The organism is Mesorhizobium ciceri biovar biserrulae (assembly GCF_001618845.1).
Lineage (GTDB): Bacteria > Pseudomonadota > Alphaproteobacteria > Rhizobiales > Rhizobiaceae > Mesorhizobium > Mesorhizobium ciceri.
Genome location: NZ_CP015064.1, coordinates 2,446,686 through 2,504,356 on the forward strand (window position 1 = coordinate 2,446,686; position 57,671 = coordinate 2,504,356).

The 57,671-nt window shown below is 61.0% G+C and carries 53 protein-coding genes (2 of these 53 cut by a window edge); 26 read left to right on the top strand and 27 right to left on the bottom strand.

Annotated features, from left to right (window positions below):
* The 7 genes from A4R29_RS11120 to A4R29_RS11150 form a co-directional block, all read left to right on the top strand.
* A protein-coding gene (locus A4R29_RS11120) for an ATP-binding protein (RefSeq protein ID WP_063171915.1) crosses the window boundary here: on the top strand, positions 1-2,437 show its 3' portion. It extends 617 nt beyond the left edge of the window; 2,437 of the gene's 3,054 nt are visible here — the last part of the coding sequence; its start codon lies beyond the left edge, outside the window; the stop codon is at positions 2,435-2,437.
* Positions 2,437-2,916 (top strand): DUF7680 family protein, encoded by a 480-nt coding sequence (locus A4R29_RS11125; protein ID WP_063171916.1) that lies wholly within the window; start codon positions 2,437-2,439, stop codon positions 2,914-2,916. The genes A4R29_RS11120 and A4R29_RS11125 overlap by 1 nt, the downstream gene beginning before the upstream one ends.
* Before the next feature lie 13 nt (positions 2,917-2,929).
* Entirely contained in the window at positions 2,930-5,857 is a 2,928-nt protein-coding gene (locus A4R29_RS11130; RefSeq protein ID WP_063171917.1) for a DUF1156 domain-containing protein, read from the top strand.
* A complete protein-coding gene (locus A4R29_RS11135) occupies positions 5,854-9,018 on the top strand; it encodes a helicase-related protein (protein ID WP_063171918.1) in 3,165 nt (1,054 codons plus the stop codon). Before A4R29_RS11130 ends, A4R29_RS11135 begins: the two co-directional genes overlap by 4 nt.
* Positions 9,019-9,060: 42 nt before the next feature.
* The gene (locus A4R29_RS11140) at positions 9,061-10,458 is read left to right on the top strand and encodes an FRG domain-containing protein (protein WP_063173647.1); all 1,398 of its coding nucleotides are present in this window, start codon (positions 9,061-9,063) and stop codon (positions 10,456-10,458) included.
* Positions 10,455-11,456, top strand: a complete 1,002-nt coding sequence (locus A4R29_RS11145) for an HNH endonuclease (protein WP_145923754.1) — start codon at positions 10,455-10,457, stop codon at positions 11,454-11,456. Before A4R29_RS11140 ends, A4R29_RS11145 begins: the two co-directional genes overlap by 4 nt.
* 237 nt (positions 11,457-11,693) lie before the next feature.
* Complete coding sequence (locus tag A4R29_RS11150; RefSeq protein ID WP_161491076.1) at positions 11,694-12,389, top strand: HNH endonuclease signature motif containing protein; 696 nt, start codon at positions 11,694-11,696, stop codon at positions 12,387-12,389.
* Between the two features lie 185 nt (positions 12,390-12,574).
* On the opposite strand, the gene A4R29_RS11155 is transcribed toward A4R29_RS11150, so the two are convergent.
* The 9 genes from A4R29_RS11155 to A4R29_RS11200 form a co-directional block, all read right to left on the bottom strand.
* A complete protein-coding gene (locus A4R29_RS11155; protein WP_063171921.1) occupies positions 12,575-13,801 on the bottom strand; it encodes a hypothetical protein in 1,227 nt (408 codons plus the stop codon).
* Between the two features lie 2,052 nt (positions 13,802-15,853).
* Entirely contained in the window at positions 15,854-16,375 is a 522-nt protein-coding gene (locus tag A4R29_RS11165) for a hypothetical protein (protein WP_063171923.1), read from the bottom strand.
* Positions 16,372-16,749 carry a hypothetical protein gene (locus A4R29_RS11170; protein ID WP_145923755.1) on the bottom strand — a complete coding sequence of 126 codons (378 nt, stop codon included), beginning with the start codon at positions 16,747-16,749 and terminating at the stop codon, positions 16,372-16,374. Before A4R29_RS11170 ends, A4R29_RS11165 begins: the two co-directional genes overlap by 4 nt.
* A 1-nt stretch (position 16,750) precedes the next feature.
* Positions 16,751-17,317, bottom strand: a complete 567-nt coding sequence (locus tag A4R29_RS35030; RefSeq protein WP_244506990.1) for a hypothetical protein — start codon at positions 17,315-17,317, stop codon at positions 16,751-16,753.
* Between the two features lie 39 nt (positions 17,318-17,356).
* Entirely contained in the window at positions 17,357-17,917 is a 561-nt protein-coding gene (locus A4R29_RS11180) for a hypothetical protein (protein WP_063171926.1), read from the bottom strand.
* Between the two features lie 42 nt (positions 17,918-17,959).
* The gene (locus tag A4R29_RS11185) at positions 17,960-18,172 is read right to left on the bottom strand and encodes a hypothetical protein (RefSeq protein WP_063171927.1); all 213 of its coding nucleotides are present in this window, start codon (positions 18,170-18,172) and stop codon (positions 17,960-17,962) included.
* Positions 18,173-18,471: 299 nt separating this feature from the next.
* Entirely contained in the window at positions 18,472-18,711 is a 240-nt protein-coding gene (locus tag A4R29_RS11190) for a hypothetical protein (RefSeq protein WP_063171928.1), read from the bottom strand.
* A 119-nt stretch (positions 18,712-18,830) separates the two neighbouring features.
* Positions 18,831-19,505: a TIGR02391 family protein gene (locus tag A4R29_RS11195; RefSeq protein ID WP_161491077.1), complete on the bottom strand. Its 675-nt coding sequence runs from the start codon at positions 19,503-19,505 to the stop codon at positions 18,831-18,833.
* Between the two features lie 154 nt (positions 19,506-19,659).
* Entirely contained in the window at positions 19,660-20,115 is a 456-nt protein-coding gene (locus A4R29_RS11200) for a Ros/MucR family transcriptional regulator (protein ID WP_063171930.1), read from the bottom strand.
* A gap of 302 nt (positions 20,116-20,417) precedes the next feature.
* Here A4R29_RS11200 and A4R29_RS33015 point away from each other — a divergent pair, with 302 nt between their 5' ends.
* Entirely contained in the window at positions 20,418-20,720 is a 303-nt protein-coding gene (locus tag A4R29_RS33015; protein ID WP_082827376.1) for a helix-turn-helix domain-containing protein, read from the top strand.
* On the top strand, positions 20,603-21,715 hold the full coding sequence (locus A4R29_RS11205) for a tyrosine-type recombinase/integrase (RefSeq protein ID WP_063171931.1): 1,113 nt from the start codon (positions 20,603-20,605) through the stop codon (positions 21,713-21,715). Before A4R29_RS33015 ends, A4R29_RS11205 begins: the two co-directional genes overlap by 118 nt.
* A 105-nt stretch (positions 21,716-21,820) precedes the next feature.
* Here the strand turns inward: A4R29_RS11205 and A4R29_RS11210 are convergent, their stop codons facing one another.
* The 4 genes from A4R29_RS11210 to A4R29_RS11225 form a co-directional block, all read right to left on the bottom strand.
* Positions 21,821-23,089 (bottom strand): O-antigen ligase family protein, encoded by a 1,269-nt coding sequence (locus tag A4R29_RS11210; RefSeq protein WP_063171932.1) that lies wholly within the window; start codon positions 23,087-23,089, stop codon positions 21,821-21,823.
* Positions 23,086-24,621, bottom strand: coding sequence for an undecaprenyl-phosphate glucose phosphotransferase (locus tag A4R29_RS11215; RefSeq protein WP_013532222.1), 1,536 nt, complete (start codon positions 24,619-24,621; stop codon positions 23,086-23,088). Before A4R29_RS11215 ends, A4R29_RS11210 begins: the two co-directional genes overlap by 4 nt.
* A 94-nt stretch (positions 24,622-24,715) precedes the next feature.
* Positions 24,716-25,846: a glycosyltransferase family 4 protein gene (locus tag A4R29_RS11220; protein WP_013532221.1), complete on the bottom strand. Its 1,131-nt coding sequence runs from the start codon at positions 25,844-25,846 to the stop codon at positions 24,716-24,718.
* A gap of 10 nt (positions 25,847-25,856) precedes the next feature.
* Positions 25,857-26,420, bottom strand: coding sequence for a polysaccharide biosynthesis/export family protein (locus A4R29_RS11225; protein ID WP_013532220.1), 564 nt, complete (start codon positions 26,418-26,420; stop codon positions 25,857-25,859).
* 260 nt (positions 26,421-26,680) lie between these two features.
* Here A4R29_RS11225 and A4R29_RS11230 point away from each other — a divergent pair, with 260 nt between their 5' ends.
* Positions 26,681-28,951 carry a GumC family protein gene (locus A4R29_RS11230; RefSeq protein ID WP_063171933.1) on the top strand — a complete coding sequence of 757 codons (2,271 nt, stop codon included), beginning with the start codon at positions 26,681-26,683 and terminating at the stop codon, positions 28,949-28,951.
* 46 nt (positions 28,952-28,997) lie between these two features.
* Here the strand turns inward: A4R29_RS11230 and A4R29_RS11235 are convergent, their stop codons facing one another.
* Positions 28,998-29,834, bottom strand: a complete 837-nt coding sequence (locus A4R29_RS11235) for a GNAT family N-acetyltransferase (RefSeq protein ID WP_063171934.1) — start codon at positions 29,832-29,834, stop codon at positions 28,998-29,000.
* A 4-nt stretch (positions 29,835-29,838) separates the two neighbouring features.
* The gene (locus A4R29_RS11240) at positions 29,839-31,059 is read right to left on the bottom strand and encodes a GNAT family N-acetyltransferase (RefSeq protein WP_063171935.1); all 1,221 of its coding nucleotides are present in this window, start codon (positions 31,057-31,059) and stop codon (positions 29,839-29,841) included.
* Between the two features lie 91 nt (positions 31,060-31,150).
* Here A4R29_RS11240 and A4R29_RS11245 point away from each other — a divergent pair, with 91 nt between their 5' ends.
* On the top strand, positions 31,151-32,209 hold the full coding sequence (locus A4R29_RS11245) for a polysaccharide deacetylase family protein (RefSeq protein ID WP_024504667.1): 1,059 nt from the start codon (positions 31,151-31,153) through the stop codon (positions 32,207-32,209).
* A 15-nt stretch (positions 32,210-32,224) separates the two neighbouring features.
* Here the strand turns inward: A4R29_RS11245 and A4R29_RS11250 are convergent, their stop codons facing one another.
* Positions 32,225-32,440, bottom strand: coding sequence for a DUF2842 domain-containing protein (locus A4R29_RS11250; RefSeq protein WP_013532215.1), 216 nt, complete (start codon positions 32,438-32,440; stop codon positions 32,225-32,227).
* Between the two features lie 199 nt (positions 32,441-32,639).
* Here A4R29_RS11250 and A4R29_RS11255 point away from each other — a divergent pair, with 199 nt between their 5' ends.
* The gene (locus A4R29_RS11255; protein ID WP_082827558.1) at positions 32,640-33,731 is read left to right on the top strand and encodes a COX15/CtaA family protein; all 1,092 of its coding nucleotides are present in this window, start codon (positions 32,640-32,642) and stop codon (positions 33,729-33,731) included.
* 25 nt (positions 33,732-33,756) lie between these two features.
* Here the strand turns inward: A4R29_RS11255 and A4R29_RS11260 are convergent, their stop codons facing one another.
* The 3 genes from A4R29_RS11260 to speB are packed head-to-tail and all read right to left on the bottom strand — an operon-like array spanning position 33,757 to position 36,560.
* A complete protein-coding gene (locus A4R29_RS11260; protein WP_201787934.1) occupies positions 33,757-34,599 on the bottom strand; it encodes an aminoglycoside phosphotransferase family protein in 843 nt (280 codons plus the stop codon).
* Positions 34,596-35,522 carry an N-acetyl-gamma-glutamyl-phosphate reductase gene (gene argC, locus A4R29_RS11265; protein WP_063171938.1) on the bottom strand — a complete coding sequence of 309 codons (927 nt, stop codon included), beginning with the start codon at positions 35,520-35,522 and terminating at the stop codon, positions 34,596-34,598. The genes A4R29_RS11260 and argC overlap by 4 nt, the downstream gene beginning before the upstream one ends.
* Before the next feature lie 30 nt (positions 35,523-35,552).
* On the bottom strand, positions 35,553-36,560 hold the full coding sequence (speB, locus tag A4R29_RS11270; RefSeq protein WP_063171939.1) for an agmatinase: 1,008 nt from the start codon (positions 36,558-36,560) through the stop codon (positions 35,553-35,555).
* 123 nt (positions 36,561-36,683) lie between these two features.
* Here speB and A4R29_RS11275 point away from each other — a divergent pair, with 123 nt between their 5' ends.
* Complete coding sequence (locus A4R29_RS11275) at positions 36,684-37,892, top strand: acyltransferase family protein (RefSeq protein ID WP_024504663.1); 1,209 nt, start codon at positions 36,684-36,686, stop codon at positions 37,890-37,892.
* Between the two features lie 96 nt (positions 37,893-37,988).
* Complete coding sequence (locus tag A4R29_RS11280) at positions 37,989-39,047, top strand: glycerophosphodiester phosphodiesterase family protein (RefSeq protein ID WP_063171940.1); 1,059 nt, start codon at positions 37,989-37,991, stop codon at positions 39,045-39,047.
* A 51-nt stretch (positions 39,048-39,098) separates the two neighbouring features.
* Here A4R29_RS11280 and A4R29_RS11285 read toward each other — a convergent pair whose 3' ends face one another.
* Entirely contained in the window at positions 39,099-39,986 is an 888-nt protein-coding gene (locus A4R29_RS11285) for an aldo/keto reductase family oxidoreductase (RefSeq protein ID WP_063171941.1), read from the bottom strand.
* Positions 39,987-40,077: 91 nt separating this feature from the next.
* Here A4R29_RS11285 and A4R29_RS11290 point away from each other — a divergent pair, with 91 nt between their 5' ends.
* The gene (locus A4R29_RS11290; RefSeq protein ID WP_013532207.1) at positions 40,078-40,977 is read left to right on the top strand and encodes a LysR family transcriptional regulator; all 900 of its coding nucleotides are present in this window, start codon (positions 40,078-40,080) and stop codon (positions 40,975-40,977) included.
* Between the two features lie 192 nt (positions 40,978-41,169).
* Here A4R29_RS11290 and rpsI read toward each other — a convergent pair whose 3' ends face one another.
* The 3 genes from rpsI to A4R29_RS11305 all read right to left on the bottom strand — a co-directional run bounded on the left by rpsI (position 41,170) and on the right by A4R29_RS11305 (position 42,798).
* On the bottom strand, positions 41,170-41,652 hold the full coding sequence (gene rpsI, locus A4R29_RS11295; protein WP_013532206.1) for a 30S ribosomal protein S9: 483 nt from the start codon (positions 41,650-41,652) through the stop codon (positions 41,170-41,172).
* A gap of 1 nt (position 41,653) precedes the next feature.
* Positions 41,654-42,118, bottom strand: a complete 465-nt coding sequence (gene rplM, locus A4R29_RS11300; RefSeq protein ID WP_013532205.1) for a 50S ribosomal protein L13 — start codon at positions 42,116-42,118, stop codon at positions 41,654-41,656.
* Between the two features lie 215 nt (positions 42,119-42,333).
* On the bottom strand, positions 42,334-42,798 hold the full coding sequence (locus tag A4R29_RS11305; protein ID WP_027162402.1) for a PaaI family thioesterase: 465 nt from the start codon (positions 42,796-42,798) through the stop codon (positions 42,334-42,336).
* 154 nt (positions 42,799-42,952) lie between these two features.
* Here A4R29_RS11305 and A4R29_RS11310 point away from each other — a divergent pair, with 154 nt between their 5' ends.
* The 7 genes from A4R29_RS11310 (at position 42,953) to A4R29_RS11340 (ending at position 48,122) form a co-directional block, all read left to right on the top strand.
* Positions 42,953-43,774 (top strand): enoyl-CoA hydratase, encoded by an 822-nt coding sequence (locus A4R29_RS11310; RefSeq protein ID WP_063171942.1) that lies wholly within the window; start codon positions 42,953-42,955, stop codon positions 43,772-43,774.
* Between the two features lie 10 nt (positions 43,775-43,784).
* The gene (locus A4R29_RS11315) at positions 43,785-44,207 is read left to right on the top strand and encodes a VOC family protein (protein WP_027162400.1); all 423 of its coding nucleotides are present in this window, start codon (positions 43,785-43,787) and stop codon (positions 44,205-44,207) included.
* Complete coding sequence (locus tag A4R29_RS11320) at positions 44,207-44,989, top strand: AAA family ATPase (protein ID WP_063167785.1); 783 nt, start codon at positions 44,207-44,209, stop codon at positions 44,987-44,989. The genes A4R29_RS11315 and A4R29_RS11320 overlap by 1 nt, the downstream gene beginning before the upstream one ends.
* Positions 44,986-45,750, top strand: a complete 765-nt coding sequence (locus A4R29_RS11325; protein WP_063171943.1) for a GNAT family N-acetyltransferase — start codon at positions 44,986-44,988, stop codon at positions 45,748-45,750. Before A4R29_RS11320 ends, A4R29_RS11325 begins: the two co-directional genes overlap by 4 nt.
* Positions 45,737-46,258, top strand: coding sequence for a CoA-binding protein (locus tag A4R29_RS11330; protein ID WP_024504599.1), 522 nt, complete (start codon positions 45,737-45,739; stop codon positions 46,256-46,258). The genes A4R29_RS11325 and A4R29_RS11330 overlap by 14 nt, the downstream gene beginning before the upstream one ends.
* Positions 46,259-46,484: 226 nt before the next feature.
* The gene (locus A4R29_RS11335; RefSeq protein WP_024504598.1) at positions 46,485-47,765 is read left to right on the top strand and encodes an O-acetylhomoserine aminocarboxypropyltransferase; all 1,281 of its coding nucleotides are present in this window, start codon (positions 46,485-46,487) and stop codon (positions 47,763-47,765) included.
* A 6-nt stretch (positions 47,766-47,771) separates the two neighbouring features.
* Positions 47,772-48,122 carry a cupin domain-containing protein gene (locus A4R29_RS11340; RefSeq protein ID WP_063167787.1) on the top strand — a complete coding sequence of 117 codons (351 nt, stop codon included), beginning with the start codon at positions 47,772-47,774 and terminating at the stop codon, positions 48,120-48,122.
* A 54-nt stretch (positions 48,123-48,176) separates the two neighbouring features.
* Here the strand turns inward: A4R29_RS11340 and A4R29_RS11345 are convergent, their stop codons facing one another.
* On the bottom strand, positions 48,177-49,061 hold the full coding sequence (locus tag A4R29_RS11345; RefSeq protein WP_063173648.1) for an AraC family transcriptional regulator: 885 nt from the start codon (positions 49,059-49,061) through the stop codon (positions 48,177-48,179).
* A 277-nt stretch (positions 49,062-49,338) separates the two neighbouring features.
* Complete coding sequence (locus tag A4R29_RS11350) at positions 49,339-50,589, bottom strand: cytochrome P450 (RefSeq protein ID WP_063173649.1); 1,251 nt, start codon at positions 50,587-50,589, stop codon at positions 49,339-49,341.
* A gap of 103 nt (positions 50,590-50,692) precedes the next feature.
* On the opposite strand from A4R29_RS11350, the gene A4R29_RS11355 reads away from it, so the two are divergent.
* On the top strand, positions 50,693-51,796 hold the full coding sequence (locus A4R29_RS11355; protein WP_063171944.1) for an NAD(P)/FAD-dependent oxidoreductase: 1,104 nt from the start codon (positions 50,693-50,695) through the stop codon (positions 51,794-51,796).
* Positions 51,797-51,821: 25 nt separating this feature from the next.
* Here the strand turns inward: A4R29_RS11355 and A4R29_RS11360 are convergent, their stop codons facing one another.
* Positions 51,822-53,201: a pyridoxal phosphate-dependent decarboxylase family protein gene (locus tag A4R29_RS11360; protein ID WP_063171945.1), complete on the bottom strand. Its 1,380-nt coding sequence runs from the start codon at positions 53,199-53,201 to the stop codon at positions 51,822-51,824.
* Positions 53,202-53,250: 49 nt separating this feature from the next.
* Positions 53,251-53,841 carry a hypothetical protein gene (locus A4R29_RS11365; RefSeq protein WP_063171946.1) on the bottom strand — a complete coding sequence of 197 codons (591 nt, stop codon included), beginning with the start codon at positions 53,839-53,841 and terminating at the stop codon, positions 53,251-53,253.
* 338 nt (positions 53,842-54,179) lie between these two features.
* On the opposite strand from A4R29_RS11365, the gene clpP reads away from it, so the two are divergent.
* The 3 genes from clpP to lon form a co-directional block, all read left to right on the top strand.
* On the top strand, positions 54,180-54,809 hold the full coding sequence (gene clpP, locus A4R29_RS11370) for an ATP-dependent Clp endopeptidase proteolytic subunit ClpP (RefSeq protein WP_013532191.1): 630 nt from the start codon (positions 54,180-54,182) through the stop codon (positions 54,807-54,809).
* 297 nt (positions 54,810-55,106) lie between these two features.
* Positions 55,107-56,381, top strand: a complete 1,275-nt coding sequence (gene clpX / locus A4R29_RS11375) for an ATP-dependent Clp protease ATP-binding subunit ClpX (protein WP_013532190.1) — start codon at positions 55,107-55,109, stop codon at positions 56,379-56,381.
* Between the two features lie 306 nt (positions 56,382-56,687).
* A protein-coding gene (gene lon / locus A4R29_RS11380; protein ID WP_013532189.1) for an endopeptidase La crosses the window boundary here: on the top strand, positions 56,688-57,671 show its 5' portion. 1,428 nt of this gene lie beyond the right edge of the window; only the first 984 of its 2,412 coding nucleotides appear in the window; the start codon lies at positions 56,688-56,690; the stop codon falls past the right edge of the window.

Sequence of the window (57,671 nt, forward strand, 5' to 3'; positions counted from 1 at the left end):
CCAAGGCATGGGTGGCCGCGACCAACTGACCGTCTTCCTGAAGGCGCTGCTGACCGCAATCGAAAGCACCCCAAATGCGGCGGTTGTCTATACACTCGCGGTTCGAGCCGATGGCAAGGGCTTGGATGCCTTCGCTGAGGAGAATGAATTTCTTGCTAGCGCCATGTCGGAACTCGAAAGCGTCTCCGGCCGCAAGGCGACCAACCTCAATCCAACAAGGGACGATGAGACCGCGAAGGTCATCCGGCGGCGCCTGTTTGTCTCGATTGACGATTCTAAGGCAGCGGAAGTGATCCACGCTTATCGCGAACTGTGGACTACTCACCGCGACATTCTGTCCGAAGAGGCCAGGCGTTCAGTCACGAGCACAGAATTCGCACAAACCTATCCCTTTCACCCGGACATGCTTGATACGCTCACCGGGAAAACCGCCACGCTCGGCGGCTTTCAACGCGTTCGTGGAATGCTGCGCATTCTCGCAAAGACCGTTGCGACCGTCTGGGCAAGCCGACCTTCCGATGCGTCCGCCATCCACCTGCATCACATCGACCTGGGATCGGATGTCATTCGCCGGGAGTTCACAACGCGCCTGCAGCAAGCAGCCTTCGTGCCGGCGCTTCTAAATGACATTGCTGGGCCGCCCGAGAAGCCGGCTTTGGCCCAGGAACTGGACTCGAAAAACTTCAAGGGCCTGCTGCCCTATGGCACCTACGTCGCTCGCACGATCTTTATCCACACGCTCGCGTTCAACAACGACCTTAAGGGCGTTGCCGCCGACCACTTGCGCTATTCGATCCTGAGCCCTGAGGTGGACCTTTCCTTTATCGACGATGCCAGGACGAAATTTCGTGCAGAATCCGCTTATCTCGACGATCGCCCAAATGCCCCGCTGCGCTTCAACGCCGAAGCCAACCTCACGCAGGTTATCGGGCGTGAAGAAAAGAATATCGATCCCGGTGAAGCGCGGACCCAGCTTGTCGACCGGGCAAAGGCAATCTTCGGCGGGCAATCCTTCGACCTCGTGCCATTCCCTGGCGGACCATGGGATGTCCCGGATGATGTTTCAGACGGGAAGCCGCGGCTTGTTCTACTTTCTCACGACGCGCTGGAAATCGGCGCCGATCTTCGCGAGATCCCCGAGATTGTCGGGCGCATGTTCGAACGCAAGGGCGCGGACGGAAACGGCCTGCGATCCCTGAGAAACAACCTGGTGTTCGTCGTCGCTGACGAGACCAAAGTCAACGAGATGAAGCGAGCGATCGTGCGCCGCCTCGCGCTTCAGGAACTCAAGCGGCCCGAGCGCGTCAAGGAACTTGCCGAGCACCAGCAGGCCAAGGTGTTCGAACTGGAGAAGAAGTCCGAGACGGAAGCCGCAATCGCAATCCAGCAGTGCTATCGCCATATCCTCTACCCGTCACGGAACGCGCTGAGCGGCGCTGGCTCCGTCCAGTTGGCGCATTCGGTGATCGATATTCAGAACGCCTCCGAGAGACCGGGATCAGGCCAGCTTCAGGTCGTTCGACAGTTGCAAAGTCAGAACAAGGTTCGCGACGCTTCTGACTCGCCCGATTCCCCGTCCTATATCCGCGACCGGACACCTTTGAAGAAAGGACAGATGACGACGCGCGATCTTCGCGATGAATTCCGCCGCGACCCTTCGCTGTCGATCCTTCTGTCGGATGATGTGTTCCGCAAGGCGATTCGAAAGGGCGTAGAAGAAGGCGTCTATGTCTACAGACGCGGCGATCTGCTTGCTGGCCCAGGCGATCCGATGCCGTCGATCAACATCGACGAAGAAACCACCATTTTCACGATGGACTTCGCCAAGTCCAACGGTGTTTGGCCACGGCCGGCGCCAGCGCAGGCGGCCCAAGCCGCTTCGGCCGGAACTGGTGCTGCGATTTCGAGCGAGCCGTTTCCACCGATCGAAGGCGCACCGGGCGGGAGCTTCGGCGAACGACCACAAGTTGGCCTGGAGGGTGCTCTTGTCGCGAATGCCAAAGTTTTCACCGCCGAGGGCGTGCTGAAGGAAGCGTTGCGGAAGGTGATCGAGCAGGCAAAGACCGCGAAGCTCGAAAAGGTAGATCGTGTCGTGATCCGCCTGTTCGAATATGGTGACGCGTTCAAGCTGATCCCGATTGCCAACTCGATTTCTGGAACCAAGCGCTCGGTGAAGTTGGAGGGCGGCTACACGACAACCCAAGACAGTGAGATGATGTTTGAGTTCAAGGGTGATGCTCAGGATGCTTCGACGATCAAGGACTATCTCGAACCGCAGTTTCGAGCTGCCAAAGTGACTGATCTCAAAGCCAGTATTCTGTTTGATTTTGAAGGCGGGCTCGCGCTGGATGGAGATGCCTCGGACAAATTCATCGAAAAGCTGACACGCTTCGCGAGCGCAGCTGCGTTTGTCGAAGCAGCGGCGGAGGTGAGGTGATGAACGTGCCGCGCCGCAAGGACGACGTTATGACCGTGTCAAAGACCCAGCCAGTCTACGAACTGCGCGCTCGCCGCCATGGCCCGGGTGACACCGAGGTTGAAGTCTGGCAACTCCCCTCGGTAGTGACGCCGCAGGTCACCACTCCGATCCGCCTTGCTGGTCTTCGCGGGCGGAACCTTGAACTTGCCGAGCACCGGGTGCTGAAGCGCCTCAAGGAAAGCGGCATTCGCCTTGATCTTTTGCCGATTGAGGGGATGGGATCGGCCCTGCCAGAAGAAACGGCGCTCCGGCTGGCGCTTCTTTTCCGCACCTTGGCTCCGATGCGCAATCGCGACAACATGGGCCTCGTTGCTGAAGGTATCGAGGTGATGGGGAAGGAGGAGGCCGGTTACTGGCTCGGCATGTCTGTCCACCGTAAGAATCCACGTCGGGTGCTGACTGCGCTCCGCATCCTACTCACTGACCCGGCAAAATGATGGAAGTCGAGCTATGTCGGATGTGAGGCTGATTGAGCGTTGGTTGCCGATCGGAGCGCTGAGCGAGGAAAGCGTGCGTGAGCGCCGGTCTATGACCGCCCTACCTCCGATCTACTATCTCCATGTTTGGTGGGCGAGGCGGCCGCTAGTGGCTTCTCGTGCTGCCGTCCTCGCTTCTCTTCTTCCTGCCGAGACTGATCGGGATGCCTTCTTGCATGCGATCGGTATCCATGGCGATCCGGTAGATTCGAAGAGACGGATTGCGATTGCAGATCGAAAGGGTGAGCGGCTTGGCAAGGATGCATATGGTTATAAGCGCGCGTTTTCATATCAGCCGACGGCCAATGAACTGACGGCGCTTGGCTTGCCATCGGCGCTAACGTTGCTTGATCCAACCGCGGGCGGAGGGGCAATTCCACTTGAGGGGACGAGACTCGGCCTAAAGACATTCGCAAACGACTTGAACCCCGTGGCCGCAACGATCTTGCGTGCAACCGTCGATTTTCCGCAAAGCCTCAACGAGAGACTGATCGATGAGTTCGATTCAGTTGGTGTCAGATTTCTCAAACGAGTGAAGGCAAAGTTCAAAGATGAGTTTCCCAAGGAACCAGGAAACGGACATCGCCCAGATGGATATCTGTGGGCTCGGACTATAAGTTGCCCCTACTGCTCCGGTTGGATTCCACTTTCGCCGAATTGGAGACTGAATGCCTCCGGCTTGGGGATCAAATTGGTTCCTCAACTCTCCCAGGGCCCCGGCAGCCAAGGGCGTATGTGCTCGTTCGAAATCGTAGAGTCGGTAGCGGAACAATCCGCGGGCACGATTTCGGATGGCGACGCAACATGTCCGTTTCCTGATTGCGCACGCGTTGTGGACGGCGACGAAGTCAAAAGACAGGCCCAAGCTAGCGGAATGGGGGATCAGCTATTCGCGGTCGTCTACAAATACCCTGCGTCCAAGGTAACAAAATCTGGAAAGGGCGGAAAACAAGAATGGCGCCGAGGCTACCGCTCGCCGAATCCAGATGATGAAAATGCCCAGGAAATCAGTGCCCGACTGGCTGAGAAGATGCCGGAGTGGGAATCACTGGGAATCATTCCAACGGAACCAATCGACGACATCTCTAACTACGATCGAGGGCACCGGCTTTACGGAATGACACAGTGGCGCGACATGTTCTCCCCCAGGCAGTTGCTCGGACATTGTCTTGCTGTCGAAACATTTCGGGAAATGGTTGAAGAAGACCGATCGACAGGTCAGCTTAGTGACGCGAGACGAGCTGCATACGTTTATCTTAGCTTCAGCTTGGATAAGTTGCGCGACTATAATTCGCGCATGACTCGATGGATTGTCCAGCGCGAGGTGATGGCGAACACCTTCGATAGCCATAACTTCTCGATCAAGTGGTCATATGTAGAGATGGCGGTGACGGTCGAGGGCCTCGGATTCGATTGGGTGGTGAGACAGACCAAGAAATGCATAAAGGAACTCGTCGAGCTTTCGACGCCCACCGCCACATCAGACGGCCCGCTATTCGGCGCTCAGGTGTCTAGGCCTAAGCTTGACGTGGTAATTTCCTCTAAGTCGGGTGCCTCGTTGGATCACATCGTCGATGGCTCAGTCGACGCAGTAGTGATGGACCCGCCCTATGGGGCGAACGTGATGTATGCGGAGCTGTCCGATTTCTTCTATGTTTGGCTGAAGCGAACCGCTGGCATTGTCATGCCAGAGTTGTTCATCCGAAGACTGACCGACAAGCAATCTGAGGCAGTCGCCAACAAGGCTCACTTTAAGGGCCAGAAGGGCGCGGATGCTCTCGCAAACCGCGACTATCAGGAAAAGATGGCAGCAATCTTCGCGGAAAGCCGGCGCGTGCTGAAGCCGAACGGCATCATGACCGTGATGTTTACGCACAAGGACACCAGTGCTTGGGATGCCCTGACGAAGGGGCTCATCGAAGCGGGCTTTATCATCACCGCCTCCTGGCCGGTGAACACCGAGGCAGAGGGGTCTCTTCACATCAAGGACAAGGCCGCCGCTAACTCCACAATCTTCCTCGTCTGCCGTCCGCGCCCTGCCGAACAGAGCGGCGAGACGACGTATTGGGAAGATGTCGAGCCGCTGGTGGCGAAGGCCGTCCGCACCCGGGTTGAGGAGTTCCAGAAGGCTGGGATCAGCGGAGTGGATCTATACCTTGCCTCCTTCGGTCCAGCGCTCGAAGAATTCTCACGGCATTGGCCCCTAAAACGCGGCACTCCCCGACCAGAACCTCTCGCCAAAAAGCGCCGCAAACAGGCCGAGCTTTTCGAAGAAGAATTCGATCCATATGCCGTGACGCCGGAAGATGCGCTTGATGCCGCGCGTCGCGAGGTGAAAACTTGGCGCTTGAATCAGCTCACCCACACCAAGGGGCGTAGCGATCTCGATGCGACGACCTCTTGGTTCGTGCTGGCCTGGGACGCGTTTAAGGCGCCGGTGTTTAGCTACGATGAAGGCTTGCGCCTTGCCCGTGCGGTGGGCGCAGACCTCGATGGCCAGCTCATCGGCAAGATTTGCGAAAAGAAGGGCTCGGATATCAAGCTCTGGGATAGTTCAACGCGCGCAGCCAAAAATACCCTCGGCCCCGCCGATGGCTCGCGCGCGATGATCGACGCAATCCACCATGCCGCTTATCGTGGCAGGACGCGAACCCTCGAAGCGGCTCTCGATCTTCTCAAGGATTCAGGGATCGACAGCGATCCTCAATTTCTGGCCGCGCTCGAGGCCGTTCTAGAGGTTCTGCCACCCTCGCGCAACTTTGTCGGCTTTGACATTGCCACCGGCGACGCGAAGTCGGCGGCCGATGATTTCGACGCCCTTGAGAAGCTGCGCCGTCTTGCCTTTTCCGACAAGGTAGATGAGCCCCAGCAGCTATCTCTCTTCGCCGAGGTGGCTGCTTGACGCTTCTGCGCGACACCGCATGGCGCCTCAAATATACGCCGGACGATGGTGACCTCGTCCGGCTGTTCTATGTGCCTGCGTTGCGCTCGGCGACCCGATATGATCGCCTTACAGGCTATTTTTCGGCGCGTGCCTTGGCGCTCGCAGCGCGGGGCGTCGAAGGGTTGATCGTTAACAATGGGCGAATGCGCCTGATCGTGGGCTGCACGCTCGGCGAAGAAGAGGTTGCAGCCATCGAGCGTGGCGAATCTCTGCGCGACGCCGTCGAACGAACACTGATCAAGATGCCGGTCTTGTCGGCCGATCCGCGAACGATCGATGCCCTCGAACTTGTCGCCTGGATGGTGGCAAACGGCTTTCTCGATGTGAAGCTCGCCGTGCCCTGTGATCTCGATCGCCGTCCGATCCGCGACGACAGCATCTTTCACGAAAAGACGGGCATCATCGAGGACAAGACCGGCGATCGGATGGCGTTCAACGGCAGCATTAACGAAACCGAATTCGGTTGGACGCGGAATTGGGAAAGCTTCAACGCCTTCACCTCGTGGAATGACGGCCCGCGGGTCGACGAGGAAGAAGCCGGCTTCGCGAAGCTCTGGGCGAATCGCGCCCACCGAGCGATCACCCTTGATGTGCCAACGGCACTGCACGAGCAGCTGCTGACCTTTCTGCCTGACCCTGAAAAACTGCCGAAGCGCCTTGCTGAGCACGACGATCAATCAAAAGGCACATCGACATCCAGGATCACTCCGGACCCGGTGGACGAGCCTATCATCCTTGGTTCAAGGCCAAGTGTTTCGGTCGACGAGGAGCGCCAGGCCGTATGGGAAAAGATTGCCAACGCTGCGGTTCAACCTGTCGGCGGCGATCGCGTCGGCGAAGCAACTTCTGCGGTCGTCCCCTGGCCTCATCAAATCCGCGCCTATCATCGGCTTTATGACAACTGGCCGCCTAAACTTCTGATTGCCGATGAAGTCGGACTTGGAAAGACGGTTCAGGCGGGGCTCCTTCTCCGGCAAGCCTGGCTGGCAGGGAGGATAAAGCGTGCGCTAATTCTGGCGCCTAAGAACGTCTGCAAGCAATGGCAAATCGAGCTGCGCGAGAAATTCAACCTAAATTGGCCGATCTACGATGGGCAGAAACTAGCTTGGCACCGGTCGCCAGGGCGGGATCATGACTTTGAAAGGGCAGTCTCACGCGAAGCATGGCATCGAGAACCGTTCGTGATCATGTCGAGTCATCTCGCTCGGCGCCAGGATCGGCAAAGAGAAATACTGGAAGGGGCCGAACCGTGGGATCTCATCGTTCTCGATGAAGCGCATCACGCCCGAACTAAGGGGGCGGGAACGCCACAGGCCAAAGGCCCGAACCGGCTTCTTCAATTGATGCGATCCTTGCGGCGTCGAACGGATGGGCTGATCCTTCTCACGGCGACACCATTGCAGGTCCATGCCACGGAACTTTGGGATTTGCTCGATCTGCTAGGTCTGCCACCCGCCTGGACGCCGGATGCTTTTGTTCGTTTCTTTTCGGAAGTTGCCAAGGCTCCTCTAGCCAACGAAAGCCTCGATTGGCTTTCGGCGCTCTTCCGGGCAAGCGAGGGTCACTATGGAGCGATCTCGCGAGCGGACGCGGAAAGGCTAACTCGTCTCAGCGGTCTCAAAACCCGGAAGGTTCTGCAGGCACTCCGCGATCCGGTTTCGATACCGCGGCGCCAGCTATCATCGGAAGAACGCCGCGCCGCGGTTGCGATCATCAAACAGTCGACCCCAGTCCGCGCACTCGTCTCGCGGCATACGCGCGAGTTGCTTCGCAAATACTTCAAAGCAGGGAAGCTATCGACAGCGGTCGCAACCCGCCAGGTAGAAGATCGTTTCATTCCGCTCTCGCCGGAGGAGAGCGAAATCTACCAGCAGGTTGAAGACTACATTTCACAGACCTACAACGCTGCGGCACCCGATGCCCGTAACGCGGTGGGATTCGTGATGACTATTTACCGCCGGCGCCTTGCCTCAAGTTTCCATGCGCTTCTGCAAACGATGGAGAAGCGCAAGGGCGGCGTCGGTGGCCTACTCCTGGCGACCGATGAAGCCAGGATCGACGAAGACATTGCCGACCAGGTGGAGGCTGGCGAAGAAATCGACATCGAAACCGTGACCGAGGACGAGCGCCGCGCTTCTGCGTTCGAAGAAATCGCGACTATCGAAACCATTGTTGACGAAATCAAGCAGCTGCCGACCGATACTAAGGCAATGGAGCTGTCGAGGGTTCTCAGCGAACTTAAAGGCAGCGGCTATCCGCAGGTTATGGTGTTCACCCAGTTTACCGACACCATGGACTATTTGCGGAATTTGCTCGTCGCCGCCGGCAAGTCTGTGATGTGCTTTTCTGGACGCGGCGGCGAAGTCCGCAACACCGATGGCAGTTGGACGTCGATTTCACGCGATGAGGTGAAGCGACGGTTCAAGGAGGGACGTTCAGAGATCCTGGTCTGCACAGATGCGGCAGCTGAGGGGCTGAACTTCCAATTCTGCGGCGCTTTGGTGAACTACGATATGCCTTGGAACCCCATGCGGGTTGAACAGCGAATAGGTCGCATCGATCGCCTGGGCCAGCGATTTGCGGATATCCGAATCGTCAATCTGCACTACGAAGACACGGTCGAGGCCGACGTCTATCGCGCGCTGCGCAGCCGCATTTCGATTTTCGAGAGCGTGGTAGGCGGCCTCCAACCAATCCTTACCCGGTTGCCGCGCATTATCGAGGAGTCCGTTCTGTCCAAATCTAGCGCGCCAGAAGGCAAGCGCGAGGACGCTCTTCAAGCCCTAGATAACGCCATTTCCGCCGGCGAAGGCTCCGCGCTGAACCTGGACGATTTTGCCGATGAGGATCTCGAAGTTCCGCTGCGCCCTGATCCAGCAATCACGCTCTCCGATCTCCGCTCTGTTCTCGACCGACCAGTTTTGCTTCCTCGTGGCACCGAAGCGACTCATCTGAATGAGAAGGACTACCGTCTAACTGACGGCCATCTTCGTCACGCCATTCGCGTCACGGTCGACCGGGAATTTTTTGAGATGCATTCAGATAGCGTAGAATTTTGGACCCCAGGCAGTCCGAGCTTCCCCGATCTCGATAGATATAGAATCGATGTTGTTGGATAGGTGTCGCGTTGAAAGACGCCGCAGGCGAACGGAATGGGGCGCATGACGGAAAGCTTCAACTACATCTCCTTCGGCAATTGGGGGTATGTCGAGGGGGACGTCGATGTTGTCACCATGGGGCGGGGGCGTATGTTCGAATACACGCCCTCCGACACCGAAAAGCGGCTTGAAAGCCTTGATTCCACTGCGATCGCCTTTCTCGAGACCCTGCCGACCTTCCTATGCAGCGAGATCAAGTCGGCCGGAGACGTTGTCTCCATGCTTATCAAATACGGCCGGATCTCTGACATCGCGCCCAGCCGCAAGGAGGTCTCCACGACCTTCGAGACGCTGATTGACTTTGGCGAAGTGGCATTCGACGACATTGAAACCGCCGCGTCGATGTTCGGCGCGGATCGGTTCCAGCTCCACCGCACACATTGGGCAGTGCGTAAAGGCGACGCGCGGGAGGTGCTGGCCCGATTGGTCAATCTCAAGCCCGATCTTGCCCATCTCATTATGGAGCAAGGGGCGCCCGCCGCTGTCGGCGCAGAAATCCAGCCCCCGCCACGCGACAAGAAGATTCTTGGCGTCGCCGACAGCGTGGCGTCCTTCCTTCAACTTCTATATGGCTCGCCAGCAAAGGCCACGACTGAGACCTTCTTCCGAGGCCACAGTGACGCCGGCTACGAACTGACGCCGTCCTTGCTGCGCAAATGGGACAATGGCGACTGGCAATTCATGCCTAGCGAGGACCGACTCTGCAAGGAACTACTGATCGCGCATTACGACGAGTTCCAAGGTGATCAGTATTGCTTCGATCGCCTCGTGCGAATGCAGCACTATGGCCTCCCGACGCGGCTGCTCGACATCTCCAGCAATCCGTTGGTGGCACTGTTCTTCGCCTGCTCCTCCAGGCCCGAGCAACTCGATATAGAAGGTGAGGTCATCGCGTTTCAGGTCTCGTCGGACCGTGTCAAATACTACGACTCCGACACCGTAAGTTGTCTCTCCAACCTCTCAAACCTCACCTACGCGCAAAAGAACGAGATCGATCTCACTCTCGACCGGGAACCCTTTAATCAAACAGAAGTCGCCAGCAAGCTGCTTCACCACATCAAGTCGGAGAAGGGCTTTTTCGAGGGCCGGATCGTCCCCGACCATCTTGGTTCAATCATCTGCGTGAAGGCGAAACGCACCAATACGCGCATTAAATCGCAGGCTGGCGCCTTTCTGCTTTTCGGGCACGAGGCGGCGCTTCCCGACGCGGGCCAAGACGGGATCGAGATCTTCCGGGTTACGATTCAGAACAAGGCGGATATCCTTGATCAGCTCGACCGTATCAACATTAATGCGACGACCGTCTATCCAAGCATCGATCAGACCGCAGTTCATTTGCGGGATCTGCATCAGTCGCCGCGGCCTCCCAGCACGGCGTCGAGCGCGGCGCCCGGGCGATGAAGCTGACCGAAATCGACATGGGTAGGCATGAGACCCAGAAGGTGACTCCGCCGGGGTGTTGCATATATTGCGGCAGCACCGAAGAGCTTACTGACGAGCACGTTGTTCCATTCGCGCTCGCCGCGAACTCGGTTATCTACCTCGATGCGTCGTGCAAGGCCTGCGCCGCCATCATTCAACGTTATGAGCAGGATGTGCTGCGCAAGCAGCTGGGGGTTTTCCGTGCCCAGGTCGATGCCCCCACGCGTAACAAGAAGGCGCGCGTCCAGAATGCCGACGTCCATTTCTTCGAGATCGACGATATGGGAAGGCAGATCCGAGATCTGGGATCCCGCAATTTCCCGGTGGGCGAACTACCTCTCACGTTGAACCTGTGGCAGCTGCCGGAGGCGCGAATCCTGCGTCCCGATGCGGTCGCGGGTGATGACTACGGCCGTGCTTGGTCGTTTACCGAGATGGCGGTCACAGATAGGATCAACCGAACGGTAGCACAACAAACCGGCAGCAAGCATGTCGCCATGAAGTTGGGCGACGTGAACCGTAGCAATTTCCTCCGCTTTCTCGCCAAGACGGCGCACGCATTTGCGGTCATGACCCTGGGACCCAACAGCTTCCGCCCGTTCCTGGCTGACGTGATACTCAAGCGAAGCGATGATCTTACGCAATTCGTTGGAGGTGGATTTCCGGCCGCGCCTCACGAGGTCGATCCGGCACATACCACCCTGCTTAGCCTAGGATCGCCGGACGCAGGCCCGGCAAAGGGGCTGATCGCAATCCGCCTGCAGTTCTGGCATGAGCTCAAGACGCCGGCATATATCGTTATGGTTGGGGAGCCGATCAGATCGCTCGATGAGATTTTTGGCGAGCATGCCGATAGCGCGAAGTCCGCTAGTGAGAACACATTTAGGGACACGCAGGTCATTACCAGGGCGCTCCCAGCCTCTCGCAGCCGTCAGCGATATCTGCATGCTCGGAACTCACCTGAGAGCTCCCTTTAGATTGAGTGCGTTTCGCCAGGAGACGGAGCCGTTGCCGAACGCTGGGAACGGAAAGAGTATCGATCTTTACCTTGTGGCAAGCCGGTCGATGAATGAATCGATCGAGACGTAAATCCGCCTTTTCGAGGAAATCGCACGGCAGGTAAACAGTCGCGCCATGTTTCCCTGAATGTGGTGGGGTTCAATCCGACTCGATTGAGCCCGCTAGGGCTTTTTTGTTACCTGGAAATGCACTATTTGGCCGCGATGGCGAAGACCAACTTCACGCACGCGCAGAGATACGCAATTTTCACCGCCCACAGTGAAAAGTGCTGGCTCTGCCGCGAGCCGGTCAGCTTGGCCGAAATGGAAGTGGATCACGTAATCCCGGAAAGCCTTGCAAAACATGCGGCGCTCAAGGACATCTTGAAGCTGATGGGCTTGCCCGAAGACTTCAATTTGAACTCTTACGCCAATTTGCTTCCGGCACATCGCGACTGTAATCGCGACAAGGGCGCGTATAGATTCAAGCCGACGCCCATGTTCATCAGGATTCTCGACCAGGGTCTCGAAAAGGCCAAGCACGTGCAGAAGTTGCACGACACATTCCTTTCGACCCGCAAGCTCAACACCGCGTTCAGCCGCATCCTAGCCGCCATCGAGGAAGGCAAGTTGTCGCCCGAGCAGATGAAAGAGCTTGCAGCCGCCGCGGCTATTGAGCACGAGCCGCAGCGCGAGCCCGAGATGCATGGGCAGCCTCTGTTCCTCAGTCCTGGCCTACGGGTCGTGGGGGAGGACGAGCATTTCCATTATCTCAAGGGGCTTAGCGGGATGACTGGTTATAGGCCCAAGGGCAACAACATCGACATCTCATTTGACTGTCCGAACTGCGGACCGACCGGGTGGAACGGAACCCGCTGCATCCAGTGCGGGATGCTCATCGACCCGGACTGACGCTCACCGAACGGCAAGAGTGCAGCCTTGGCCCGCCATGTGCGCAGGTTTTTCCCGCAGCATCTTGAAAGGTGCGGTTGCACCATCCCCTTCGGCGGCAAGCCTCGGCTTGTTCCGGCGCCGTTTGGGACCTAATAACTTACTATATACCGTAGACTTCGCAGTCTCAGCCCGTCCTTGCACATTCACTCCTCGGAGAAGGCAGCCGCGACGCGCGCCCCAAGGTGACGTAGTGCATCGCTGACGCGCCCGTTCAGTTCGTCGTAAGCAAGGAAGGTTCCGGCTTTCTGGGTTCCAACGCGCGGCGGCCGCTTCATCTTCGACCCCTGCGCCACCAACAGCCGTCGCTCTTGCTTTCGCAAGTGCATCGCTTGCCGCTCTCGGGCATCATCCATGGCCTTTAGCCCGATCACGCCGGTTTTCAGGAATTTCTCTGTCCGCTGCTGATCGTGCCAGGCCTTGACGGCCGAATTCACGGAGCGGCCAGCCTTCTTGATGTCCGAAAACGTCGGAAGCATAAATGTAAAAAACCTGCCTTGTAGTCTGGCGAAGCGCAATCGGCTGAGGTCCTCGAGGTAGGTTACGCCGAGCGCCGAGACTTCCGACCGATCCAGAGTGACCTCGATCCGCACCCGTTTGTCAGCCTCATCGAGCTCGATGGCCGTTCCGGTTCGTCGGTTCTGAGTATCGACCACCTTGTCCATGATGCGCCAGCGGACAATCTCGCTCTCCGCGCCGATATAGTAGGTGGCATCCGTGAACGGTGCCCGGTCCCGTTCTGTCGACATGAGCAGGTGCTCGTTGACCCAATCTGGTAGTTCTTTGGAGTGCTTCAGGGGGTGAGCCGTCTCATTAGTTCCGGACCCCCACGTAAATCTCGGCCGGTTCAATCGATCGGAGATGACATCCTGGTTTGCCCAGAAATGCCGCGCGAGCACCGTGAACAGCTTTGCGCGGATGCCGTCGTCTGGCTGCTTTGGAGTGAAGTCGACGCTGATCTCAATGGCGCGAATGAACGGCAGAACCTCTTGACCGTATTTGTCGCTGACCAGCTCGCAGGCGGTCCTGATCTTTCGCAAATCGGGCTCTTGGATTTTCACGTCGAAGGTATCTGCTAAGCCTCCTGGCTCTTCGCTTAGCGGCTGCACGAACGGCTTCCTGCCTAGGATAGCCTCGATATCGTTTTGCAACCACTGAAACTGTGTCTTCCGGCCAAGCCAGAAGCTGATCGTAACCCAGTCAATTACCGCTCGACAGTGGAACGCATCCAAATTGATCTCCGGCTCCAACGCGTAGCGCCCGGCCAGGCGAGCCTGCGAATTCGCCATGGCTCGCCGCCGGAAGGCGAGCTCACCGAGGTGAGCCTTCGTCTTGATTGCGTAAAGGGGGACCGCTGCTTTCATCTGCGCCATGCCATGCCATGCGAGGTCACCGACGTATCGGGTGCGGTGAGTCGCGGCAACAACATAGCCAAGAGCACTGCAGTGCCGTTTGCTGACTCATAGATGGCCCTAGGGGCTGGCGTGCTGTCCGTCGCCCCAATCTACTTCGTTTTTACCGAACGCGCTGGTGGGCCGCTACGGCAGGACGCCTCATACGCTAATTGGCCCATCCACACGCGGCGGCCAACCCAACCTTCCGGTCGATCAACAGATCGCTTCTGCTCTGCGCCAGGAGAGGTGTGGGCCTAGTGTTATGGGCCTGACCTTGGACACTATATTGGACTTGAATTGTCCAACGAAATTGAACAAACCGGTTGATATCGGAGCAGGGCGATGCAGCGCACAGCCTCGGCTGCCTTAGGGAGGGTGCCGAGAACTCTGGCACCCTCAATGAGCATGTGGATCGCGACGGGATCGACGCTTGCAAGGACGGGATAGGAGGAAAGTCGGTGTTCGTTCAATGCCTGACATGACGAAGGCAGACCGAGATGCCTCCTTTGCTGAATTCGAGCATTCTGTCGGATTCGTCGTTCGCATCCAGAGGCGACCATCAGCACGGCACAAACTAACGGTCGGAAGCCACTCATGCCAAAGCCTGGCACGACACTCGACCGGAGCGAAGCGCAGAGGTTGAAAATATGTTTTCCCCCTTGCGGGGTAAGGAGATCGCTCTCGCTGACAGGTAGTGTTGCCAGAGTGTTCAATAGTTGCTGCGCTCGACTGGTGAGTCGAGCGCGTTTCGGCCCGCTGGTAGGTCTGTAAGCGCTATACTGTTTCGATCCATTAGCTGCCTGCGATGTTGACAGTGCGAGCAAAAAGCTGGTTTCGGGTGAAATGTGCCAACGTAATGTAAAACTCTGTCAACTTGGCGGTAGGTTTGGGGCTGTTTTGGTTGACAGACGGTTGTCACTTGGTGGCCTTGGATAGCTGAAATTGCCTGGCGGGCAGGGGCGTAGTTGACACATTCCTAGGTTTGGTTGACACCCGCCGGGTTGAGTGTCAACCTGATATTGCAATCTAGGGTAGTAGCGAAAGGTAGTCGGTTGATGAGGTATCGGCATCTTTTGATCGCGAGCGGTAGAGGAGGTTTGAGGCCAGAAATTGCGGTGGTAACAAAAGGCATCCCCAACGTATCCGCAAATCTTCCCTAGGACTTCGATGGATCTCCACGGGAGACAGATTTCACCTGCTCTCCGGGACGAATAGCGAGCCATTCCCCGATTTTTCTCGAACCATGTTTTTGATTTGGATCGCTATCCGAGATGAACTCTTCTACACGTGGCGCCCTGCGCGGCGCTCTCCCGATCTAGCGCTCACCCAAGGGAGCTTCGGCACGGACAAATCCAAAGCCTCTCTCAGGAACCTGCTTTTGGAGCTGCTCGCCTCAGGCTTTAGACGTCGCTCGATAACTCACGCCACGCCCGTGTAGCGCCTTTTCCAGCTTGTTGAACCTTTCCACGGCGTTCGAAATCAGCCTTTCTGGCGAAAGCCTATACTAGGGTCGCACGCCTCGGGCGCGCGGTTCACAGTCCCCTCGGTCTCTTCCTCGGTTAGCTCGATTTCGGAGAGGCAGGCCGTGTCCATGATCGAGAACTGGGTCGAAAAACAACGTTACAATGTGAGAATTACCTGTTTCCCATAATTCTCGTGGACAACGATTTCGTAGAGCTTCATGAGCCTGCTCCTCGGCGTTCCCACGAAGCATATGGAACTCTTCCAGGTCTGGCGACGACCAACAATGAAAAGAGTCGCCATCATTGCCCTTGCGGCACTCATAGTCGCTTTGCCGGTCAATGTCGCTCGTGGAGCAGACCGCCGATGAGGGCGAAATACGTGGAACTGAAACGAGCGAATACCGCATCATTCGCCCGACCAGTGAAGCTGCGGAAGAGGCTTGTAGATTTAACGATCAAAGGTGGCGCAGGGCTGGTCGATGACATCACTGCCCCATCGCCCGAGCACTTAGTTTAACGAGGTTCGCATGAAACAGCCACATAGCTACGTAGCCATGTGGCTGCGAGGTTAGCGGGTGGAGCGTTTTGGGAAAATGGGCTTCGGTGGCTTTGTATAATCCGCCGGGCGAGGAACATTCTCATAGCCGACTTGGCCGAAGGCAATCTTCTCCGTCAAGCGCTCGACTAGGGACCTGTCATCCAGCCAGAGGCAGGTTCCATTATCTAACAGAACGGCTCGAGCGCTACCGGCACCTCCGCCAGCAAAGCGCCCTGGAGAAGCATAGCGGTATCGGCTCGGAGGCTCGGCCAACATGACGCGTCCGAGGGCGTCGGACACGTAGAGGTCCTTGAGGAAGTCATCCGACGCAACCCTGCTCTTGTCGTCGGTGGACCTCTCCTTGGGCTTCTCAGCTAGAACGCGGGCGTTGCGAGTGCTGACACGCTCCTTAAACGCTATCATTCGGGCGTCGAGAGCCTCTTCCGCCTTGGTATGCGCGGCGATGCGGCGCGAGAACAGGTTGCGGCTGACGAGCGCCCAAAGGCAGATCGCGCTAAGCGCAACCATAAAGATCCAGAAGGGCGTGCTCATCGTTGGAACTCCTCGTTGAGGATAGCTCGTCCCACACAATGTAGGACGAAGGCAGCTCCTAGGCAACTTAAGGTGGCTACGACGAGCTCCCCATCTTTCAAAGTTGCCAGCAGAGAGGTGTGGTAGAGGAAGCCAACTCCAGGACCGATCAGACCCAATGTCACTGCGGACGTGGACATACGATCAAAGGCGTTGGCAGTGAATTTCGCCAGCTCCCGTTCTCGCTCCCTGTCCTTCTTGAGTCTGACGGCCTCCTTCTCGATCGCGGCCTCTTCAGCCGCGAGATCCTCGATCTCATCGTCTTCCGCTTTCTGTTCCGCTGCGTGCCGGGCTAACAACTCTTCGACATCTTTATCGAACATGCTTTCGGCCACCTCAGGCCCCTCTTGGCCAGGCTTTGTCGGTTCCTCTCTCTTTGCCACCTAACTCCCCCTCTGTCTTTGTGGAGTTGGTAGCGTAGAACTCGGTGGCGGGAAAGCTACTCCGGCAGGCTTGGATCGTGGCGGACAATCGCGTCGAGGATGGTCCGCTAGGGTGAGGGGTGTCTTCCTCGATCTCGGAGCGGGTGATGCCGCGGGCTTTGGCGTCCGCCAGCATCTTATTGGTGAGCTTGTCCACGGAGATGACATCGGCGCCGATGGGCAGCCACCAGTCCGTCGCCTGGACGATCTCCATCAGCGCCGCCCTGGCCGCGTCCTCGCTCGGGTGAACCTTCCCTTTGGTGTAGGGTGCATGCAGATCCGCGCCGAGCCGTGGGCGCCAGATTGCCCAGCGGTATTTCGGCATCGCCCTGTAGTAGCTCAGCCAGATATCCCAGCCGGCGCCCTTGAGCTGCTCCCAGCCATGCGGGAGGGCTGCCATCAGGACAAGGCCGAAGGATAAGGCCAGATGGCGGAATCCCAGCCTGGTCGGCCGAGCGAAGTTCCTGAAGGACGAGGACAAGCTTGGCCACGCATCGCTAAAGGACTTTTGGGAGCGAAGCTAAATGTCCGTCGAAGACCTCACCGGCGCAGTGTCAGGGCCGGAGGCGGAGATCTTGGTCAGTTTGATATCGCCAAACATTATGAATTCTGGGTTCGACGCCTGAACGGCTAAGTCGACGGTCCTTTCGACCTCAGCTACCACCGCTCGAAGCCGCTCCAAAGTTCGCTCCGCCCGCCACGGCGCACCTTGTTTGTCGACCCTATAGTCGTAGCGGATTCTCACATATTCCTTCGACCGTTTTGGCGATTGAATGAACTCTTGGACCTCTTTTGGCAATTGCAGCCCTAAGGCCGTGCAGGCTGTTAGCCTGTCAGCAAAGTTGTGGTTGTAGTCTCGAACATCCTCCGGCGTCGTGCCGCCGAGTAACTGGAAACTTCGCAGGTAGTTTTCCAAGGCCTGGAAGTAGAGAAGTCTCCGTGGATGGTCCGACATCTGCGGCCCAATCTGCGCCAGGGCGTCGGCGCTTATCCTGTAGGTCTGGGCAAAGCGGAAGACGCCGTAGGCCGTCAAGTCCTTGCCGTGGACAACTTTCGTCGTTTTCGTGACGGCTTCCCCCATGGTTAGGAGGATGCCGCCATTTGCTTAGCGGGGCAAGCCGTATCACCGCCTACCGATTGAAATCTTTGGCATGTCGTCGCCTTCGCCCTGTATGAGGAATTCAGCGAGCGCGCCCATCAGCCACTCGGCATTTTCGCGGTCGAGCAACATATCGACCGTGTCGTCGTCGTCAGTGACCAACTCTAGCGTGCCTCTCAGCGGCTTGCGGGAAGTCACTTCTACATCACCGTCCTGATACTCAACAAATTTCGGCATAGTTTTCTCCTAAATGATCGTGGGCTGCAGACGTGCATGAGCAGGTCCGCGAGCCAGTTGATGTTCAAGGAGTTGTGTTGGGCAGCCGTGCTGCTCGTTGTCTACGACGTAAGGGCTCCCCCATCGTCGGTTATCACGCGGCGTTATACTCAGAGTGCTCGGCGCCGGTTCTCTCGAGGCACGGTGCAAGAGTGACCCAGTGGGTGTAGGCAGTCAAGGTCATTCAGTCAGCCTTGAAGCCGGCAAGAAGCAGCTTCAGCGCAAGCCACTATCGAACCGCCGCACGAAGGCAGACTTCTTCATTTCCTTGCTCGGATCATCGCCCACGCGATCGCCAGTTCGGCCTCGACCATCGCATTTTCCTTCTGGGTTATGTTGCCGGCGGCGATCAGCAGGCACAGCGAGCGCATCACCTCGCCGCGTAGCCACCCGGCTTCAATCATGCAGTCGACGATCGCCTGTAAGCCCGGCTCCATCGCCTCCTGGCAGTCGACCGATCGATCGGCATAATCGCCTTGGCGCCTTGGTCTGCTGATCATCCGTTGCCGTCCATTGTGCTCTCTTCATAAAACTTTCGCGGCACTGGCAGATTAGCGTTAGCGACGAGCCACTCGTCGACGATCGTTTCCAGCAGATCGAGCTTAGGCGTGGCGGCAGACTACGGCTGAGCTTCGTCCAAAAGCTTCGCGAGAAGGCTGACGAATGCGATAAACTCCAAGGCCCGTTCTGCATCGTCATTGATGAAGCCGTGTGCTCGGGGGTTCCGCAGACCCGAGACAGCACCACTAAATAGCTGCATGAAGCCTTTCTGTTCGTCTTTGTCGCTCTGATCCTGAAGGGCGTTGAACTTCAGTGCTGGGTTAGCGGGGTTGAACGCCCGCTCCATCAGCGTCGTGCCATCGAACTCAAGCCCGCTGCGGAGACGCACTAAGCCGTTGAGTGCCTTCACCGCAGCCTCTACAGCGTTGGCGTAGTGGCCGTCCTGATAAAGCCTGTTTGCCGCGCGCGCGATTTCGGGCTGCAGATCGAGCCCGCCGTAAGCGCGGACCGTCCTTTCTATGCTGTTCTCGCTCTCGTCACCTACCCGCTCTTCAAAAATTTCGATGACCGACTTCAGTTTGGAGATACCACCTCGGACTTTCTCATCGACGGTGTCGATGTTGCCCCTCAGCGAGTCGTCCATCCCTGAAAACCAGACATTAAATACCGGCTTGAATGTCTCGATTCTGTATTCTGCATATTCCAGCGTATCGGCTCCAAAAATGTCCCGAAGAGTGGAATTGATCTTGGTTGAAAAACTATCGAGGACATTCCCGCCGTCCTTTTCCGTCAAGCTAAGGACGTCGAGCTCGGATAGCTCCTGAAGTCGCTTCTTCAGCCTAGGAAGAGCCGCACGGAGTTGCGCGTCCGATAGGCTCGCTGAGCGTAAAGTAGTTTCCGGTCGGCGAGCCATCCTATTCCCCTTTCAAAACCATCTGACCGGCGGATCACGCCTTCGCTTTGCTCTTGGCAGCCATTTTCCTCTTCGGCTTGGCCGACGCCTTCCGGCCGAGCCCGGCTGCCTTTGCCAGCGACGACCGCTGGGCGGCGTAGTTCGGCGCGACCATCGGATAGTCCGACTTCAATGCCCACTTGGCCCGATACTCGTGGGGCGTCAGGCCGTAGTGCACGTCGAGATGACGCTTCAGCGATTTGAACTTTTTCCCGTCCTCGAGGCAGACGATGTAGTCGGGGAACACCGATCGCTTGGGATTGACCGCGGGAGCCTGGGCCGGTGTCTCGGTTTCGACCGGTCCGCCGATCTTCGAAAGCGACGAATTCACGCTTGCGATCAAATCTGGGAGTGAGGCAACCGGCACAGGGTTGTTGCTGACGTAGGCGGACACGACATCCGCAGTGAGCTCGATCAGTTCTCTTCGGCTATTCTCAATCTTTTCCGGCATGGAACAACTCCCATTTACGGCGGCTATGGTTGAAATCTCTTAGCCAGTTTTGGGAGAAATTCCACCCGCGTAGTGGTTGCGTGAAGTGATCGGCATGCTCAGCACCGTGAACAGCGCGCTGCCACAGGCAAGAGCCGCGAGTGGATGAGCGCGCGGCTATTCCATGCCGCCGGCGAGTAGGTCCACACGATCCGCTTTCGGCGCCTAGTGGAGATTCGATGGGAGCGGCCGGTGATCCTTAGGATGGCTAAGTGACGTAGCGTAAACCGCAGTCCTTCTGGGTCTCCGCTATAATTGGACATATGCAGCGCCTTCTTACTCCAGCCGAAGCGTCAGAACTTCTCGCGATCAGCCCAAAGCACATACGTTGGCTCACCGATGCCGGTCAGTTGCCCTGGGTCAATATTGGTCTCGACGGTAGGCGGCCGACCCGTCGCTACAGGCAAGAAGACTTGCTGCAGTTCATCGAGCGGAGGAGCAGGAACGCGTGTCGGTATATCGAAAGCACGGCAAACCAGAATATCACTACGACTTCATCTTTCACGGTCGTCGATTTTCAGGCGCCACGGGCACGAGCAACAAGCGGCAGGCGGAACGTGTCCTAGACGAGAAGCGTCGACAGGCGCGGGAGCGTTCTAGGCAGGCGGCGGCCTTCACCGCTGAAGGGCCGATGTCCCTGGAAATCGCCACCTCGCGCTTCTGGCACGAGGTAGGCCAGCACCTAGCGAACTCGGATAACTATTTCCGTTTCCTCGGTTGGCTCTTGGAGCACTTCGGTAAGCACATCACGCTCGACCGCATTACGGACTCAATGGTTGCGGCAATGGTGTCAAAGCGCCGAGCCGATGGAGTCACCAATGCGACCGTCAATCGCACTACGACTGTCCCGCTCCGGGGGATTATGACTCGAGCAAAGAAAACGTGGAAGGTGCCGATCGGCGACATCGACTGGAGCCGTCACCTGCTGAAGGAACCGAAGGAACGTGTGCGCGAGGCCAGCGTGGACGAGGAAAAGCGCTTATTAGCGGCTATGCGCGAGGACTACGCGCCTGCAGTTCGTTTCGCGATCCTCACCGGTTGCCGTCGGATGGAGATCGTTGATCTCGCCTGGTCGCGAGTTGATTTCTTCGGCAAAACCATCACCGTCGTAGGCAAGGGCGACAAGGCCCGAATTCTCCCGATGACGGATGCAGTTTACGATCTGCTCTGGCCTCTTCGCGGCCACCATTCGACGGTCGTCTTCACCTATACCGCGAAGAGGACGAACAAGCAGCTCGGCCTTGTTCGCGCCAAGCGCTATCCGATCACGATGGAGGGCTTCAAGACGGCCTGGCGCCGCTATCGTGCCAAGTCAGGGGTTGAGAACTTCCGCTTCCATGATACCCGCCATACCGCCGCCACGCGCACTCTGCGCACCGGCAATATGAAGGTCGTCCAGCGCATGCTCGGCCATGAAGACATCACAACTACAGCGAAATACGCCCATGCGATGATCGAAGATATGCGCGTGGCCATGGAGGCAGCAAACCACACCGGAAGTCACACCGGACGAGCAAAGAAAGTCACTAGCGGACTGAAAGATAAGAAGAAATCGGCCTGAGCAACCTTGACCCCCAGTCAAGTGCGCTACCGGGCTGCGCTACACTCCGGACCGGTCGCGATGTATCGTGATAACCCCGTGCGGGTCAACCGAATTCCGCGACTTTTATCCCGCTGCGATTGCCGGTGCCGGCGAGCCCTGAAAGGCAGGCCGCAACAACCGCTGGTGCCTGTATTCCAGAGCGATGGCGCCCCAGATCAGGCCGAGCAGCAGGTACACGTGGCGCCAGTGGTCGATGTCGATGAAGGTGCCGAGCCCGATATTGCCGATGAAGGCGACATAGGCGCACAGGAGATAGGGCTGCCACGGCCGGTCGCGCAGCAGGATGCGGAAGCCGGCTGCTATCGTCCATAGAACGAGCGCGAGGAACGACACGAAGCCGAGCCAGCCATAATCCATCAGCATCTTCAGCCAGATGTCGTGGGTGTCTTCACCGAAGATCGTGCCGAAGACCAGCGGGCCGATGCCGAACGGATGCTCCATCGCCATCTGGAAGCCGATGCCATAGCGGGCGAAGCGGCCGAGACGGGCGGTGTCGTAGCTCTGTTCGAGATGGGCACGGTTGGAGAACATCTCCGACACGCCGGGCAGCTGCAGGATGACGATCATGGCGACGACCAGCAGCGCCAGTGCCGCAATCGTCATCACCACCACGCGCAGCCGGAACATGCCGCTGGCGCTCTGCAGGAACAGGCAGCCGGTGAGCAGGACGGCCGAAACGGCGAACATGCCCCAGGCGCCGCGCGAAAAGGAGAAGAAGATGCCGGCGGTGATGATCAGCAGCGGCACGGCCAAAAGCGGCATGCGTGTCACCGGTCCGGTCAAAAGCAGATAGAGCAGATAGATGCCGGGCAGCACCAGGAACGGGCCGAACACGTTCGGGTCCTGGAAGGCGCCGGCGGCACGGTCGTATTTGGTGAACATCTCGGCGCCCGGAAAGGCATGGAAGTAGCCTGCAATGCCAAGCAGCGAGGTGGCCACGGCCGAGACCACATAGGCAATGAAGATCAGCCGGTAGAGGCCCGGCTGTACGGCTGTGATCGATGCGAAGAACACCGCGCTGAAGGCGAGAAACAGCGAGACGGCGAGATAGAGCGGCGTGTTGGCGAGGTCCGCCATCTGCGTCATGGAGATCATGCCGCCGATGTTCATCGTCACCAGCAGCACCAGCAGCGGCGTGGCCGCGCGGGAAATCCGCAAGCCGAAAAGCGCCCAGATGGCAATCAGCCCGGCCATGTAGAGCTCATAGGGCGCCGGCTCGCTGATGACGAAGCCGGACAGCAGAATGCCGAGGAAGACCGCGCCCGACGAAATCAGCGCGACCAGCTTGGCGTTGACCACGGCCTGCGGCAGATCATGGCTGATCGCGCTCAATAGGCGTTTTCCGTATTGAGCAGCCGGAGCGGCGTCAGGAACAGGATCCGCAAATCGAACAGCAGCGACCAGTTCTCGATGTAGTAGAGATCATACTCCGTGCGCATGCGGATCTTCTCGTTGGTGTCCATCTCGCCGCGCCAGCCATTGATCTGCGCCCAGCCGGTGACGCCGGGCTTGACCTTGTGGCGGGCGAAATAGCCGTCGACGACCTCGTTGTAGAGCAGGTTATGCGACTGCGCGGCGATGGCGTGCGGACGCGGGCCGACCAGCGACAGCGAGCCGAGCAGCGAGTTGAAGAACTGCGGCAGCTCGTCGATCGAGGTCTTGCGGATGAAGCGGCCGACGCGGGTGACGCGAGGATCGTTTTTGGTCACCGTCTGCTTGGCGGTCGGGTCGGCCTTGTCGGTATACATCGAACGGAACTTGTAGACCTCGATGATCTCGTTGTTGAAGCCGTGCCGCTTCTGATGGAACAGCACCGGCCCCTTGCTGTCGAGCTTGATGGCGATGGCGGTCGCCAGCATCACCGGCGAGAACACGACGATGCCGATCAGGCTGAAGACGATGTCGAAGGCGCGTTTGGCGACCGAATCCCAGTCGTTGATCGGCTTGTCGAAGATATCCAGCATCGGCACCGCGCCGATGTAGGAATAGGCACGCGGGCGAAACTGCAGTGCGTTGGAATGCGCCGACAGCCGGATGTCGACCGGCAGCACCCACAGCTTCTTCAGCAACTGCAGAACGCGGGATTCGGCGGTCAGCGGCAGCGACACGATCAGCATGTCGATGCGGGCTATGCGGGCGAATTCAATCAGTTCCGAAATGGTGCCGAGCTTGGGGTAGCCGGCGACGATGGGCGGCGAGCGCTTATCGCCGCGATCGTCGAAGATGCCGCAGATGCGGATATCGTTGTAGGGCTGCTTTTCGACCGAGCGGATCAGGATTTCCGCCGCCTTGCCGCCGCCGACGATGACGGCGCGCCGCTCCATGCGGCCATCGCGCGCCCAGGCCCGGATCAGCTTCGACATTACCAGCCTGAGGCCGAAGATGAGAACGAAGCCGATGACGAACCAGCTGCCCAACAAAAGACGCGAATAGTTTTCCGACATCTTCATGACGAACGCCGTCAGCGCCATGAGGGCGAAAGTGCCGGCCCAGACCAGCAGCACGCGGCCGAAATTGGCGATCGGCCGCATCAGGGCGACGATCTGGTAGCAGTCGGTGACGTCGAGCAGCACCACGGCAAGGAACGACGCGGCGGCGATCGTTACCGGATACTGCCAGGCGAGATAATTGAAGAACCCGACATAATGGAAATAGACGGCGAGCCCGGACAGGAACAGCAAGCCGAATTCGACCATGCGCAGGACGCCGCTGACCATGATCGGCGACATCGTATCGCGCCGGTACTGCGAGGCGACCTGGCGCGCGACATCGTTCATGCCGCTTGGCGTGTCGCCATCGGCCGGGCCGTCGAATTTACGCACCGCCTCTGCTGAAAAGCGGCGCGCGGGGTCGATCTCGTTCATGAGGGCTTTCCGCAAGCTTCCCCTCGGTCATAGCAAAAGAGAGCTAAGAAACCCTTGAAACAACATACGGCTTTGGAACGGCTTGGTCCTGCGCCTACCTGTCGAGCGCGGCGAAATAGGCGTTCTCGATGTCGGCGGCCATCACATCGGCGCCGAAGCGTGCCTTGAGGTCGGCCCCATCCGGCATCAGATCGCGATAGGCGGCCGGGTCGGCCAGCGCCTGGCTCATCCTTTCGGCGAGCTCGATCGGGTCAGGTCGGATCAGGGCAGGGGAACCGGTGTCGAATATCTCCGGAATGCCGCCGACCGCTGTTGCGATCATCGGCTTTCCCGCGGCAAGCGTTTCCAGGACGATATAGGGCATGGCTTCGGCGCGCGAAGGAACGATGATAAGCGCGGCAAGGGCAAAGGCCTCCCTGGCCGGCATCGGCGGTAGGAAGCGGACATGGCGCTCGAGCCCGAGGCGTTTCACTTGCCCGTGGTAACGCGGTAGGTCGTCGCCGTCGCCGACCATCACCGCGGTCAGCGCGCGGCCGAACCGTGGGCCGGCGAGCGCCAATGCGTCGATGAAGATGTCCGGCCCCTTCAGGTCGCGCATCATGCCGATATAAAGCAGGTCGGCTGCGTCCGGCGCGGTGATCACCGGCTCGAATTCAGTGGCGCGCAGGCCGTTATAGACGAGGGTGTTGGGAATGGGCGGCTCGCCGACCTTGTGGCGATAGGTCCGCCGCTCATAGTCCGAGACAAACAGCAGATAGTCGGTGAAGCGAGCCATGAAGCGCTCGAGCGCGAAGAACAGCTTTCCGGTGGTCGTGTTCTCGTCATAGTGGAGGGAGCCGCCATGCGGCGAATAAAGGCGGGCTACGCGAGACCTTGATACCCGCAACAACGAGCCGAACAGACGGGCATAGGCGCCACCCTTGGCGCCGTGTCCGTGCAGTACGTCCGGCCGCAATTCCTTGATGATCCTGTACGTGCGCCAGGCCGAGGCAAGGTCGCCGGGACCGACGTGGCGCTGCATCGGCGTGCGATGAATGCCGAGCGCCAGCATGTTCTTCATCTGCTCGAACAGATGTTCCTCGAACGCGCCGCCCGTCGTCGAATCGCAGACGATGCCGACGGAATGCCCGGCGGCGACCTGCGCCTCGGTCAGGTCGCGCACATGCCGGAAAATTCCTCCGACGGGTGAGCGAAAGCAATGGACGATCCTGAGCCTGTCCGCCACTTGGTATCTGTCAGAACAGGCGTTCGCGGACGTAGACCGTATCGCCCGGCAGCAGCGGGTCGGAGGTGACCACGCGGCCGGTCATCACCTTGCCGTTGATGTCGCGGGTGATGTCGACGCTTTCCTGGTTGGCGCGCGGCGTGAAGCCGCCGGCAATGGCGATTGCCTTCTGCACCGTCAGGCCGGGGACGTAAGAGTATTGGCCGGCGGCACCCACTTCGCCCATGACGAAAATCGGCCGGTAGCGGTCGATCTCGACCGAAACGTCGGGATCGCGCAGATAGCCTTGCCGCAATTTGTCGGCGATCTCCTTTTCCATCTGCTGCGCGGTGTGGCCGCGCGCCGGTATGGCGCCGACAAGCGGGAAGGAGAGATAGCCGGATTGATCGACGCTGTAGGTGTTGGTCAGCCCGTCCTGCTCGAACACGGTGACGCGGACGCGATCGCCGGCGCCAAGCCGGTAGGGCTGATCGAGCACCTCATGGAAGGCGGCCGGCGTCGGCCGGTAGCTGGAACAGCCAGCCAGCATCGATACGGCAAGCAGCGCGCGAAACAGGGAAGCAGTGCTTTTCATGACCGGACAAGTACCTTCGACTGGGCCGCTGCGGCGTCGCAGCAAACATCAGGGATCGAGGCCCGTTATCATCCTGTTAGGGTTAATGGCCGGTAAAGGGAGCGGCCGACACGTGGCGCATCGGCAAGAGTTTTTGCGATTTCTGGCGGTTTTGTTTGTCGCCCGCCAGTAAACCCTAACGGAAACTTACCGCGATCTTAACGGCTGAGTTACCATAGTTGTTTACGGTGCGTGCTGACCCAGTATCGGAGTAGGGATGCATGTCCGTTCAGTCCGCGGCCGCAGATGTCGATGTCGATCTCAGGCAGCTCTTCGCCAGCCTGGCGAGGAATTGGCTGCGTATAGGCCTCGTCGTCCTGTTGGCGACCGGGCTGGCCTTTGCTTTCGCCTCGCTGGCAACCCGGCACTACAAGGCCGAGACGCAGGTGGAGATCGCGCCGCGCGAATCCATCTACACGCGGCCGGCCAGCAATAACAACGACACCGACAAGCCTATTCTCGACGAGCAGGGCGTCGCCACCCAGGTCCAGATCATTTCCTCCAACGAAATCCTCAAGCAGGTCTCGCAAAAGCTTGGGCTGGAAAAACTGCCCGAGTTCAATGAAGCGCTCGACATGTCGGCGCTGAGCCGCGCTCTGGTCCTGGTCGGGCTGAAAAGCGACCCGATGGAAATTCCGACGGAAGAGCGCGTGCTCAAGAAAATGCACGAGAAGCTCAACGTCTACGGCGTCGAGAAGACCCGCATCATTGCCATCGAGTTTTCATCGGAAGATCCCAAGCTCGCGGCCGCCATACCGGACGCCATCGCTGCCGCCTATATAGCGGGGCAAGGGGCGGCCAAGCTCGAATCGAACAGCGCCGCGGCAGACTTCCTGGCGCCCGAGATCGCCGACCTGCAGCGGCAGGTCAAGGATGCGGAGGCGAAGGTCGCCGCCTATCGCGCCCAGTCCGATCTTCTGATGGGTGGCAACAATTCGGTGCTGGCCACCCAGCAGCTTTCGGAACTGTCGAGCGAACTGTCGAAAGTGCGCGCCAACCGCGCTGCGGCCGAAGCGACCGCCGACGGTGTGCGCAGGGCGCTGCAGAATGGCGGTTCGCTGGACGCCGTGCCGGAGGTTCTGTCATCGGACCTGATCCAGCGCTTGCGTGAGCGACAGGTCGAATTGCGCTCCAACATCGCCGATCTGTCGACGACGCTGCTTGGAAATCATCCGCGCATTCGCGCGCTGAAATCGCAACTGTCCGATCTCGACGCGCAGATCCGCAGCGAGGCCCAGAAGATCATGAAAGGCCTGTTGATGCAGGCCGAGACGGCAAAGGCCCGCGAGAACCAGCTCGTCGCCGACGTCAACACATTGAAAGCCGCTTCGGCGCAGGCCGGCGAACAACAGGTCGACCTCGACGCACTGCAGCGCGACGCGACCGCCAAGCGGCAGCAGCTCGAACTCTACCTGACCAACTACCGCGAAGCCGCTTCGCGCCAGGACCGCAACTATCTGCCGGTCGACGCCCGGATCGCCTCGAAGGCGTCGGTTCCCTCCGAGGCCTATTTCCCGAAGGTCGGGCCGATCGTCGGCGCGGCTTTCGCCGCATCGCTGCTGATCATGGCCATCGTGACGCTTCTGCGGGAGCTGTTCTCAGGCCGCGCGATGCGGCCGGCGAGCGGTTCCCGTTTCGAACGGATCGATGAGGTGGCGATGCCCCATGTGGCGCAGACGCCGGCCGCCAAGCCATTTGTCCGCCCCGAGCCTGCCGTCTTCCAGGAACCCTTCATTCACCAGGAACTGCCTGAACCTGCGCATGAAGCCGATGCGGAGCCTTATGCCGCTGCGATGCAGGCCATGGCCGAGGCGCCGGATGTGGTCGCAATGCCCGCTACGGCGGCGACAGAGCAGACGGTTGTCGAGCCCGAACCGGCGCGCTCCACCCTGGGCGAGATCGACATCGAAAGGGCTGCCGAAAAGCTGATCTCAAGCGGTGCGGCGCGCGCCATATTCGTCTCGCCGGAAGGCGACGAGGCGGCTGCATCGGCGATCCTGGTGGCGCGCGAAGTCGCCGACGCCGGGCTGCGCGTGCTGTTGCTGGACCTCACCGCGTCGGGGGCCGCCTCGCGGCCGATGCTGGACAGCGGACTTTTTCCCGGCATCACCAACCTGCTCGCTTCGGAAGCGCAGTTCAGTGACGTCATCCATGCCGATCTCTACTCGGACTGTCACGTCATTCCGGTCGGAACCGCCGATCCGGTCCGCGCCATGCGCGCCGCCGACCGGCTGCCGATCATCATGCAATCGCTGACAACGGCTTATGATCTGGTCGTGGTCGAATGCGGACCAGCCGACGCGCAGGGCATCGGCCGTCTGACCGGCGACGCCACCGAGGTTTTTCTCTCCATGCTGGAGGCCGACGACGAGGTGACGCAGGCTGCCGTCAAGCTGATCGAGAACGGCTATCCCGACCTGACGCTGGTGACGCCGCTCGGCCACGAACCGCCCGGCAATCCGGTGCCGGGACGGCGCACTGCCGCCGCCTGAGAGAGCTGCGGATCGCCTGGCGGAGCCGTTCAGCGGTTCGCCCGATCTAGCCCAGTTCCAGGGTCGTTACGCCGAACACCCTTTGCCGGTCCAGTTCCGGGGCAGGCCCCTTGTACATGCGCGTGGTGGTGAAGGTCGGCGCAAAGCCGGCCGCATCGAGCGCAGTTATGAAACCGGTGTTATCGGCGGGGACGTCGATATGCAGCTCGCCGCCCTCACAGGCACCGGCCAGTCCCTCCAGGAGTTGCAAAGCGATTTCCATGTCGTCGGCAAACAGCGGGCCGATCTTGAAGCCGGATCGGCACCGGCGCACTACGCCAAAGCCGGTGACGCGGCGCGAACCGATTGCCGCCAGCCCATGATGCGGTTCCTGCAGCCATCGCTTCAGGAAGGCGTCTCGGGGCGCCGGAAAGCAATGGGCGTCATAGGCGACGACATCGGACAGGAGTTGCGTTGTAACCACCCGCAACCCATCGGCCCTGGCCGCCGGGCCTGCCTTGCGCCCGGTGAAGCGGATGGTCTCGTAGGCCGGCGCGAAGCCCTTGCGCCGGTAATTGGCCTGCTGCTCGGCGACGCCGTCGAGGCCGACGGTCCGGCTTGCAAGCCTTGTCATGCCGGCGTCCCACACCGTCTTGCCGTAGCCCATGCCGCGCATGTCAGGCCGGGAGATGTAGAGGCCGATGAAGCCGAATTCGCTGCCATAGGCCACGGCCGAAATTGCCGCGACCATGTCGTCGCCGACAAAGGCGCCGATGAAGCCTTCGGGGTCCGCCGCCTGGAGCATCGCTGGGTCTTCAAGACCTGGGTTCCAGCCTTCCGCAGCTGCCCAGTCGACGAGAAGCGCCAGTTCCTGCAGGGACAGTGTGCGGATGATCGGCTTCATGACGTTAGCTATCTTCTTCCGTGGGCGCCTGGCCGGCGGCTTTGCGGCGCAGTACCTTGGTCAGCTTCCAGATCGTCGGGCTGTTCTTGACGAAGGCTTTCAGCCGCGCGCCTTGCCGAAGCGTCAGCGCCAGCATGCGGCCCTTCACGGTCAAGGGGACCAGCACTTCGAAATGCCGCGTTTCGATATCGCACCACAGCCGCTTGTAAGGCTCATCTCCTACCGAAAAGTCATACACCTCGAAACCGGTCTCGCAGGCTTCCTGGATGTTGTCGAAGAACAGGAAGTCGCCGGGGCTGGCGTGCCCGAGATCGTCCTCGGCGATCGCTCCGAATTCGCAGATCAGGCGTTTGCCCGAGCGGCTTGAACCGGTAATGGCGCGCAGCTTACCGGCAACCTCGAGCCCGTGCAGCACGAAGGAAGGCTTGTCCTCGCTAAGTGCTTGCGAAAACAGCGCGCGGAAGAAGCCGCGCACCTGCGCGTCGCCGAAGACGTTGGCGATGCCCATCTTGCGGAAGCGGAGTTCCTTCATCTCGAAGAAGGCGTCGAGCAGCCTGTCGACCTCGTCGGGGGTGCGGGCCTCGATGCGCCGGTGGCTGCCGACGGTCTCGAATTTCCGGATCTGCGACCGGTGCTTCTTGCGTTTGCGTTTGCCACTAGCGCGAGAAAGCAGCGCATCGAAGCCGCCGGCGAGATCGACGGCCAGCGACAGATTGGGGCTGGAAAAATGGTCAAGCGATGCGAGCGGATTGGCGACGCCCTCGAGATCGGGCAGCAACCGCTCGAGCGCGACCAGATCGATGTCCGGGCGTGCGTTGGCGATGGCCGCCAGCACCGATCGGAGGGCCGGCATATCCACCTTGGCCAGCCAGTTCGGGTCCGCGGCGACGAAGTTGCCGTTGGCGTGACGCCCACCCATGAAGCGGGCGATCCGGAACGGCCCCTTCGAGGCAACCTCCAGCGCCAGCGAAAAAACCGGTTTGCCCTCGGCACTCAGCGTCGCGACGAGCAGGTCCGGTCGTGTCTCGGCCGCCCAATTCAGGATCCAGGCAGCACCCTGCGCCGGACCAAACAGAGCCGAGCGGCAGAACTCGGCATAGGCCGCCAGTCCGTCCGTGGACGCCACCGAGATCGACAGGCCGGCACGGTCCCGTGGCAAGGCGCGCGACGATGCCTCGGTCGCCGCAAGCCGATTGCCGTCAAATGACGCAGTTGCGTCAACCATACCTCAATCCTTAGGGCGTATTGGTCGCGATTTGGGGGTTCGCATAGGCGCATTCCGTGCTTGGATCAGCCTAGGCGCAAAAGGTGAATGAATGATCGACGGCGGGGAGGCAATCCGGAAACTGGCGCTGAACGTCGCCCGCTATACCGGCCTTGCACCGCTGGCCAAGCCGTTCATCGGCGGCATTGGCGCCATCCTGATGCTGCACCGTGTTACCGCGACGCCGGAAAAGCCGGACAGCGTCAACCGGCATCTGAATATCGCGCCCGGCTTCCTTGACGCCATGATCGCCGACATGAAGGCGCATGGCTATGCCTTCGTCTCCATGGACGAGGCGGTGGAGTGCATCAAGGCGGGCGGCAAAGGCGGTCAGTTTGCCACGATCACCGCCGACGATGCCTATCGCGACAATATGGTCGAGGCGCTGCCGGTGCTGGAGAAGCACGGCGCGCCGATCACCATCTATGTCGCGCCCGGGCTGATCAACGGCACAGCCGACCTGTGGTGGGACGTTGTCGAGGACATCGTCAACGCGCGCGATACCTTGACGCTGACGCGGCCGAATGGTCCGCTGTCGATCGATTGCTCGACCCCCGCGAAGAAGCTGCAGGCCAATGCACGCCTGCACGCCTATCTCACCTCCGAAATCCGCGAGGAGGACCTGCAGGCGGTGTTGCGCGATCTGGCTCGCGCAAATGGCATCGACGCCGACGGTCCGCGCCTGCGCACATTGATGAACTGGGACGAAATCCGCCGCATCGCCGCGCATCCGCTGGTGACGATCGGCGCTCATACGATCAACCACAGCAATCTGAAGCGGCTCTCCGAAGCCGATGCCCGGCACGAGATCGGCGCCGTGCGCGCCATGTTGCTGGCCGAACTGGGCGAAGAGCCCCGCCATTTCGCTTACCCCTATGGCTATGCGAGTGCCGTAGGCTGTCGCGAAGTCGGCTTTGCCCGTGACGCAGGCTACACCTCTGCCGTGACGACGCGCCACGGCGTGCTGCGCGCCGAACATGCCGGGTTCCTGCATGCTTTGCCGCGCATTTCCGTCAACGGCCGCTATCAGAGCCTCGCCCACATTCGCACCATGTTGTCGGGCGTGACGACGCCGCTCGCCAATGCCGGCAAGATGGTCGTCACCATCTGACGCTGGCGGTTTCGCCTAGCGCTTGGCCCTCGGCTCCAGCATCAGCCATTTGATGATGCCCATTGCCGGCAGCACCCAGAGCAGGCCGCTGAGCAGGAAGAACAGGAAATGCACCCACGGACCCGACTCCGACAGCCGGGCGACCGCGAAGATCGATGCGACCAGCGCATAGATGATGACCAGCGCCACCAGCAGAAACATTCCGATCAGCTTTTTCAGGCGCAGGGGCATGGTTGGTCTCCTGATCGAGCATGCCGGAATTTGCACAGGCGGCCTGGCAGGCTCAAGGGGGTAACGGCCTCGCATAGGCCTTGAGGCGAGACTGCGCAACCGGTGAGACGCGGCGCGACGGCGTGCCGCGCCGGATGGTCTTGCCAGCACGGGTGCGATGGTCCACCAATCCGCCAAATCAACCTGCCGGGACAAGATCATGGCTGCCATATCAGCTGCCGCGCCATACGTCGCCCGCGACCGCGACCTGCATAACCGGGCGCTGCTGCGCGCCTGGCTCTATGTGGTGCTTCTGGTGCTGTTTGCGCTGGTGCTGGTCGGCGGCGCCACCAGGCTCACCGATTCCGGCCTGTCGATTACGCAGTGGAAGCCGATCCATGGCGTGATCCCGCCGCTCAACGATGCCGAGTGGCAGGAGGAATTCCAGCTCTACCAGCAGATCCCGCAATATGCCGAGCTCAACAAGGGCATGAGCATCGAAGCGTTCAAATCGATCTTCTGGTGGGAATGGGCGCATCGCATCCTGGCGCGCAGCGTCGGCCTGGTCTTCGCCTTGCCGCTGCTGTTCTTCTGGGCGACGCGCCGCATCGAGCGCGGCCTGGGTCCGAAACTCGTGGGCATTCTGCTGCTTGGCGGCCTGCAGGGCGCCATCGGCTGGTGGATGGTGGCCTCTGGCCTGGTCGACCGGGTCTCCGTCAGCCAGTACCGGCTGGCGACCCACCTGACGCTTGCCGCGCTGATCTTCACCGCCACCATGGTGGTCGCGCGCGGGTTGGCGCCGCATTCCGAGCCTGCCGCCGATAGGTCGACGCAGAGGCTGGCCGGCTTCATCGTGCTGCTGGCGCTGATCCAGATCTATCTCGGCGGCCTGGTCGCCGGGCTGGACGCGGGTTTGAGCTACAACACCTGGCCGCTGATGGACGGCAAGATCATTCCTGGCGATCTGCTGATCCTCGAGCCGGCATGGCGCAACTTCTTCGAGAGCCCGAAGACGGTGCAGTTCGTGCATCGGCTTGGCGCTTACACGGTATTCGTCGTGGCCTTGTGGCACATGATCGCCACGCGCCGGCGGCTGCCAGGCTCGACGCATGCGCGGCGCGCGACGCTGCTGTTTCTACTGGTGCTGGTGCAGGCCTCGATCGGCGTCGGCACGCTGCTCATGCATGTGCCGTTGCATATGGCGCTGACCCATCAGGGATTTGCGCTGATCGTGCTGGGCTTTGCAGCAGCCCATTGGCGCGGCACCAAGGGCGCCTATCCCTTGCCGACGGGAATAGCGCTCAGGGGCTGATCCCGAGCCGATCTACTGGGTCGGATCAGAAGCCTGCCCGCACCGCCCGGATCGCCTTGACGATCGACATTTCGCGATTCTCCTCGACCGCATTGTCGTCCTCGTGATGCCAGGACGCCGACAGGCATCCATAGGCAATGGCATGATCGAGGATAGCGGTCGGTGTCTGGCTCAGTGTTCTGGCAAAGATCTCGGCCATATCAGCGATCCGCTTCGGATCGAGGCAGAGATCGTCCCGGTCGAGCGGGTTGTAGAACATGTTCGCCGCGTCGAAGCCGGGATCGCCGAGCACGCCCTTCGGATCGATCGCCAGCCAGCCGCGCGGCCCGTGCAGGATGTTTTCGTGATGCAGATCGCCATGCAGGGGCCTGATGTCGTGCGGATCGGCCAGCAGCCGCTCGGCGATGACGGCTGCCTCGACATAGAGGCTGTCAAGGCCGGCGTCGCGATCGGTATTCGCCTTGTCGAACAGGCTGGCGAAGCGTTCCCGGAGCGGCTGAAGCTCGGACGGGTAGGGGGCTTTCCCCCGTGAAAACAGTTTTGCCATCAGCTCCGCCGCGATTGCGGTCGCGGCAAAGTCGCCCTGTTCGTCGAGAACCTGCTGCAGCAGGGTTTCACCGGCATATTCGAGCAGCATGCTGTGGCCGTCGCGGCCGAGCAGACGCACCGCGCCTTCGCCGCGCCGCCAGGCGAGATAGTGCTCTCCGCGCAACTCGTCGGCGACGTCATCGAAAGGCTTCAGCGCCTTGACGATCGCCGGCGATCCGTCTTCGCGCAATACCTTCCAGATGCGGCTCGAAAAGGTCTCGGCAATGAGTTCGGGCGCGCTGACTTTCCAGCGCGCCGGAAAGGCTGGCGTGTCCATCAGAGGCCGAGCATCAGATCCATGTTCTGGACGGCGGCACCCGAGGCGCCCTTGCCGAGATTGTCGTAGACCGCCAGCAGCAGGGCCTGCGCCCGTTTGTCGTTGGCGAAGACATAGACCTTCATCCGGTTGGTGCCGTTGTAGATCTCCGGATCGATCTCCGGCATGCGCTCCGAATGCGCATAGGGCGCCACCTCGACCACACCGCCCTTGATGGCGGCGAAATGGTCGGCAATCGCCGCATGCAGCTCCGCACCGGTCGGCACATGGTCGAGGCCGCCGAGTTGCAATGGCACCACGGTGATCATGCCTTGCGCGAAATTGCCGACCGCCGGCTGCATGATCGGATCATGCGACAGCCTTGCATAGGCCCTCAATTCCGGCACGTGCTTGTGCTGCAGGGTGAGGCCGTAAGGCAGGAATTCCGAGGCGTCCTCGCCCTTGGCGACGTAGTCCTCGATCATCGGCCGTCCGCCGCCGGAATAGCCCGAAATGCCGTTGACGGTGATCGGAAAATCGGCCGGCAGCAGGCCTGCTGTGACCAGCGGCCGCAGCGTCGCGATCGGTCCCTGCGGCCAGCAGCCTGGGTTGGCGACGCGCTTTGCCGAGGCAATCGCCTTTGCCTGGTCCTTGTCCATCTCGGCGAAACCATACGCCCAGCCCTCCGCCACGCGATGCGCGGTCGACGCATCGATGACCCTGGTGGTGTCGTTGGCGATCAGCGAGACGCTTTCCTTCGCCGCGTCGTCGGGCAGGCACAGGATAGCGACATCGGCGGCATTGAGGAACTCGGCACGTGCCGCCGTTTCCTTGCGACGCTCGGCGGGGATGGAAATGATCTCCAGATCACCGCGCTCGGCAAGCAGCGCCCTGATCTGCAGGCCGGTGGTGCCGTGTTCGCCGTCGATGAAGATTTTCGGTTTCATGGGTTGTTCAAATTCCCTGAGTTTTCAAGACTATATGCCCTGGCCTTGAATCACTGCGGCACCATTGTGATTGCCGTTGTTCAGCTCTTCAAGCCGGGCTTTCCGTTCAGCAAGCAGACCGAGATATTGCATGGCCACCATCGAGCCGGCGATTGCCGTTATATCGGCGTGATCATAGGCCGGCGCAACCTCTACGACATCGGCGCCGACAATATCGATCTGGTTGAGCTGGCGCAGCGTCGACAGGATCTTGGCCGAGGACGGCCCGCCGGCAACCGGCGTGCCTGTGCCGGGCGCATAGGCCGGATCGAGGCAGTCGATGTCGAAGGTGAGATAGGTCTTTTTGCCGCCGGTGCGGTCGACAATGGCGTAGGCAATGTCGGACGCCCGCATCTCCTCGATTTCATGGCCATGGAGGATCTTGATGCCGAACGTGTCGGGCGCATGGGTGCGGATGCCGATCTGGATCGACCGGTCGGGATCGATGATGCCTTCCTTGACGGCGCGACCGACGAAGGAGCCGTGGTCGATGCGCTTGCCGTCGTCCGGCCAGGTGTCCTGGTGGGCGTCGAACTGCACCAAAGCGAGCGGACCATGGATGGCGGCATGCGCCTTGAGCAGTGGCCAGGTGACGAAATGATCGCCGCCGAGCGTCAACAGGAAGGCGCCTGATTTGAGGATCTTCGCCGCTTCGCGCTCGATCGTGCCGGGCGTCTTCTGATGGTTGCCCGAATCGAGCAGGCAATCGCCATAATCGACGACCGCCAGATGCTCGAACAGATCGCGTGAAAAGGGATATTGCGGGTCGTTGTCGAGGATCGCCGAGGCACGGCGGATCGCCTGCGGCCCGAAGCGGGCGCCAGGCCGGTTGGTGACGGCGGCATCGAAGGGAATACCCCACACCACCGCATCCGCGCCCTTCACGTCCTTGGTGTATTTGCGCCGCATGAACGACAGCGCGCCGGAATAGGTCGGCTCAAACGCGCCGCCCGTTTTGGAACGGGCGGTGAAGGCGTTGTCGATGGTGTGGTTCGCCATTACGGATCCTCGTTTTTCATCGGGTTGCAACAACTACAGAACCGGCACGGAAGATGCCAGTCATAGCTTGGCGAGACGGAATGGCGCTGCCCGAGTGCCACGGCAAGACAGGATTGTATCATCATGACGCAGACCGCGTTTCTCAACCCCACCCGTGCCGCGGCGTCGACCCACACCGGCACGGTCGCCGGCGAACGCTTCCTGGTCCTCGATTCGTGGCGCGGCATCTGCGCGCTTCTGGTGGCGCTGTTTCACTTTCCTACCGGTTCGACGATTTCGCAAAGCGCCTTCATCGGTTCGTCCTACCTGTTCGTCGATTTCTTCTTCGTCCTTTCCGGCTTCGTCATCGCCAGCAGCTACGGCGATCGGCTCAACCAACCGGGACAGGTCGCGCGTTTCGCCCTGGTCCGTTTCGGCCGCATCTACCCGCTGCATCTGCTCATGCTTGCCGCCTTCGCCGGTTTCGAGCTGCTGCGGCTGATGCTGCCGCAATTGCACGGCACGGGGGCTGCCCCCTTCACCGGCGGCTTCGACCTCAACAGCCTGCTTGCCAATCTCCTTCTGCTGCAGGGTGTCGGCTTCGAGGATCAATTGACCTGGAATGCGCCGAGCTGGAGCATTTCGGCCGAGTTCTTCGCCTATCTCCTGTTTGCCGGCGTGGTCTTCGTCGCCGGCGCGCGCGCCTGGATATGGTTCGTCGCGGCCGCCGTCACCGCGCCGCTGTTCCTGCTCGGCTTCTCGACCCATCATATGGATGTGTCCTTCGATTTCGGCTTCATCCGTTGCCTGTACGGCTTCTCGCTCGGCGCCTTGCTGGCCTGGTTTCAGCATGATTCCATTGCAGGGGCGCGACAGGCTCTCGCCAGGGGCGGCCCGCGCATGGACTGGACCCTTGCCGAAATCGTCATGGTGGCCGTCATCGTGCTTTTCGTTTCGCTGGCGGGCGACAATGACTTCGGCATCGCGGCACCCCTGGTGTTCGCGCTGGCGCTGTTTCTGTTCGCCCATGAGGGTGGCTGGATCAGCGCCTTGCTCAGAGCCCCGTTCATGCTGACGCTTGGCGCGCTGTCCTATTCGATCTACATGGTCCACATCTTCGTCCAGGCGCGCCTGATCAACGTCGCGGGGCTCGTCGAGCGCAAGCTCGGCCTTGGCCTGATCGGCGACTTCATGCTGCGCGGCCAGCCTGCCACCGGCTTCGGTGCCGGCTGGACGGGGGCGGTGGCGATCGTCGTCATGCTCGCCGCTACCATTGCCGCCTCCTGGATCACCTGGCGTTTTGTCGAGATGCCGGCCATGGCGTGGTTCCGCAGGCTCTCGAAACGCATCTGACGCACCTGCTGCGAGTATTCCGCTAGCCGGCTTCGTTCACCCAGATGTCACGGGCGTCGCCTATCCGGGTGTCGATCCGGCAAGGAGCGATTCTCGATGCGGACCATCTGGCTGAGTTTTCTGCTTTACACGGCCGTGGCAGCCGCCTCTGGCCAGGCCTTGGCCGGCGAGACCCGCGCCAGACAGATCCTCGACCGCTTCGAGCATGCCAACCAATGGCGCGATCACGTCATGGTGGCTGCGCATCGCGCCGGCAGCATGCAGGCCGGCAAGACGCTCTACGCGGAAAATTCGATTGCCGCCGTGGAGGGCTCGATCGCCATGGGCGCCGAAATCGTCGAGGTCGACATCAGGCGCTCGAAGGACGGCGAGTTCGTCGTCATGCACGACAGCTGGCTCGACCGCACCACGACCTGCAAGGGCGAGGTGGTCATGTACACGCTGGCCGAACTGAAGACATGCCGGCTGGTGGTCGAGGGCACCGGTGCGGCGACAGGTGAAACAGTCTCGACGCTGCACGAGATGCTGATGGCGACCAGAAACCGCATCCTCATCAACCTCGACAACAAGCTCGACGTCGGCGCCCTCCCGGGCATGATTGCGGTCGCTCGCGGTCTCGGCATGGCCGAACAGGTCATCGTCAAGGAGAACCTGTGGAATTCACAACGGATTTCCACGGTCAAGGCTGCCATGGAGACCATTGGCGGCGGCTTCCAGTTCATGCCGATCATCGCCGATGACGCGGTGCATGACGCCGGTTTCGCCGGGACGGTCGACCGCGCCTTCTCGCCGCGCGCGATCGAGTTGATCAACTGGCGGGCAGGCGCCGAGACGCTGACCGAGACGGGCGGGCCGCTGTTCAGCACGCGCATGCGCGCGGCCGCTGTGAGGGGCAACTGGCACATCTGGGCCGACACCTACGCCATCGCCAACAAACCGGGCGGCTTCCTCGCCGGCGGCCGCGGCGACGAACTGGCGGTGCAGGCCAGCCTGCCGCGCGAAAGCTGGGGTTTCTGGGCCGATCGCGGCGCCACCATCATCCAGACCGACGAGCCGAAGGCGGCAATCGACTGGCTGGCCGCGAATGGTTTTCGCGTGCCTTATGCCGACGAGGCGCGGCCGGTTGAGCCGGCGAATACGGCGAGCATCAATTAAGCGGCGGCTGACGCTGCCAATCTCCCTCACGAGGGGGGAGATTGGCTAGCTTCAAGCCGCTAGCGCCACGCCGTCCAGTTCGCTGAGCGCATCCTGTGGCAATTCCAGTTCAGCCGCAGCGAGGTTCTCCCTGAGATGCCCGACCGACGATGTGCCGGGGATCAGCAGGATGTTGGGCGCGCGGCGCAGCAGCCAGGCGAGCGCGACCTGCATTGGCGTGGCGCCGAGGCGCGCCGCGATTTCCGACAGGGTGGAGGATTGCAGCGGGTTGAAGCCGCCGAGCGGGAAGAACGGCACATAGGCGATGCCATCGCGGGCAAGATCGTCGATCAGGGCATCGTCGCCGCGATGCGCCAGATTGTACTGGTTCTGCACGCAGACGATCTCGGCGATCCCCCGTCCTTGCGCGATCTGCGCCGGCGTCACGTTGCTCAGCCCGATGTGCCTGACCAGACCCTGTTGTTGGAGCTCGGCCAGCACGGTAAGCGGCGCTTCGATCGATCCTTCGGCGGGGCCATGGGTATCGAACATGATGCGTAGGTTGACGACGTCGAGCACCTCGAGCCCGAGATTGCTGAGATTGTCGTGCACCGCCTGGGTCAGCGCTTCCGCGGAAAAGGCCGGCAGCCACGATCCATCCGCGCCGCGCCGGGCACCGATCTTGGTGACGATGACGAGATCTTGGGGGTAGGGCGCCAGCGCCTCGCGGATCAGCCGGTTGGTGACGTGGGGACCGTAGAAGTCGCTGGTGTCGATATGGTCGACGCCTTGCGCAATCGCCTCGCGCAGCACGGCCAATGCCGCGTCATGATCCTTGGGCGGCCCGAACACGCCGGGTCCCGCGAGTTGCATGGCACCGTAGCCGAGCCGCTTCACGGTGCGGCTGCCAAGCTTGAAGGTGGCGGGGGCGAAGGTGCCGGATTGTTGGATGTTGGGCATGATTGATCTCCTATGAGGAGGCGGAGATAGGCGCTGCCCAACCTCGTGATAATCCGGTACAATCCACACAGGCCGTGCGGAATGGCGAACAATGATGGACCTCAGCGATCTGAATGCCTTCGTGGCGGTGGCGCGCGCCGGCGGCTTTCGCGACGGCGCGCGTGCGAGCGGCGGCAGCGCCTCCGGCCTGAGTGAGGCGGTGCGTCGCCTGGAAGTGCAGCTCGGTGTCAGGCTGTTCAACCGCACGACGCGCAGCGTTGTCCCGACCGAGGCGGGCCTCAGCCTGCTGGAGCGGCTCGGCCCTGCGCTGTCGGAGGTGGAGGCGGCGCTGGACGTGGTGAACGGCTTTCGCGACAGGCCGGCTGGCTCGTTGCGTCTCAACGTGCCGGTCAGTGCTGCGCGGCTGATATTGCCCGACATCGTGCCGGGTTTCCTCGCCGCCTATCCCGGTATCCGGCTGGAGGTGATCGCCGACGAGAACTTCGTCGACGTGCTGGCGGCCGGCTGCGATGCCGGCATCCGCTATGACGAGCGGCTGGAGCAGGACATGATCGCGGTGCCGATCGGACCGCGCGTGCAGCGTTTCGCCACGGCCGCCAGCCCTGCCTATCTTGATCGCCATGGCCGCCCGCAACACCCGAGCGACCTGCTTGGCCACTCCTGCGTGCGTGGGCGCTTTGCCAGCGGTGCGATGCTGCCGTGGGAATTCGAGCGAGACGGCGAGGTGGTGCGGGTCGATCCGACAGGCCCCTTGATCGTGCGGATCGGCGGGGCGACGGATCTTGCCGTCGACGCGGCTATTGCCGGCACCGGCATCATCGGCCTCTTCGAGGGCTGGCTGCGCCCTTACTTCGACAGCGGCGCTCTTGAGCCCGTGCTCGAACCGTGGTGGCAGAGTTTTCCCGGACCGTTTCTCTATTATCCCGGCCGGCGCCTGGTTCCGGCCCCGCTGCGGGCGTTCATCGACTATATCAAGGGCGGCAAGGCCTGACCTGTTTCCGGCGCCGTCACCCCACCCGGCGCTCCGCGCCGACCTTCCCATTGAGGGGAGGTAGGGCGCCGCGCTCTTCTAGCTCCCCTTGATGGGAAGGTCGCGCCGTAGGCGTGGGTGGGGTGACTGCCGAGCCGCAAACAAAAAGGCCGCCGGAGGCGGCCTTTTCGATTGTCTGAAGCTGCGAAGTGCTTAGCGCTTGGAAAACTGGAAGCTACGACGGGCCTTGGCCTTGCCGTACTTCTTGCGCTCGACGACGCGGCTGTCGCGGGTCAGGAAGCCGCCCTTCTTGAGCACGGCGCGCAGCGTCGGCTCGTAGTAGGTCAGCGCCTTGGAGATGCCGTGACGCACGGCGCCAGCCTGGCCGGAGAGACCGCCGCCGACGACTGTCGCGACGATGTCGTACTGGCCGGCGCGGTTGGAGGCGATGATCGGCTGGTTGAGGATCATCTGCAGGACCGGACGCGCGAAATAGGTCGCGAATTCCTTGTCGTTGATGATGATCTTGCCGGAACCCGGCTTCACCCAGACGCGCGCAATGGCGTTCTTGCGCTTGCCGGTGGCATAGGCGCGGCCCGACTTGTCGAGCTTCTGGACGTGGACGGGGGCCGCCGGCTGGGTATTGGTGTTGCCGGTGGCGGCGCCCAGTTCTGCGAGCGAGGAAAGCTCAGCCATCTTATGCGACCTTCTTGTTCTTGGCGTTCAGCTTGGCCACGTCGAGCACGACGGGCTGCTGGGCGACATGCGGATGCTCGGCGCCTGCATAGACGCGCAGGTTCTTCATCTGGCGACGGCCGAGCGGGCCACGCGGGACCATGCGCTCAACGGCCTTCTCGACGACACGCTCGGGGAAACGACCCTCGAGCAGCTGGCGCGCGGTGCGCTCCTTGATGCCGCCTGGGTGGCCGGTGTGCCAGTAATAGACCTTGTCGGTGAATTTCTTGCCGGTGAACACCACCTTGTCGGCATTGATGACGATGACGTTGTCGCCGTCGTCGACGTGCGGGGTGAAGGTCGGCTTGTGCTTGCCGCGGAGATGATTGGCGATGACAGTGGCCAGACGACCGACGACGAGACCTTCGGCGTCGATCAGGATCCACTTCTTCACCACATCCGCAGGCTTCTGCGAAAAGGTTGTCATGTTTTCTGCTCTCGGTTCTGACCTTCATAAGAGAAGGCGTTTCTTGTTGCTTGGATTGGCGAAAGGCGCTTGCCCGCCGCCAATAACAAAACGGCGGCCTTTGCGGGCCGCTGCTTCGTGGAGGCTTATAGGCGAGGGTGGTGACCGCGTCAAGGCGAACGAAAAGGTAGATATCAGGTAAAATGTAGCAAAAACAATAACTTGAACAAAAGGTATTATTTTACCACATCACCATTCCGCTTCGGCGGGATCGAATAGGTGCCGGTGGCATGCGCCACCGTGTGTCCGTCTGGGCCGGCAACGATGTCGATGTCGAACACCATCAGGCTCTTTCCCAGCTTCAGGATGCGGCAATGGCCGTCGATCGGTCCTGCCTCGGCCTTGCGCACGAAATTGATGTCGAGGTTGACGGTGACCGAAAGCGCATCCGGCCCGGCATGGCTGAGCACGCAGACGTAGCCGCCAATGTCGGCCAGCGTGAACAGCGAGGGGCCGGACACCGTGCCGCCGGGACGCAAATGCCGTTCGCCGGCGTTGAGCCGCACGGTGCAGCCGCCCGGGAACACGTCGATCGCCTCGAAATATTTGAACTGCTCATTGAGCTGCGGATAGACGGTTTCCATCAGCGCATTGACTTGTTGCGCGGTCAGCACGGGCTTGAGGTTGGTCTGAGCGGGCATGTCTTAGTCTCTCGCTTTGCGCCAGGCCTGTATGAGCGCAGCGCGGCATTTCTGACAACCTTCGTCCCCTGGCGCAAGCGATCGGTGTTGGACGAAACCTGATCCGGTATTAGATAGTCTGGCAGCCCCAGCGGAATCGCGGAGAACCTTAGCCATGGCCGAAATCCTTGCCATCAAGCCTGCCGCCGTTGAGGGTCCGGTGGTTGCACAACTGGACAAGGGCGTGCTGCGCCTCACACTCGCCAATCCGCCTGCCAACGCGCTGTCGCTGGCGGTGATGGCGGCGCTGACGGCCGAACTCGAGCGCGCCAGGGCCGACAAGGCCGTTCGCGTCATCGTCTTGTCGGCTGCCGGCAAGGTGTTCTGCGCCGGCCACGATCTCAAGGAAATGACCGCGCGCCGCACTGACGCCGATCATGGCAAGGCCTTTTTCGCAGAGACGTTTGCCGCTTGTGCGACGCTGATGCAGGCGATCGTGTGTCATCCAGTGCCTGTCATCGCCGAGGTTGACGGCCTGGCCACCGCCGCCGGGCTGCAACTGGTCGCCAGCTGCGACCTGGCGATCGCTTCGCATGAGGCGACCTTCTGTACGCCGGGTGTCAACATCGGCCTGTTCTGCTCGACGCCGATGGTGGCGCTGTCGCGCAACGTCTCGCGCAAGCATGCGATGGAGATGCTGTTGACCGGCGAGACCATCGATGCGGCAACCGCCAAGGAATTCGGCCTGGTCAACCGCGTCGTGCCGCGTGAATACCTGAATCAGATCGTCACCAAATACGCGCAAACCATTGCTTCCAAATCATTTTTGGTGGTCAAGACGGGCAAGGAGGCGTTTTACGCGCAGGCCGAAATGGGGCTGGCGGATGCTTACACCTATACCGGCCGGATCATGGTCGAAAACATGCTCGCGCGCGACGCCGAGGAAGGCATCGGCGCCTTCATCGGCAAGCGCAAGCCGGAATGGACGGACGAATAGGAGCAGCACCATGGAGCCGCGAATCTCTATCATTACCATCGCCACCGATGATCTGGACCGCGCGGTGCGCTTTTACGAGGCTATGGGCTTGAAGCGGCATGCCGGTATCACCGACGGTGTCGCCTTCTTCCAGATGGGCGGCGTCATTCTTGGTCTGTTCCCACGTGCCAGCGCAGAAGAGGATTCCGGCATCGCCTTCGCCGCGGCGCCATCGGCGGTCTACCTCGCCTACAACACCCGCTCCGACGCCGAAGTCGACGACGTGCTCGCCAGGGCGGAAAAAGCCGGCGGCCGCATCGTCAAGCCGGCCGGCCGCGCCTTCTGGGGCGGCTGGTACGGCTACTTCGCCGACGCCGACGGGCATGTCTGGGAAGTGGCGCACAATCCGGCCTTTCCGATCGCCGAAGACGGCACGATTTCGCTACCTGGCTGATGGCCCATCGCAAGCAGCTGACGCGGCTCAAGGCTCCCTATCTGAAGCGCATCCTGCTCGATGCCGTGCGGGTCGAGGATTGGGAAAAATATCCATGGAACCTGCCGCTGTTTCGCGGCCACGACTTCGAACTCGAATTCACCACGCCGATCACCATCATCGTCGGCGAGAACGGCACCGGCAAATCGACGCTGCTCGAGGCGATCGGTGCCCTGGCCGGCTATGACGAAGCCGGTGGCGGCAAGGGATATAGGCCGGTCGACCATTCCAGCGCCATCGACAAGAGTGGTGCCGCGCTGGCCAACGCATTCCGCGGTCACTGGCTGCCGAAAGTCACCGCCGGCTGGTTTTTTCGCGCCGAATCCTTCTACTCCGTGGCCCGATATCTCGATCAGGCGGCACTGGAAGACCCTTTCAGGCCCCCGCCGCCGGACTTCCTGTCCTGGTCGCATGGCGAGGGCTTTATCCGTTTTTTCGAGGAGCGCTGCCGCAGGCAAGGCATCTACATCCTCGACGAACCCGAAAGCGCACTGTCGCCGACGCGACAGATCGAGCTGCTCAAGATGCTGCGGCGCATGGACCAGTCGGGTACCGCGCAAGTGATCATGGCGACGCATTCGCCGCTGCTGATGGCTTGTCCTGGCGCGCGGCTGTTCCGCATCAGCCGGTTCGGGCTCGATCCCACGGATTTCAGCGATACCGATCATTTTCGCATGATGCGCGACTTCTGCACCGATCCGCAGGCCTTTATGGAGGAAGCGCTGCGGGAGGATGACGCGTGAGCGCCGGCGATGATGACCTTAACTGGCGCGTCGAGCAGGCGTGCCGCGAAGGCTGGCCGGCGGCGACCGAGACGTTGGTTGATGGCTGGCTTCTGCGGCGATCGGGCGGACGGATCCGGCGTACCAATTCGGCCAATCCCTTGCGCGGCGAGCGTGGCGCGCCTGATGCAGTCATCGACGCCGCCGAGTCCTTCTACATCGGCCACGGCCAGACGCCCTTGTTTCGGGTTCCCGGCATCGCCGGCGAGCTCGAAGCCGCTCTCGACCATCGCGGCTACCAGCCGGAAGGCGGCACGATCCATCTCCATGCCGGGATCGGCGACCTGGCTGAATTTCGCGATGAGCAGGTCACCGTTTTGAAGGTGCCGGGCGAGGACTGGCTCGCGGCGCGGTTCCGCATGGGAGCCTTTGACGACGCCGAGCGCCGCATCTTTCGCGAGATGACCGGGCTGATCGTCGGCGACCGGGCGTTTGTGTCCTATGAACGCGACAGCCAAATTGCCGCCCTGGCCTATGGTGTCATCCGCAATGGCCTGCTTGTGGTGGAATCGGTTGAAACCGATGGCCGTTTCAGGCAGCAAGGCCTGGGCCGCAAGACCGTCGGCGGCCTCATCGGCTGGGCGCGGCGGGCAGGGGCTCACGCCGCATGCTTGCAGGTGGTGGCCGACAACACACCGGCCTGCGCTCTCTATGCCTCGCTTGGGTTCAGCCGTGAACTTTACCGATACCACTACCGCAGGAAGCCGCATGAACCACGATAGCTACGACAACACTTACATTGCCGGCATCCTCAATTCGGTGAAGACCATCGCCATGGTCGGCGCGTCCGCCAATGATGTGCGGCCAAGCTATTTCGTGCTGAAATATCTGCTGGCCAAGGGATTTTCGGTGTTTCCGATCAATCCTGGCCAGGCCGGCAAGGAGATCCTCGGCCGGATGACCTATGCGAGGCTCGCCGATATTCCGGAGCCGATCGACATGGTCGACATCTTTCGCGCGCCGGCGGCGGTGCCCGGCATCGTCGACGAGGCGTTGCGGCTCGATCCCTTGCCGAAAGTGATCTGGATGCAGCTTGGCGTGCGCCATGACGAAGCAGCCGCGCGCGCCGAGGCCGCCGGCATCAAGGTGGTGATGAACCGCTGCCCCAAGATCGAATATGGCAAGCTGTCCGGCGAGATCGGTTGGACCGGCGTCAATTCCGGCGTGCTGTCGTCGAAGAAGCCGCTGATGCGGTCGGGATTCCAGAGTTTTGGCGTGCGGCAGAAGTAGTGCACGTCGCTCAAAAGTGCGCAGCGGTTTTGGGATAACGACGTGCACCAAAAGCAAGGCCTGACGCGCGATGCGCCTTAGGCGCAAAATTATTCCTTAGGCCAGCGCATTTTCTCGGGCCTCGGCCGCAGATCGCTAGCCGAAGGGTATTTTCTTCTTTGCATTCGCGCTCATGCTTCGCCAAGAATGCCCGGCGATTTCAAGAGTTTCAAAAGGGAGGTTTTCAGTGACCCGCACGCCAGGTTTCAACACGCTCGCCGTCCACGCCGGTGCCAAGCCCGATCCGGCGACCGGCGCGCGCGCCACGCCGATCTACCAGACGACCTCCTTCGTCTTCGACGATGCAGACCATGCCGCGTCGCTGTTCGGGCTGAAGGCCTTCGGCAACATCTACACCCGCATCATGAACCCGACCCAGGCGGTGCTGGAAGAGCGCATGGCGGCCCTTGAAGGCGGCACGGCGGCACTCGCGGTCGCCTCCGGCCATGCGGCGCAGGTGATCGTGTTCCACAATCTGATGCAGCCGGGCGACAATTTCGTCGCGGCCAACAAGCTTTACGGCGGTTCGATCAACCAATTCGGCCATGCCTTCAAGAATTATGGCTGGGAGGTGCGATGGGCCGACACCAACGATATCTCGACCTTCGAGAGCCAGATCGACGACAGGACCAAGGCGATCTTCATCGAGAGCCTCGCCAATCCGGGCGGCACCTTCGTCGACATCGAGAAGATCGGCGACATCGCGCGCAAGCACGGCCTGCCGCTGATCGTCGACAACACACTGGCCTCGCCCTACCTCATCCGGCCGATCGAGCATGGCGCCGACATCGTCGTCCATTCGCTGACCAAATTCATCGGCGGTCACGGCAATTCGATCGGCGGCGCCATCGTCGACGGCGGCACCTTCGACTGGTCGAAATCGGGCAAATACCCGATGCTGTCGGAACCGCGCCCCGAATATGGTGGTCTTGTCCTGCACGAAACCTTCGGCAATTTCGCCTTCGCCATTGCCGCGCGCGTGCTCGGCCTGCGCGATCTCGGCCCGGCGATCTCCCCGTTCAACGCCTTCCTCATCCTGACCGGCCTGGAAACCCTGCCGCTGCGCATGCAGCGCCACTGTGACAATGCCGTGACGGTTGCCGCCTGGCTGTCCAACCACCCCAAGGTCGCATCGGTGAATTACCCCGGCCTGCCCTCAGACAAGAACAACGCGCTGCAGAAGAAGTACTCACCGCTTGGCGCCGGCGCCGTGTTCACCTTCGCGCTGAAGGGCGGCTATGACGCGGGCGTCAAATTCGTCGAGGCGCTCGAGCTGTTCTCGCACCTCGCCAATGTCGGCGACACCAAGTCGCTGGTCATCCACCCGGCCTCGACCACGCACCGCCAGCTTTCCGACGAGCAGAAGGTCAAGGCCGGCGCAGGACCGGACACGGTGCGGCTTTCGATCGGCATCGAGGACGTCAACGACATCGTCGCCGACCTCGAACAGGCTCTAGCCAAGGTCTGACCGATCATGAGCGAGTCGAACTTTCTTTCCATCGGCGTCGACGCTGTCGACGCCGAACAGGGTGCACCGGCGCCCGACCGGCTGATCTCGGGCGATCCCAAATTCCGCACCTGGAATGTCGAGGAGCGCGACGGCGGCCTCTATGCCGGCATATGGGAATCGACCCCGGGCAAATGGCGCATCGTCTATGACGAGTGGGAGTTCTGCCACATCCTGTCCGGCGTTTCGGTGATCGCGGAGGACGGTGGGCAAGCGCGCACCGTCAAGACCGGCGACAGCTTTGTGCTGAAGCCCGGCTTCAAGGGCAGCTGGGAAGTGCTTGAAACGACTCGCAAGGAGTATGTGATCAAGCTTTGATCTCGCGTCGCCATGATGCTCGCGATCGGGGGGACAAACCGCTGTCCTGCCGAGCTATTTCAGAGGCAGAAAGAGTTCAACGACCACTTCGCGTAGCGGGCCCTCCGGGAAGTGGGACAGATGTCGTTGGCAATAGATCGGAAAGTCGCGTGCTTCCTCGCCGCTGGCCGGAAGCCATTCACGATAAAGATAAAGTGCTGCGGGTTCGAGATTGTTGGTATTGCCAGGGTAGCGCAGCACCGCGCAGCGCCCGCCGGGGATCACGCCAGCCTTCATCTGCGCGTCATTCGCCTCGATCGGCCGGTCGGTCCCGGCACAAATGTCCATGCTGTAGTCAGCCGGGACCGCGGGCTCCCTTTCGGAACGGAAGACGTTGAAGGTCGGGCTTGTCTCGGGCGACAAGCCCGCGGCCTTGCGCCAGGCGATGAACCGCTGGATGGTGTCCTGGAGCGTCGCCCGGTCTCCGCGGTGCTCCATGATCGCCACCGGCGTCGGGGGCACATCGCGGATCGTCACGTCGTCGTGTTCAAAGATTATCTGCATAAGCGTGTTCCTTGCTTTTTCGAGGGGCCCGAAGGCCATGAGCCACGACCCCCAGTCGGGAGACTTCCGGAACGACGACGGCGATTGTCCGAACCGTTGCCGAAAGGCGCGGGCGAAGGCATCCGGCGCGTCGTAACCGGCATCCATGGCTATGTCGGTGACGCTTTGGGCGTCACTTTCGGCAAGTCTGTACGAAGCACGCTTCATGCGGGCGAGCTGGACATAGCGATGCACGGACACCCCGAAGGTGGACGTGAACTGCCGGTGGAAATGATATTTCGAGAACGCCGCGACACCGCTCAACGCCTCCAGCCCCAGATCGTCATCCAGATGCTGGTCTATATGGTCTAGCACCCGCTGCATTCGGGCTTGGTAGTTTTCAAGTGCGGCCTTCAACGTCTCTTTCTCCGTGACGACACCAGTTAGGCCTTTCCGGATATATCGCGCTCGACCGATCTTGCGATTTGGCATGGATCGACAGGGGCTGCCAGCAACGGCCTTCAGGCTCTCCCCCAAGCTTGTGCTGCCTGCGTATGACTATTTCGCTGGAACTGGCTGAGACAGCTTCCGGTGCCTTGTCGTGGAAGGGCATCGTGGGCGGTCCGGTGAGCCGACCTTGTGGTTGCTGCTGGCGCTATGGCTGGAATAGGCCGGCGCCCAAATCCGCGCTTCGTCAAAAGCCGACGGCGAGCCTTTCCAGCCCATGGAAGTGGTAAGTGTCGCGGAAGCTTGGCCTTTCGGCAAGATGCAGCTTCGGGTGCCGTTCGAACAGGGTTTTCAGCGACACCTGCAATTCTAGCCTGGCCAGCGGCGCGCCGATGCAGAAATGGATGCCGGCGCCGAATGACACGTTCTTCTGGTCCGGACGATCGGGCCGGAAAGCTTGCGGTTCGGCGAAGGCGCGCGGGTCATGATTGGCCATGCCCAGCAGCAGCCCGATCGTCTGGCCCGGCTGCACGACAATGCCAGGCGCGACTTCGATCTCCTGGTAGGCATAGCGCGTGAACATGTGCAGCGGCGCGTCGAAGCGCAGGCATTCCTCGACCGTTGCCGCGGTCGCTTCGGGTGAGCCGAAGAAGCGGCTGACATCGCCGCCTTGCATAAGGATCGAACGGACAGCGTTGCCGGTCTGATGCACTGTCGCTTCATGACCGGCATTGAGCAGCAGGATCGCCGAGGACACCATCTCGTCCTCCGACAGCTTTTTGCCGTCCTCCTGCGCCGAGATCAGCAGCGACAGCAGGTCGTCGCCAGGGTTCTTGCGTCGCTCGGTGACATGGAAACGCAGGAAATCGGCAAATTCGCCCGCGGCGCGGTTGGCCGTCTCTTCGATCGCGCGCGTGCGGCCATGCATGTACATGGCAACCATCTGGTGCGACCAGTCGAGCAGTTGCGGCCCCATGTCGACCGGCACACCGAGCATTTCGGCAATGATGGTGATCGGCAAGGGCGCCGCGAAGGCAGGCAACAGGTCGACCGTCTTGCCTGGTTCGAAACGGTCGATCAGCTCGTTGGCCAAAGCCTCGACACGCGGCCGCAGCCGTTCGACCTGACGCGAGACGAAGGCGCGGTTGACCAGTGTTCTCAGCCGCGTGTGCACCGGCGGCTCCAGTTCCAGCATCGAATTGGCTTCGACGCCGTCGAAGGCCCTGAGATGGCTGCGGTCCTGTCCGATGCCGCGACTGTGTGGAATGCCGGCCGGATTCTGGCGGCCGAAACGGCGGTCGCGCAGCAGCCGGTTGACGTCGTCGAAACCGCCAAAGCACCAGAAGCCGAATTCTTCCCAGAAGAAGGCATTCGATGCGCCGTGCAGAAATGCATAGGCCTCGTACGGGTTCTGAAAAAAGGCAGGCTCGTGCGGATCGAGCCGCAGGTGTCGCGTGGCTGGATCAAAGACCAGGCCGGGTGGCGTCAATTTGCTCATGCCAGACCAATAGCGCGGCTTGCCAGCCTGGTTCCAGACCGTATGTTGGCGCCCGCAATCCAATACGTTGAGCCAGCCGACCGGCTGCGGAAAGTCTGATTTGATGAAGGTGATCGTTGTCGGTGCGGGTATTGCCGGCCTCTCGACCGCGTGGTCGCTGGTCAAGGCGGGTCACAGCGTTTCGATCGTCGAGCAGGGGCCGATTCCGAACCCGCTTGCCGCGTCGGGCGACCATCATCGCATCATCCGCCGCGCCTATCGCGCGGGGACCGGCTACGGCCGGCTGATCACCGAAGCCTACCAGGCCTGGGACGAGATGTGGGCCGACCTCGGCGAAAACCATCTCGATCCCAGAGGATTTGTCTGCATTTCGCGCGAGCCTGGCGACGAGGCCGAGGAATATCGCGAGGGCCTGGAAGAAGGCAATTTTCCGTTCGAACTGCTGGAGCCCGACGCGGCGGTGAAACGCTGGCCGTTTCTGGAAGCCGGGTCGTTTCGCTACGCCTATTTCTCGACCGAAGGCGGCGCCCTGCATTGCCGCAAGATCGCGTCCGGCCTGGCAAAGTGGCTGCGCGCCAACGGCGCCAATGTCTACGAAAACAGCAAGGTCGTCGAGGTCGACTCCGAGGCCGGCCACATCGTGCTCGAAAGCGGCGAGACGATGCAGGCCGACCGTATCGTCGTCGCCGCCGGCGCCTGGGTGCTAAAGCTGTTTCCGGAACTGGATGGAGAATTGAAGACCTATCGAACCGCACTTGCCTATGTCGAACCGCCGGCCGACCTCAAGGCGGCCTGGCAGGCGGCACCGGTCGTGCTCGATGTCGGCGGCGCGATCGACGGCTATGTGATCCCGCCCTCCGGCGGCGCCGGCATGAAGTTCGGGTCAGGGCTGCACAAGGTGCCGACCAGCGACGCCGATTGGAACCGCGAGCCGGTGGCGGGCGAGGGCGAGGCGATCCGCAACCTGTTTTCGCCGCCGATCGCCCGCATCGAAGAGTATCAGGTGACCGAAGTCGTCACCTGCGCCTACACTTTCACATCAGACGAAAAATTCATGGCGCATGAAAAGGGCAAATGCCTTGTTGTCTCGGCATGCTCCGGCCACGGCTACAAGTTCGGCGCTGCGGTCGGCAGGCGCGTTGCCGCTGCTGTCGGCGATGGGGATATCGCCGGTCTGAAGGCATGGCTGCGGGTGGAGGTCGCCTGAAACACGAGGCCAAATCCGCAGCGGTTCAATGATTGAGTTCGTCTGCGGCGGCAATGACTTCGGACACAATCGCCCGCACGTCATCCAAGGTCGTCCTGTGATTGACGAAACACGCCCGCAGCGCGAACTGACCGTTGATCGTTGCATTCGACAGATACACGCGGCCGCGCGCGATCACGCGGCGCAGGATCGCTTCGTTGTCCTTAGAGCGGTGACGGAAACAGACCGCGCTTAGCGATACCGGCGCAAGCTGCTCAAGCTCCGGCTGTGAAGCGATTGCCTGTGCCAGCATCTGGGCATGGTAGAGATCGCGCGCGATGGCTTCGCGATAGGCACGGCGCCCGTGATACTGCAGCGACATCCAGAGCTTCAGCGCACGGAAGCGCCGAGACAGTTCGATCGACTCTTCAAAGAATGCAAATGCTTCCGTTGGGTCTTCGCTCAATATCCTGACGTAGTCGTCGCTGTGCGAGAAAGTCGTGCGCGCAATGTCTGGGTGACGATTGAGCAGGCAGCCGCAATCGAGTGGCTGATAGAGCCACTTGTGCGCATCGAGCGACAGCGAATCCGCCAAAGACAGTCCCTGGAACTTTTCCGGGACGGCCAGCGCCGCCAGTCCCCCATAGGCCCCATCGACATGCATCCACAACGCTTCCCTACGGGCAATGTCTGCGATTTCGGGAAGGGGATCAATCGCACCGGAGATGATGGTGCCGACCGTGGCCACGATGGCGATGGGCATGTTGCCGATGGCGCGGTCGGCGGCAATGGCTGCCTGGAGGGCATCCGTCCGCATCCTGAATTTGTCGTCGACAGGGATCAAACGGAGATTTTTTCTACCGATCCCCAACAGCGCGACGGCCTTGGGAATGGACATGTGCACTTGCTCGGAAGCATAGATCACGCACGGTCGCACGCCTGTTTCGTTGGCTGGCAGCTTCGCTTCCCGCGCCATCGCCAGGGCCATGAGGTTCGCCGTCGAGCCGCCGCCGCACAGGCTGCCTGTAAATCCGGGGCAACCGACAGCCTCCGCCAACCATTCGACGACGGCGCGTTCGATCGATGTCGCAGCCGGTGCCGAGCGCCACGACGTCACATTCTGATTGAGCACCGCAGCCAGCAATTCCCCCAGCGCGCCGATCGGTTCGCCGGAGCCGACGACATAACCGAAGAACCTGCCGGTTGAAGGCCGCACATGCTCCGCTATCGACTTGAAATCCTGCAAGACTTCCCGACCACGACCGCTCTCCTGCCAAGGCCGCGAGAAGAGTTCCGTCGTCTGTTTGCCGCTGGTCGTGGGATACGTCCGACGTTCCTCGAGGGAGGCCCAATAGCCTTTGGCAAGCGCCAAGGCTTCTTCGGCAAGGTCTGACAATTCCTGATTGGAAATTTCCAGGTCGCGCATGCCCTCAGCCCAACGGAGATCCGCTGCGACGCAGGGTACGCCATGCGCGCTAATCCTGGCAATGCCTGGGAATATGCACCCGCCGCCAACTGGATGAGCCTTCCCGGACCAACACACGACGCGCGACGGTCTGGTAGGAGGCGGGGACATCGATGACGCGCCTTTGTTCCGGCCGCACCAGCACCTCCTCGGCGATGCTGTCATATTGTGCGGGAATGACGACGCGCCGCGTGCGTTCGGGCTGGATCACGACGGTCTCTGCGACGCGTTCGTAGCGCGCCTTGTGCCATACCTTGCACAGCACCTTGCGGCCATGGATGACGCGCCATTCCCAGGAATAGCCGCCGCCATCGACCCGGACCGTATGGTAGACGGTGCGGGTGACGGCCGGCACGACCTCATAGGTCACCTGTGCCGGGACGGTCATCACCACGCGTTCGCGGGTGCCGTAGATAGGGGCGATATAGTCGACCTGCTGACCGGGCGGACTGACCATTACGTCTTCATAGACGGTATCATAAATGGCCGGGGTTCGGACGGGTTCATAGCATTCGACGGCGCGGCCGCCGGCCGCCGTCTGCGAAATCGTGCCGAGCACGGTCAGGCCGGCAATGGTGAAGCATGCGGTTTTCCCGGGCATGACACTCCCCCTGTTGAACTCTATGCATAAGTTCAACGTTGAATTGTAGAGGAAGCCGTCTCGGAAAAAAGCGGTTTCGGCGCATTTCGTTAAGTGACGCGGTTAAGAAACTGCTACGTTGCGGGGCCGGCGATGCGGCTCCGGACCCGCGGAAGCATCCGCCGCCGCGAATCCTTGGTCAGAAAGCTTGATTCGACTTACCCAGATGGCTAGGAGGGGTCGGCCTTGCACAAGGACGAGCCGGCATCCTATTTACGGAATAACGATCCAGAACCGATTCTGCCCGATCTGCCGGCATTCCCGGCGCCGGAATCCCACCGCGAGATAAGAGATACCTGATGAAGAACCCCGTCGAAACCTACATGAACCTCGTTCCGATGGTGGTCGAACAGACCAATCGCGGCGAGCGGGCCTACGACATTTTCTCGCGCCTCCTCAAGGAGCGCATCATTTTCATCACCGGTCCGGTCGAGGACGGCATGGCGACGCTGGTCTGCGCGCAGCTTTTGTTCCTCGAAGCTGAGAATCCGAAGAAGGAAATCAACCTCTACATCAATTCGCCGGGCGGCGTCGTCACCTCGGGCATGGCGATCTACGACACCATGCAGTTCATCAAGCCGGCCGTGTCGACGCTCTGCATCGGCCAGGCGGCTTCGATGGGTTCGCTGCTCCTGACTGCCGGTCACAAGGACATGCGCTTTGCCACGCCGAACGCCCGCATCATGGTTCACCAGCCTTCCGGCGGCTTTCAGGGCCAGGCGTCCGACATCGAGCGCCATGCCCTGGATATCATCAAGCTGAAGCGTCGCCTCAACGAGGTCTACGTCAAGCACACCGGCAAGAGCTATGAAGAGATCGAGAAAACGCTCGACCGCGATCATTTCATGACCGCCGACGAAGCCAAGGATTTCGGCCTCATCGACAAGGTCATTTCGTCGCGCGAGGCGGCCGAAGGGGCGCTGGCATAAAGGCAAGTTGGCAGTTGGATGGCACCATCACGCGCTTTTGGCGCGTCTTGCGGCATTTCGGCCACAATTGGCTGTTCCCTCGGGGGACAGGATTGCCTACGTTAAGGCTATGTTGAGTTTCGGCGGCTTAGCTTTATGCGGGGTTGTCGCGAATCATTGCCACGTTTTCTGATTTGTGTTTCGTACGGAATGCGTTGCGGGAGCCGGGACACACTGGCGGCGGCGGATTCCCGCGATAGATAGAGTATGCGCCCTTTCAGCCAGACCATCGGCGGGCGGCCATGAAAGGACATGAAAATGAGCAAGGTCGGCAACAACAGCGGCGATTCCAAGAACACGCTTTACTGCTCGTTTTGCGGCAAAAGCCAGCACGAAGTGCGCAAGCTGATCGCCGGTCCGACGGTCTTCATCTGCGACGAGTGCGTCGAACTCTGCATGGACATCATCCGTGAAGAGAACAAGACCTCGATGGTGAAGTCGCGCGAAGGCGTGCCGACACCGCAGGAGATCCTCAAGGTTCTCGACGACTATGTCATCGGTCAGCCCTACGCCAAGCGCGTGCTGTCGGTGGCGGTCCACAATCACTACAAGCGCCTCGCGCATGCCGGCAAGAACAACGATGTCGAACTGGCGAAGTCCAACATCCTTTTGATCGGCCCGACCGGTTGCGGCAAGACGCTGCTCGCGCAGACGCTGGCCCGCATCATCGACGTGCCGTTCACCATGGCTGACGCGACGACGCTGACCGAAGCCGGCTATGTCGGCGAGGACGTCGAAAACATCATCCTGAAGCTGTTGCAGTCGGCCGACTACAATGTCGAGCGCGCCCAGCGCGGCATCGTCTACATCGACGAAATCGACAAGATTTCGCGCAAGTCGGACAATCCCTCGATCACCCGCGACGTGTCGGGCGAGGGTGTGCAGCAGGCGCTCTTGAAGATCATGGAAGGCACGGTCGCCTCCGTGCCGCCACAGGGCGGCAGGAAGCACCCGCAGCAGGAATTCCTGCAGGTCGACACAGCCAACATCCTGTTCATCTGCGGCGGCGCCTTCGCCGGGCTGGACAAGATCATCTCGGATCGCGGCCGCAAGACGTCGATCGGCTTCGGCGCGGTCGTCGCTTCGCCGGAGGATCGCCGCACTGGCGATGTTTTCCGCCTGGTCGAGCCCGAGGATCTGTTGAAGTTCGGTCTCATCCCTGAGTTTGTCGGCCGTCTGCCGGTCCTGGCGACGCTGGAAGATCTCGACGAACCGGCGCTGATCCAGATCCTGACCGAGCCGAAGAACGCGCTGGTCAAGCAGTATCAGCGGCTGTTCGAGATGGAAAATGTCGACCTGACCTTCCATGAGAACGCTCTTTCGGCGATCGCCAAGCGCGCCATTGAGCGCAAGACCGGCGCGCGCGGCCTGCGTTCGATCATGGAGGCGATCCTGCTCGACACGATGTTCGAGCTTCCCGCACTCGAAGGCGTGCGCGAAGTGGTGATTTCGGAGGAGGTGGTGACCGGCAGTGCCCGGCCGCTCTACATCTACTCCGAGCAGAAGGAAAAGAAGGGCAATGTCAGCGCCTGACATGAGCCCGCAGCGAAATTCTGAAACGGCGCCGCAAGGCGCCGTTTTGCTGTCGCACAGCGGTTTGCGCGGCGTACGGGCTTGGCGTCGCAAATGTGTCACTCGCGGACGGGTTGGGAGTGCGGATTTGGACACGCCCCTTGATCTTTGGGGGTCGTGCATCCAACTAACTGGAGAAGGCCGAGGTGCCCGATTTCTGTGCTGTAAAACTCCCGTCACAAACGGTGGTAGGCGGAACGATCCCCGGTCGTTAATATAAGATTCGCGGTTGGCTCAATTAGCGGCCGCGACATGAAAGGTTGGACAATGGCCAAAGTATCCAAGGCACCCAGCGACGGCGTCTTCGCAGTTCTCCCACTGCGCGACATCGTGGTGTTCCCGCACATGATCGTTCCGCTCTTCGTCGGGCGTGAGAAGTCGATCAAGGCGCTGGAAGAGGTGATGGGTCAGGAAAAGCAGATCCTGCTTGCCACCCAGATGAATGCCGCTGATGACGATCCCGAGCCCGATGCCATTTTCGACATCGGCACGCTCGCCAATGTGCTGCAATTGCTCAAGCTGCCCGACGGCACCGTCAAGGTTCTGGTCGAAGGCGCTTCGCGTGCGAAAATCGTCTCGTTCACCGACCGTCCCGATTTCCACGAGGCCCGCGCCGCGGCGCTGGTCGAGCCGGAAGAGGAAGAGGTCGAGGTTGAGGCGCTGGCGCGTTCGGTCGTCACCGACTTCGAGAATTACGTCAAGCTGAATAAGAAGATCTCGCCCGAAGTGGTGGGTGCTGCCAGCCAGATCGACGACTACTCCAAGCTCGCCGACACGGTTGCCTCGCATCTCGCCATCAAGATCCCCGAGAAGCAGGAGATGCTGGCCACGCTTTCGGTCAAGGAGCGGCTGGAAAAGGCGATGGGCTTCATGGAAGCCGAAATCTCCGTCCTGCAGGTGGAGAAGCGCATCCGCTCGCGCGTCAAGCGCCAGATGGAGAAGACGCAGCGCGAGTACTACCTGAACGAGCAGATGAAGGCGATCCAGAAGGAACTCGGCGAAGGCGAGGACGGCCGCGACGAGGCCGCCGAGATCGAGGCGCGCATCAAGAAGACCAAGCTCTCCAAGGAGGCCCGCGAAAAGGCGGAAGCCGAGTTGAAGAAGCTCCGGACGATGTCGCCGATGTCGGCTGAATCGACGGTCGTGCGCAACTATCTCGACTGGATCCTGTCGATCCCGTGGGGCAAGAACTCCAAGGTCAAGCAGGACCTGGCTTTCGCGCAGAACGTGCTCGATACCGACCATTTCGGC

Coding starts and splice junctions, on each gene's coding strand:
- A4R29_RS11155 (WP_063171921.1), bottom strand. CDS start 13,801: ATGGCGCAGATGAAAGCAGCGGTCCCCCTTTACGCAATCAAGACGAAG.
- A4R29_RS11200 (WP_063171930.1), bottom strand. CDS start 20,115: ATGCCGGAAAAGATTGAGAATAGCCGAAGAGAACTGATCGAGCTCACT.
- A4R29_RS11235 (WP_063171934.1), bottom strand. CDS start 29,834: ATGAAGCCGATCATCCGCACACTGTCCCTGCAGGAACTGGCGCTTCTC.
- A4R29_RS11245 (WP_024504667.1), top strand. CDS start 31,151: ATGATCGACGGCGGGGAGGCAATCCGGAAACTGGCGCTGAACGTCGCC.
- A4R29_RS11165 (WP_063171923.1), bottom strand. CDS start 16,375: ATGAGCACGCCCTTCTGGATCTTTATGGTTGCGCTTAGCGCGATCTGC.
- A4R29_RS11275 (WP_024504663.1), top strand. CDS start 36,684: ATGACGCAGACCGCGTTTCTCAACCCCACCCGTGCCGCGGCGTCGACC.
- argC (WP_063171938.1), bottom strand. CDS start 35,522: ATGAAACCGAAAATCTTCATCGACGGCGAACACGGCACCACCGGCCTG.
- A4R29_RS11240 (WP_063171935.1), bottom strand. CDS start 31,059: ATGGTTGACGCAACTGCGTCATTTGACGGCAATCGGCTTGCGGCGACC.
- A4R29_RS11180 (WP_063171926.1), bottom strand. CDS start 17,917: ATGGGGGAAGCCGTCACGAAAACGACGAAAGTTGTCCACGGCAAGGAC.
- A4R29_RS11255 (WP_082827558.1), top strand. CDS start 32,640: ATGGCTGCCATATCAGCTGCCGCGCCATACGTCGCCCGCGACCGCGAC.
- A4R29_RS11310 (WP_063171942.1), top strand. CDS start 42,953: ATGGCCGAAATCCTTGCCATCAAGCCTGCCGCCGTTGAGGGTCCGGTG.
- A4R29_RS11320 (WP_063167785.1), top strand. CDS start 44,207: ATGGCCCATCGCAAGCAGCTGACGCGGCTCAAGGCTCCCTATCTGAAG.
- A4R29_RS11130 (WP_063171917.1), top strand. CDS start 2,930: ATGTCGGATGTGAGGCTGATTGAGCGTTGGTTGCCGATCGGAGCGCTG.
- A4R29_RS11280 (WP_063171940.1), top strand. CDS start 37,989: ATGCGGACCATCTGGCTGAGTTTTCTGCTTTACACGGCCGTGGCAGCC.
- A4R29_RS11230 (WP_063171933.1), top strand. CDS start 26,681: ATGTCCGTTCAGTCCGCGGCCGCAGATGTCGATGTCGATCTCAGGCAG.
- A4R29_RS11315 (WP_027162400.1), top strand. CDS start 43,785: ATGGAGCCGCGAATCTCTATCATTACCATCGCCACCGATGATCTGGAC.
- A4R29_RS11350 (WP_063173649.1), bottom strand. CDS start 50,589: ATGAGCAAATTGACGCCACCCGGCCTGGTCTTTGATCCAGCCACGCGA.
- A4R29_RS11360 (WP_063171945.1), bottom strand. CDS start 53,201: ATGCGCGACCTGGAAATTTCCAATCAGGAATTGTCAGACCTTGCCGAA.
- rpsI (WP_013532206.1), bottom strand. CDS start 41,652: ATGGCTGAGCTTTCCTCGCTCGCAGAACTGGGCGCCGCCACCGGCAAC.
- A4R29_RS11140 (WP_063173647.1), top strand. CDS start 9,061: ATGACGGAAAGCTTCAACTACATCTCCTTCGGCAATTGGGGGTATGTC.
- A4R29_RS11305 (WP_027162402.1), bottom strand. CDS start 42,798: ATGCCCGCTCAGACCAACCTCAAGCCCGTGCTGACCGCGCAACAAGTC.
- A4R29_RS11250 (WP_013532215.1), bottom strand. CDS start 32,440: ATGCCCCTGCGCCTGAAAAAGCTGATCGGAATGTTTCTGCTGGTGGCG.
- A4R29_RS11225 (WP_013532220.1), bottom strand. CDS start 26,420: ATGAAAAGCACTGCTTCCCTGTTTCGCGCGCTGCTTGCCGTATCGATG.
- A4R29_RS11125 (WP_063171916.1), top strand. CDS start 2,437: ATGAACGTGCCGCGCCGCAAGGACGACGTTATGACCGTGTCAAAGACC.
- speB (WP_063171939.1), bottom strand. CDS start 36,560: ATGGCGAACCACACCATCGACAACGCCTTCACCGCCCGTTCCAAAACG.
- clpP (WP_013532191.1), top strand. CDS start 54,180: ATGAAGAACCCCGTCGAAACCTACATGAACCTCGTTCCGATGGTGGTC.
- A4R29_RS33015 (WP_082827376.1), top strand. CDS start 20,418: ATGCAGCGCCTTCTTACTCCAGCCGAAGCGTCAGAACTTCTCGCGATC.
- A4R29_RS11355 (WP_063171944.1), top strand. CDS start 50,693: ATGAAGGTGATCGTTGTCGGTGCGGGTATTGCCGGCCTCTCGACCGCG.
- clpX (WP_013532190.1), top strand. CDS start 55,107: ATGAGCAAGGTCGGCAACAACAGCGGCGATTCCAAGAACACGCTTTAC.
- A4R29_RS11185 (WP_063171927.1), bottom strand. CDS start 18,172: ATGCCGAAATTTGTTGAGTATCAGGACGGTGATGTAGAAGTGACTTCC.
- A4R29_RS11340 (WP_063167787.1), top strand. CDS start 47,772: ATGAGCGAGTCGAACTTTCTTTCCATCGGCGTCGACGCTGTCGACGCC.
- A4R29_RS11285 (WP_063171941.1), bottom strand. CDS start 39,986: ATGCCCAACATCCAACAATCCGGCACCTTCGCCCCCGCCACCTTCAAG.
- A4R29_RS11190 (WP_063171928.1), bottom strand. CDS start 18,711: ATGATCAGCAGACCAAGGCGCCAAGGCGATTATGCCGATCGATCGGTC.
- rplM (WP_013532205.1), bottom strand. CDS start 42,118: ATGACAACCTTTTCGCAGAAGCCTGCGGATGTGGTGAAGAAGTGGATC.
- A4R29_RS11215 (WP_013532222.1), bottom strand. CDS start 24,621: ATGAACGAGATCGACCCCGCGCGCCGCTTTTCAGCAGAGGCGGTGCGT.
- A4R29_RS11365 (WP_063171946.1), bottom strand. CDS start 53,841: ATGCCCGGGAAAACCGCATGCTTCACCATTGCCGGCCTGACCGTGCTC.
- A4R29_RS11330 (WP_024504599.1), top strand. CDS start 45,737: ATGAACCACGATAGCTACGACAACACTTACATTGCCGGCATCCTCAAT.
- A4R29_RS11290 (WP_013532207.1), top strand. CDS start 40,078: ATGATGGACCTCAGCGATCTGAATGCCTTCGTGGCGGTGGCGCGCGCC.
- A4R29_RS11145 (WP_145923754.1), top strand. CDS start 10,455: ATGAAGCTGACCGAAATCGACATGGGTAGGCATGAGACCCAGAAGGTG.